This is a genomic window from Gordonia sp. NPDC003429, assembly GCF_053588575.1.
Genome location: NZ_JBSFQF010000004.1, coordinates 57,672 through 113,024, shown reverse-complemented (window position 1 = coordinate 113,024; position 55,353 = coordinate 57,672). Strand labels below are relative to the sequence as shown.

Genomic DNA, 55,353 nt, shown 5'->3' with positions numbered 1-55,353 from the left:
TTCGGCATCCCGACGAAGGTGGAGGTGACCCCGACGTGGGGGTGATCGATCCCGGTGGTGTGCGGGCGCGCGGAGGTGGTCATGCCGGCTCCTTCTCGGTGGACGCCAGAATCTCCGCGAGATGCATGGTGCGCACCCCCGACCGCTCCCGGGACAGTAGCCCGCCGATATGAGCCAGACATGAATTGTCTCCGGCCACAAGCACTTCCGCGTCGGTATCCTTCACGTGACCGGCCTTGTCGCCGCCCATGGCCACCGAGACGTCGGCGTTCTTCATCGCGAACGTACCGCCGAACCCGCAACATTGCTCGGCGCCAGGCAGTTCCACCAGGTCGATGCCCTTCACCTCGCGCAACAGGCGCAACGGTTTGTCGCCCACCCGCAGCATCCGCAATGAATGACAGGTGGGATGGTAGGTCACGCGGTGCGGGAAGTAGGCACCCACATCGGTCACGCCGAGCACATCGACGAGGAACTCGCTGAGCTCGAAGAACTTGGGCGCCAACACATCCACGGCCGCGCGCAACGAGCGGTCACCGGTGCGGTCGGCCACGTCGGCGTGCTGATGACGGACCGACCCGACACACGAGCCCGACGGTGCCACCACCGCGTCGTAGTCGCCGAACACGTCGGCGAACTGCCGCACGCCCGCGATCGCCTCCTGGGCGTAGCCGGTGTTGGTGAACATCTGACCGCAACAGGTCTGTTCGATCGGGAACTCCACCTCGACACCGAGCCGTTCGAGAAGAAGCACCGTTGCACGTGGGGTGTTCGGCCACATCGTGTCGTTGAAACAGGTCGCGAACAAGGCGACTCTCATCGGGCGACCACCACCCGGGTCTGCGCGCGCCGGAACAGTCGTGTGTGCATGGGACACCGCCAGGGACTAGGGGGCTGATGGGCCGTCATTCCCTGTGATCCGGCCTCGCCCAAAACGCTAAGTGCTGTCGGCGCGGACCGTCAACAGATGCGATGTCGTCGGCGCGGTACCGGGGTGTGTCACTGCGCTGAGCGCCAGGCCGCGCGTCGTTGCTCGGCCTCCCGGAATCGACGCTTCTGGTCGGCGGTTCTTGGTTGCAACGACGGCACCGGATGGGGGCGGCCGTCGTCATCCATCGCGACCATCGTGAAGTAGCAGCTATTGGTGTGTCGGCGTACCCCGGTGTGAATGTTCTCGGTCTCCACCCGGATGCCCACCTCCATCGACGTTCGCCCGGTGTAGTTGATCGACGCCGACAGAATGAGCAGTTCGCCCACCCGGATCGGTTCGCGGAAGATCACCCGGTCCACCGACAGCGTGACGGCATAGCGACGCGAATACCGGCTGGCGCAGGCGTAGGCCACTTCGTCGAGCAGCTTGAGAAGTGTGCCGCCGTGGACGTTTCCGGTGAAGTTGGCCATGCCGGGCGTCATCAGCAGTGACATCGACAGATGCGCGCGGTCGTCGTCGCTCACCTGAAGGGGACCGGTGTCATCCGCTGCGCCCTCAACGGTTGCGGCCACAATGGGTGCACCGGGTACTCCGTGCGCCGATCGTCCGGTGGGCTCCATGGGGAGAGCCTATTCGGGTGTCGACCGGGCGGCGCACCTTCTCGATGACCCAATGTCACGTCGAGGGCACCGTGCGGCAGGATGAGCGGGTGATCGTGCTCGCTGCCTCGGAATCGTCGTCGTCGGCGGTGCTGACCCTTTTCTGGGTGGCGTTGGCCGCAGTGCTGGCCCCGCTGATCGCCCGCGCCTGCCGGGGCTTCGTGCCGGAGGTCGTGGTGCTGCTGACCGTTGGGGTGGTGCTGGGGCCGCACATGCTGGGGTGGACCGATCCCGATCAGATCGCGGTGCTCAGCCAGCTGGGCCTGGGCATGCTGTTCCTGCTGGCCGGGTACGAACTCGATCCGGACCTCTTGCGAGGCCGGCCCGGAGCGGTTGCGGGGATCACCTGGTTGGTCAGTCTCGTGCTGGCCGGAGCGGTGGTCGGCTTGTTGCTGTCGATCAATTTCTCCCAGGACGTGGCGGTGGCCATCGCGATGACCTCCACCGCGCTGGGCACACTCCTACCGATCCTCAAGGCCGACAATCTGCTGGGCACCTCGCTGGGGCGTGGGGTGATGGCGCACGGCGCGATCGGTGAACTCGGGCCGATCCTGGCGATGTCATTGCTGCTGACCAGTCGGAGCGTGGTGGCCGCCGTGGTGGTGATCGCGCTGTTCGGTGTGGCGACGGTACTGCTGGCGGTGGTGCCCCGCAGGTTGGCCGCCCGTGTTCCCGGTGTGCGTCGGGTGGCGGTGGAACTCGGTGGCGGTACCACCCAGCTGCCCATTCGGGTGGTGCTGTTGTTGTTGCTGGCGCTGATGGCGATCGCCGCGGTGTTCGACCTCGACGTGGTGCTCGGGGCCTTTGCCGCCGGCGGCATCCTCCGGTGGCTCATCGGTGAGCAGTATCCGGTGATCGCCCGGTCGTTGGAGGTCATCGGATTCGGCTTGTTGATCCCACTGTTCTTCGTCACTTCCGGAATGGGCATCGATCCGCGCGCGGTCACCGGTAACCCGTTGGGGTGGGTGGTCCTGGTGCTGGGTATCGGGGTGGCCCGGGGCGTGCCGGTGTGGTTCGCCGAACGCTTCGTGGGCAGGGACGCTGCGGTGGTACCGCCACGCGAACGCGTGCAGTTGGCCCTCTATGCCGCCACCGGACTACCGATCATCGTGGCGGTGACACAGGCGGCCGTCGACGCCGAACTGATGTCTCCGACAAAGGCGTCGCTACTGGTGGCCGCGGGAGCCACCACGGTCCTGCTTTTTCCGTTGATCGCACGTCTCATCGGTGCCCGGTCGGTGCCGCAGGCGGGTGGAATCGACACGGCCTGAGTCGCCGGACGCCGACACCCGGCCGAGTGCGCCGAAAGCGCACCACGGTCGGGTGTCGGTGGTCAACGGGTGGTGCCGCGGGTCATGCGGTCACGTGTGAGGTCAGAGGTACTGACCGCACACCGGCCACGCGCCCGGGCCCTGCGTGGCGAGGACGTTCTCCGCGACGCGGATCTGTTCCTCGCGCGACGCGTTGCTCGCGCTGCCGCTACCGCCGTTGGCCTCCCAGGTGCTCTGCGTGAACTGCAGGCCGCCGTAGTAGCCGTTGCCGGTGTTGATCGCCCAGTTGCCGCCGCTCTCGCACTGTGCAACGGCGTCCCAGTTGTGGCTGTCTGCCGAGGCGGTCGCGGTGGCGACGCCGAAGGGGGCCAGGGCCAATGCGCCGATCAGGCCGGCGCGCATCGCGGTCTTCTTCATCCGCATGGTCATCGTTCCTCCTATCGGCCACCCGATACTTCCGGGCGGCGTGATCTCGGACCGTGGGCGACCATACGGATCGGTCACGGAAAGGTCACGCCGAGGTTCTGACCTGCGACCACCCGATCACGCTGAGATAACGCTGTGGATTTCCGGAGAAGTCCCTGCGCATCGCGGCGTGTCGGCGTGCGATGGGCGTCGCCGGGACCGGCGTCGAAGTGTGAGGGGGAACACGTGCAGAATGTGGTGTGGGACACAGCGCGACGCCGGGTCTTGTCCCCTCGAGTCCGGTGCCCGCCGCAACCCGCGAGAACGGCCGCAAGAAGTGAGACGACAGGGAGCAATCGTGAGCACGAACGAGATCGGTACCGCCGAGGGTGCCACCACCCAGCCGGCCGGATCCGCTGCGGTGCACGTGCACATCGACGGTCCGATCGGTGTGATCACCCTCTCGGAGTCACGACGACGAAACCCCATGTCGGTGGCGACCATGACGGCCCTGACGACCACGCTGTGGGACTTCGATCGCGATCCGACCGTGCGTGTGGTGGTGATCCGGGCGCTCGGTCCGGCGTTCTCCGCCGGACACGATCTCGGCGAACTCGTCGACCGCACCCTCGATGACGAGCGCGCGGTCTTCGCGTCCTGCGTCGACATGATGAGCGCGGTGCACGACATCCGGCAGCCGGTGATCGCCGAGGTGGCCGGATTGGCGTTCGCGGCGGGGTGTCAGCTCGTGGCGACCTGTGATGTGGCCGTCGCGGCCACCACCGCTGTCTTCGGCACACCCGGGGTGCGCATCGGTCTGTTCTGCTCCACCCCGATGGTGGCGCTGACACGCGCGATCGGCCGCAAGCGCGCGATGAAGATGCTGCTCACCGGCGACCCCGTCGACGCGCACACCGCCGCCGACTGGGGCCTGGTCAACGACGTGGTCAACCCTGAGGCGCTGGCGTCGACCGTGCGTGAGTTGGCGCTGCGGATCGCCGCGGCCAGCGCCTCGACGATCGCGATCGGCAAACGGGCGTTCTACGCGCAGATCGATCGGGACGAGGCGGAGGCGTACCGGCTGATGAGCGAGACGATGGCGACCAATGCGATGACCTGCGATGCGCAAGAAGGGATGTCGGCGTTCCTGGCCAAACGGGACCCGGTCTGGTCCGACCGCTGACGGGTGGTCGCGCCCGCGTTCACCCGCGTGTGGGTGTACCGCCGGAATCGGGGCCGGGAGTGTCGGGGCCCGCCGTGTTCGTGTCCTCGCCTGCGTCGGGCGCGGCGTCGAGATTCCCGGCGTCCTCGTCCATAGGCGAGGGATCGACGAGGTCGGAGGGCTTCTCGGGCCGCTTGGAGGTCAGCAGGACGTCGGCCCACCGTGCCGAGGGGTCGATGTCGATGAGCATCGCCTTGGCGAACAAGGTGAGCGGCACCGCGAGGATCGCCCCGAGCGGTCCGATCACCCACGCCCAGAAGATCAGTGACAGAAAGGTCAGCGTGGTCGACAGGCCCACCGAATCGCCGACGAACTTGGGTTGAATGATGGACTGGATCACGAAATTGATCACCGAGTAGACGACGATCACCCAGACCATCAGCACCCAGCCGCCGTCGAGCAGACCCAGCAGCGCGGGAGGGATGACGCCGATCACGAACCCGATGTTCGGGATGTAGTTGGTGATGAACGAGAGCAATCCCCACAGGATCGGCAGCGGAATGCCCATCAGCGCCAGGGCCCCGGTGTCGAACGCCGCCACGATGAGTCCGAACACGGTGGACACCCAGAGGTAGGAGCGGGTGCCGGTGCTGAACGAGGTGAATGCCGCGGCTACGTCGGGGCGGTCGCGTCGGAGCACCTCCATGCGTTCGCTCGAGCCCACCGAATCGAACGCCATGAACAGCAGCGTGATGAGCACGAGTGTCAGCGCGGACGCCACACCCATGGTGCTCGACACCACGTTGCCCACCGCGCTGATCACCTTGCCGGAGTCGACGTTGGCAATCATGTCGTGAACCTTTTGCTGGCTCACGCCATGGCTGGTCAAAAACTTCTGGAAGTCGTCGAGAAGGTCGTTGAACTTGGCCGAGTACTGCGGGAGGATCGTCGCCAACCGGGCGACCGAGTAGGTGAGCGCAGCGAAGAGCCCGATGATGATGCCGTACACCAGCAGAATGGTGACGATCAGTGCCGACCAGGCGGGCCACCCCTTCCGGCGCAGCCAGCTCGGTACCGGCGCCACGGCCACCGTCAGCATCAGTGCCAGGAAAACCGGCCCCACAAGGGAACCGATGGACCTGATGCCCAACACCGTCACCACGAGGCCGGTGATCGACAGCAACACCACGGTGCCGCGCGGCAGGGACCAGTCCGGCGCGTTGGGCCGGGTGGACTCTCTCGGGTCGGCAGCCTTGGTGCGCGCCATGTGTTCCTCTCGCCGCGCGGCCGCGGCCGCGTGTGGTCGGGTGTTCTCCGGGCCCTTGGCTGAAGGATAGGTGACGATTGCCCGTTCCGAGCCCCGGTCGCACCGCCTTGCAGCGCGCGGGTGCGTATTTTTTCTCGTGGCGGCCGAAAGGGTGGGCAGTTCTCACGCCTGCCGCGACACTGTTCGGGTTGCCGACGGCCGCACGGGTCGGATCCGGCTTCACCGACGACGAAAGGATCCGACAGTGACCGCGACATCCATTCGCGCCTACACCGATGCCCAACTCGACGAGGTCTTCTCCCCGGTGTTCGCCCGCATCGCCGAGGGCGCCGTGGCCCGCGAGACCGATCGCGCGCTCGCCCACGACGAGGTGCGAGCGCTCAAGGACGTCCGATTCGGTGCGCTGCGTGTGCCGGTCGAGCTCGGTGGTTACGGCGCCTCGGTCCGCCAGCTGTTCGGTCTCCTGATCGACCTCGCGGCCGCGGAATCCAATCTGCCCCAAGCACTCCGGGTGCACTGGTCGTTCGTGGAGGATCAGTTGCTCGCCGACGACCCCGTCGCGCGGGACCGCTGGCTGCGGGCCGTGGCGGGCGGCACCCTGGTGGGAAATGCGATCACCGAACCCGGGGTGGGCGCGGCCGATCGCTACCGCACCACGGTCACCGCCGACGGCGACGGATGGGTGGTCAACGGCACCAAGTACTACAGCACCGGGAGTCTGTACGCCGATCACATCCTCGTCGCTGCCGACTCCGACGGTGACCGGGTCTCGGTGCTGGTCGACGCCGATGCGCCCGGCGTCATCCAGCACGACGACTGGGATGGTTTCGGTCAGCGTCTGACCGCCAGCGGCACAACGGAATTCCACGACGTCACGGTGCCCGCTGAGCGTCTGCTCGGCGCGGGGTACGGGGCTCCCGGCCGCACCTATGCGACCTCCTACCTGCAGCTCGTGCAACTCGCGGTGCTGGCCGGGATCGCGCGACGCGCCCTCGACGACACCGTTGAGTGGGTGCGTGACCGGACCCGCACCTTCAGTCATGCCGCCGCCGATCTGCCGCGGGAGGATCCGCTGGTGCAGCAGGTGATCGGACGCCTGTCCGCGGCCGCCTACACCGCCCGGGTGCTGGTGCTCGACGTTGCGGCCACCCTCGATGAACTCCTCGACGCCGGCGGCACGGACGAACGGCTGCTCGACAAGGCAGAGTTCGACGTGGCGCGGGCACAGCAGTCCGTGATCACCACCGTGCTGGACGCCACCACGCAGCTGTTCGAGGTCGGCGGCGCATCCATCACCAGCGAACGACTGCGCCTCGATCGTCACTGGCGCAACGCGCGGACCATCTCCGCGCACAATCCCCTGATCTACAAACTGCGGGCGGTGGGCGCGCACGAACTCAACGGTGCCGACCTGCCCTACGCGTGGAGCGCGGGTGACCGGCGGGCCGACCGGTCCTGATCGTCCGACCCGCCCGCGCCGGTCAGCTCAGCCATTCCCGGGTGTAGAGGTCCTGCCAGCGCACATCGATCGACCGGCGTGCCACATCGCTCGAGCGCGGCCCCAGCGTCGCGGTCAGTACCTCGTCGGCCACGTCGCGGACGCGGTCGGAGTCGCCGACGAGGTCGTCGTGGTAGCGCGCGATCAGCCCTATCCGGACCCGGGCGAGTTGCGCGTCGTCGCCGTCGAGGGTGACCTGTACCACCAGTCGGCCCAACCGTTGACGGATCCGGGTGGCAAGCAGCTGCCTGATCACACGATCACTCACCTCGATGCCCGTCGAGTCGGTGTCCAGCCGCCGCGCGGGGCGGCGTACCCGCTCGAGATTTCCGGTGATCGACGAGATGAGCCGGCCCACGTCGGCGTCGGGTTCGCTCAGGCGTCGACTCGCATCGACCAGCCACGAGTCGGTGTGATCGGGGTCGTCGTCGAGGTATGTCTCACTCATGGCTGTCCTCCTCCCGGTCGGGTGCGCGATGGCCGTCCAGTGAGGCCTTTGGTTGGGGCCGTAAGGCGTTGGGGAGCCGCCGCGGTGTCGGGCCGCCAGGGCGACAGGCGCGTGGCCAGGTATTTGCGGCTTCGCTGCAGGTGCCCCCGCACGGAGCCGACGGAGATCTGCAGCACCCGCGAGATCTCGGTCAACGAGAGTCCCTCGGCCTCTCGGAGCCACCATACGGCGCGTGACGTTTCGGGCAAGGTGGCCAGTTCGCGGCGTAGCGCCTCGACGAGACTCATCCGGACCGCCTCGTCGGCGGGGAGCGACCGTGCGTCGGCGAGGTCGGCGAAGCGTCGGTCGTCGGTCGGCACGTCGCGTCGTCGGCGCCAGTGATCGACGGTCTTGCGATGGGCGATGCCGAACATCCAGGTGCGAAACGAACTTCGGAAGGCGAAATCCGGGAGCCCACGCCAGGAGTCGAGCAGTGTGTCCTGCGCCAGATCCTCCGCGGTCTGCGGGTCGTCGACCATGCGACGCAGGTAGCGCAGCAGCGGTTCGGACACCTTCTGCACCAGAATCGCGAAGGCCTCCGTGTCGCCGGCGGCCGCGGCGGCGGCGAGTTCGTCGTCGGAGAGGGTGGACAGATCGAGTCCGGGAGACAACTCGGGGCGCTGCCGCGTCCCCCCGGCCGAGGCATCGCTGTGTCCGGCATCACCGAAATCGACGCGTGCAGAAATTGCTTCCACTACGACTGACCTTATACGGGTGCGGCCGGGGGTCGCGCCCATCCCGCACCGTGAGGTGCCGAAGCGACAAAGGAGCGTCCATGTCCGAAACCTCATCGACAACGTCATCCACCACAGCAACCGGAGACGCCACCCAGGAGAACGGCTCCGGCAACGCGTTGACCCTCGCCGATTCGTCGAAGAGCAAGGCCGCGGCCAAGCCCGTGGGAGAACGCGGCAAGACGTCGATCGCCGATCAGGTGGTCGCCAAGATCGCCGGCATCGCCACCCGTGAGATCAGTGGCGTCTACGACGTCGGCGGCACCACCGAGCGGATGGTGGGCCGGGTGCGTGAGGTGCTGCCCGGCACCGCCACCAGCACCACACAGGGCATCAACGTCGAGGTCGGTGAACGACAGGCCGCGGTGGACGTCTCGATCGTCGCCGACTACGGAGTCGCGATCCACCAGCTCGCCGCGGCCATCCGCCGCAACGTCGTCACCGCGATCGAGCAGATGACCGGCCTCGAGGTCACCGAGGTCAATGTCACCGTCCACGACATCCACTTCGGCGACGAGGACGACACCCCCGAGACGCCGAGGGTGCAGTGATGTCCCCATCCGAACCGCTGTCAGCGACCGATGCGGCGGTCCCGGGCTCGGACAGCGGGTCGGCGGCCGAACGCGTGGTCGCCGCGGTCGGCGCCGTCCCCGGGGTCACCGGTTTGTACGCCGGAGCCTTCGGGGAGATCGCCACCTACCTGCCGGGCGGTCGAGTCGGTGGCATCACGTTGTCGGACAACGCAGGTGAAGTGCACATCGTCGTCGACATGGCACACGATCTGCGTGCCGTTGCCGAACAAGCCGCCGATGCCGCCTCCGCTGTCGCCGGTGTACCGGTGTCGGTGGTGGTCGAAGACATCAGTGTCGGCGGTGCAGCGACGCAGGAGCCTGAAGAAACACAGCAGCCTGAACAAACACAGCAGCCTGAAGAAGAACAGCCGTCCACAGGGGTGAAAAACGATGGGTAACAACGCGATGTTGGGTCTGCTGGCCGGATTGCTGCTTGCGATCGCGGCCACCACCGGCGGGTTCGGCGGGTTCATCCTGGCGGTTCTGCTCGGTGCTTTCGGTTTGGCGCTTGGGCTGCACCGGGACGGCTCGATCGATCTCGGTGCGATCCTGAAGAGCCGGAACCGTGGCTGACGCGGTCACCGTCACCGTCGGTGCCACCGACGCCGGCACGTCGGGTACCGCAGCGCCGGCCCACGCACCGGGAGTGGCTGCGCAGGAGCCGGATTCCGACGTCCGCGGATCGTTGGTGCTCGCCGACCGCGTGGGCGTCAAGATCGCCGAACGGGTCGCCCTCGACGTAGACGGTGTGATCCGCACCGACAGCGGCGGCCCGTCGGTTCTGGGCGCGATCAATCCGCTGTCGAGCGGCTACCCGTCGGCGAGCGTCGACATGTCGCAGACCGCGCCGACCGTCTCGTTGACGGTCGCGTTGAGGTGGCCCTGCGCGGTGGCCGCGGTGTGCGCACGTACCCGCGACCATGTCGCCGACGAGATCGCCCGCCTCACCGGCGTGCGCCCGGTGCGGGTCGACGTGACCGTCGCCCGGATCGTGTCGGGGGAGGCAGTCCGTCGTCGGCGCGACGGCTACATCGAACTACCCGTCCCGGAGGAGACATGACCACGTCCACCGACCACGAACCGCACGACGACGAGAAGACCCGTCGGATCGCCATCGCCCGCACCGCAGACACGCATCAGGGCAAGGTCTTCGCGCCGTCGTCGACGCCGGTCGCCGTGGTGGGGGGCGTGGTGATCGCGTTCGTCCTGCTGGCACTGGTCATCGTCGCGATCCGCGATCTGGTGGTACAGGCGGGCTGGGTGTCGGGTACCCGATGGTCGCGGGAAGGGGCCGATTGGGTGGCCCGCAGCACCTGGCAACAGTGGATGTGGCCGGTTGCGATCGCGCTGATCCTCATCGGCCTGTGGTTGTTGTGGTCGGCGGTCCGGACGCGTCGCCGTACCCACGTGAGCCTCGGCGGCTACGAGGTGATGTGGACGCGGCGCGGTGACATCGCCCGGCGCATCAGTACGGCGGCGTTGTCGGTGCCGGGGGTGGAGCACGCCACCACCGTGGTGGGCCGCCGCCGGGCGAAGGTCGTGGTGACCGCGACCGATACGCATCCCGACGCCGACGCGATCCGCGCCGCGGTGGCGTCCGCGGCGGCAGCCCCGGAGAAACCGCTGCGGGTGAAGGTCAAGATCGTCGCGCGCCGCCGCGCAGGGGAGAGCCAACGCGCAGGGGAGAGCCACCGCACGGGGGAGAGCAACCGCGAAGGAGAGGACTCATGAACCGCGGACCCGCCACATTGCATCGCATCACCGCAGGCATCTTCGGCATCGCCGTCCTGCTGGTCGGCGTCGGTGCAGTGCTCTGGCAGCTTCACGTGCCCGTCGTGCGCGAGTGGGCCGACCACCTCGACGCGGGCTGGGCGTCGCGCGCGGCGAGGACGGACTGGTGGATCGTGGTGCTCTTCGGCGTCGCCATCGTCGGCCTGGTCTGGAGCTGGTCACTCCTGGCCACCGCGATCCGACCGAACAAGGTGGACGATCTCGAACTCTCCGGCAGCAACGCCGACGGGCGGCTCACCGTGGCGCCCAAGTTGATTGCCGCCGCGGTCGCCGACGATCTCGCCGGCAACACCATGTTCGACGAGGTCACCGCCAAGGCGCTCGACGACCGCGGCCGAAAGATCATCAGGATCACGGTGACCGCTCCTCCCACCTATTCCTATGACGAGATCGCCGCCGTGCTCGGACCCGAGGTCCAGCGCGTCCGAACCGCCGTGGACGGCTCGGACGTGCATGTGCAAGCGCTGGTGCATCTGCACACGGTCAGCTGATCGCCGTCGTGTCGGTCACCTCCGGTGGACTCCCCGGACTACCGTGACGCTGATGCAACCGATGTCGGCCGGCGATGCGCAGGCGTTCTGGATGGCGCCGATCATCCCCAACGACCAGTTCGTCGTCTTCGGCTTCACCGATTCCGCGAACGACGGTGTGCAACCGGACGGTGTGGGACTCGACGGTGTGGGACTCGAGGACATCGCGACATGGGTCCGGCGGCGCGCGGAGGGCGTCGACGATCTGCGACTGCGTGTGAAGCCCGTGCCGGGCGACCTCGACCGTCCGTACTGGGTGCAGGCGCCGGTCGACGACGACCAGATCCGGCTCCACCGCACCGCGACGGAGTGGACGCAGTGTCTTCACGTTCTCGGCGAGCAGATGGCCGATCAGCTCGACGCGACCCGACACGATTGGCGCGCACACATTTTCGGACCCGTCACCGACGTGATGGTGGCCGGGCGGCGCCACACCGCGGTGGTGGTGGCCTTGCAGATCAGCCACGCCCTCGGCGACGGTCGACGCACCGCCGCCATCGCGCGCGAACTGTTCGGGCCCGATTTCCGCACCGAAGCCCACCCCCGCACCGGACACGGTGCGGCCCGGCCGCGCGCGATGCCGGCGCCGGTGTTCACCGCGGTACGGGGTGCGGCGCGACTGCCCATCGAGCTGGCCGCGATGCTCGCACTCGGGGTGCGCGCGTTCCGGCTCGAGCGGACCGCCGCACCGCGCCCGGCGGGAGGTGTCGCGCTCACCGCACTCAACCGCCCACCCGGACGCGACCGGCAGTTGCGTACCGTCACCGTCGACCGCGATCGCCTGCGCGTGTGTGGGCACAGCGTCACCGTGGGCGCGCTGCTTGCCATCTCGATGGCGTTACCGGAGTATCTCGGCGGTGTCGAAGGCCGGTGTGCCGTGGAGCTGACCATCGCACGAAAGCCACAACCCAACGTGCGTAACAACTTCCGGAACGCCGGGGTCGATCTGCACGTTGCCGAACCCGACCTGCGCACGCGGGCCGGGCTGATCGCCACCGAGATCGACACCGTCCGCCGCGACGGCGACGATGCGGCACGGCGGGCATCACGGCGCGCCACCGCCGCGACACCGGCACCGCTACAACGGTGGGGGATAGGGAAATTCGATCCGACGGTGCGACCGGAACGGGTCACGGGTGTGACCGTGGTGTCGTCGGTCTACCGCGGCGCGGCCGATCTCACCCTCGACGGGCGTGCGGTGCTGATGACCGCAGGGTTTCCCGCGTTGTCGCCGGCCCAGGGATTGACGCACGGGGTGCACGGGATAGGCGACACCGTGACCATCTCACTGACCACGAGCACAGCCATCTGCCCCGACATCGACCGCTATGTCGACCTTCTCGAGTCCGCGATCGCGCGGATCACAGCTGAGAACGCGGACTGCGGGCCGGATCATGTCCGCTCGGGAGCGAGTTCTTCGGCGCCCGCGTGAGTCGCTTGGGTAGTCGGTCGGCCAGCCCGCCCAGCGGTGCCACCGTCTGATTGAGCAGATCCACGGTCTCGGCCAGTTCGTGCACGGTGTCCTGCATCGCCAGCAGGTTGGGTGCGAGCTGGCCGATCACCTCTGTCAGCTCGGTGATCCGGTCCAGCGGTCCCCCGGGCGCGATCGTTCGCTCGATGGCGCCGTTCTCGCCGACGAGTTGATCGAGCAAACCGCCGTCGGCGGCGAGCCGGTCGAGGATGCCACCCGGTTCGGTCACCTTCTCCAGCACGCCGTCGGGGGCGGTGAGCTGATCGACGATGCCCCCCTCCGACGTCAGCCGATCCAGGATGCCCTCGTCCTCGGTGAACTGATCGATGACACCGCCCTCGCGGGTGAGTCGATCGAGTGGACCGTCTTTGGCGGTGAGCCGCACCAGGATTCCGCCATCCTCGGTCATCTGGTCCAGAATGCCGCCGGGCGCGGTCAGCTTCTCGAGCAACCCGTCCGCAGCCGTGAGCCGGTCGACCACGCCCCCCGGGGTGACCAGCCTTTCGAGCGGTCCGCCGGGCGCCACCAGCCGCCCCAACGGACGCTCGGGCGACATCAGGTCGGCGAGCTGCGAGATGAGGGCCAGCGGTGCACGCGCGCCACCCACCTCGTCACCGCTTATCCCGAGCGCATGGTTCACCTCGTACTGAAAGCTGGCGGCGGTGATCCGCGCAATGCTCACGGCCGACTCCGCGGCGGTGAGGGCAACGCCGGTCGCAGCGAAGCCGAGCCTGAACGGCAGTTCGAGCAGCGTCCGCGCGTCCGGCTGATCAGAGCTCATGGCCGTACCCTAACCCGCCGTGGCGGAGGTACCGCCCGCTTTGGCCGCTGCCTTGGCGGCCTTCTTGAAATCACGGACCTTCTGCAACGAATCCGGATCAGTCACGTCGGCCACCGACCGGTAACCCTTCTTCCCGTAGTCTCCGACCACCGTCGTCCAGCCCCGCGGTTTCACCCCCAGCTGTTTCGCGAGCAACGCGGTGAAGATCTTGGCCTTCTGGTCACCGAATCCGGGTAGCGCGCGCAGCCGCGCGAACAGATCGGCGCCGCTGGTGGCGCCGGTCCAGATGGCAGCGGTGTCGCCGTCGTAGTCGTCGACCACCACCCGGGCCAGCTCCTGCACACGCCCCGCCATCGATCTGCCGTAGCGGTGGATGGCCGGTGGGGTGGCGCACAAGTCGGCGAACGCCTCCGGATCGGCGTCGGCGATCGCCGTCGGGTCCATGCTGCCGAATCGGTCGCGGATCTTCGCTGGTCCGGCGAAGGCGCGTTCCATCGGAAACTGCTGGTCCAAGAGCATTCCGGTGAGCAGCGCGAACGCATCCGACGACAGCAGTTCGTCGGCGGCCGCCTCCTGGGCAATCTGCAGTTTCGCCATGAGGCCATCGTAGGGACTCGTACACTGTCGCCATGTCCGGCGGGGTGGGTGTGAAGGTGTCGATGCGTCGATTCGTCCGCCGGCGCACCGCGCTTCGGTTGCGGCGTCGCAGCATCGTCGCCGTGGCGGCCGGGGCCATCGCGGTGATCGCGGGCGCGACGGCGCCGGTGGCGCAGGCGATTCCCGAGTACAGCGACCCCAACCTCGTCACCACACTCGACTGTCCGAGTGCCAACCCGTGGCCACTGGGTCCGCTGCCGGTGAAGGTCGACGTGTTCAACGGGATACGGTTCCCGGCCGACGGACTACCCGGCCCGGCGATCACCCTGATCGGTTCCATTCGGGGAAAGCCGCAACTTGTGGAGTACACCACGCAGGTCCGGGTCACCTGGCGCAATCTGGGCACCGGAGCCCGGGGTGTGGTGTCGGCGCCGAGTCGGGCACGCACGGTCAGCTGGCAGATCGATCTGCATCCGGGGCCGGGTCCGGTGGTTTTCACCATCCACCAGACGATCGGTGCCGTCGCATTTCTGCCGATGGTCAACCCGCAGTACTCGACGTGCCGTGGCGTCGCGAACGCCTAGGTCACGGAATCGTAGTGTCACGAAATCGTGAGATCGGGAACCCGTAGGTCACGAAACCGGTGGCAACTCACCGATTTCTGCGGATTCGCATTGTCACGCGGGTAGCGTGAATTCTCAGTAATCGCACAGGCGCATTTCGAGCAGTGAGGCGAGGTCGGTCAGATGGTCGATAAACAGCAGGCTGCCGAGGTGGCCGAACAGCACACCGCCAAGGTTCTCGGCGTGACGATCGCGGCCGCGGTGGGTGGTTTCCTCTTCGGATTCGACAGTTCGGTGGTCAACGGCGCCGTCGACTCGATTCAGAGCACTTTCGGGCTGGGTGATCTGTTCACCGGTTTCGCGGTGGCCATCGCGTTGCTCGGATGCGTGGTCGGCGCCTGGTTCGCGGGTCAACTCGCCGACGTGTGGGGCCGCAAACGCGTGATGCTTCTCGGGTCGGTGCTGTTCGTCATCTCGGCGATCGGGACCGCGTACACGCAGACGGTCTGGGACCTGTTGCTGTGGCGCGTGCTCGGTGGCCTGGGTATCGGTATCGCATCGGTCATCGCACCCGCCTACATCGCCGAGATCGCCCCCGCGCGCTACCGCGGCGCACTGGCCTCCATGCAGCAGCTCGCGATCACCCTGGGCATCTTCGCCGCCCTCCTGTCGGACACCTTGCTGCAGAACGCGGCGGGCGCGCCGCTCAACGACCTCTGGTGGGGGCTGGAGGCGTGGCGTTGGATGTTCCTGGTGGGCGTGGTTCCCGCCGCCGTCTACGGCATCCTGGCACTGTCGATCCCGGAGTCCCCGCGATACCTCGTCGGGCGCAACCGCGACGCCGAGGCGGCACGCATCCTCGAGGAGGTCACCGGCGAGCCTCATCCGCTCGAGCGCGTCAAAGAGATCAAACTGAGCGTCCGCCGGGAATCGAGGACGAAGCTCTCCGACATTCGTGGACCGTCGTTCGGGTTGCACCCGCTGGTCTGGGTGGGTATCTGGCTGGCCATCTTCCAGCAATTCGTCGGCATCAACGCGATCTTCTACTACTCGACAACCCTGTGGAAGTCGGTGGGCTTTTCCACCAGTGACGCCTTCACCACCTCGGTGATCACCTCCGCCATCAACGTCGCCATGACCTTCGTGGCCATCCTGTTCGTCGACCGGGTGGGCCGCCGCAACCTGCTGTTGTGGGGGTCGGTGGGCATGTTCATCGGGCTGCTGATGGCGTGTGTGGCGTTCACGCAGTCGTCGTATCAGCAGTCCGGGATGGTCGGTGATGTCACGTGTAACCCGGGTAACACCGACAAGGACTGTCTCACGCTGGCCGGCAATTGGGGCGTGATCGCGCTGATCGGGGCGAACCTGTTCGTCGTCGCATTCGCCGCCACCTGGGGCCCGGTCATGTGGGTGATGCTGGGCGAGATGTTCCCCAACCGCATCCGGGGTGTGGCACTGGGTGTGTGCACCGCGGTCAACTGGATGGCCAACTTCACCATCTCGATGCTGTTCCCGCAGGCATCGGCGACCCTCGGTCTCGGCTGGGTGTACGGATTCTTCGCGGCGTGTGCCGCGGCGTCGTTCTTCTACGTCCGGGCCAAGGTCGAGGAGACCAAGGGCATGGAACTCGAGGAAATGGACGCGGTGGCCGAGTCGTCGTTGTCGCGACTGGAAGCGACACGTGCGGCCAAGGCTCGGTAGAGGTTCCGCCACGCCGCACCAGAGGTTGCCGATTGACGCGCCGGGCGCGTCAATCGGCAACTCTTGTCGAGGCGGGTACGCCTGCGGCCAGCCCGCCGACGAGCAGCGCCTGTGCGGCGAAGTAGGTTGCCAGCACGAGTAACTCGCTGATCTTCCGGGCGCGCTGATTGCTGATGAGGTGCCTGCGGTTGAGAATCGTCAGGTCTGAGACGAGAAACAGCCAGCCACCGCGCCGCATTCGCGGCTGCGGTGCGGGGATGTCGCCGGCGAGGGTGGCCATCGTCGCCAATGTCGTCCCGTAGGCGCCGAGCGCGGGCAGTAGCCCCGGACGATGCGTGGCGATCACCGCGGCCGATTCGGCGAGCATCATCGTCCGCGGCGCCGCCGAGGCGAGCCGGTATCGCGCGCCCCGACGCACCATCAGTGCGCAATAGCAGAGCTGCGAGCCGGCGAAGAACAGCGCACCGCGGGCAAGGTGACGGTCCTTGGCGCGCCAGTCCGCCTGTCCGTCAACGGATTCGGTCAGGTCGGTGAACTCCTCGACCAGCATGGCCCGGTCACCGGCCATCGCCCCGACGATCACCCCGGTGAGCAGCACGTTGTCGAGCGCGGATCGATGCGTGCGGCCGGCCAACACCCGCATCCCGAGAAGCCCGAGAGGTACGGGTTTGGTCGCTGCCGCCAGTGTGCGCGGGCCGAAAGCGCCCGCGGCGGTGGCCAGACCGGCCGCGGCGAGGTAGCCCACCGCGAACCGCGCAGGCCATCCCCGCAGCCGGTGCGTCACTGCATCAGCCGGTTGACGAACCACCGGAAGTCGTTGGCGGCCATGGCGTCTGCCTGGTCGGCCTGGAACACCAGGTAGGGGCGGGGGGTCACGTGCGAGTCGGCGATGCGCGCGTCGTTGATGTACTTGAACGTCAACGGCACCACCACCGTCGGATCCACCAGGCCCTGAGCCATGAGCACCGGACGGGTGAAGCCGCGCACCGGCAATTCCGATGCGGACTGCAGTACGGCACCGAGTTCGCGGTTGCCCGACAGCGGTTTGCTGAACAGCGATCCCAGCGGTACACCGTCGACCTGCCGGGTGAGTTCGGCGACGCACAGGTCGGCGGCCTTGTTGATCCACTGCCGTCCGGAATCGGTCAGGTAGTCCACCACGTCCACCTCGGGACGGGCACGGCTGATCGCGCTCAGCGTGAACAGGGCATCTGCGGTGAGTCCGGAGGGCATCGTGGTGGTACCGGGACCGAGACGGGTGAGCAGCGTCGAGAACTGGGCCGGGATCGACGATGCGGCCGCGCCACGGAAGTCCAGTCCGGGTCCCTGCAGGGCGGTGGCGATCCGGGCGAGCGCCACCGCGGCGGCCGCTCCCTGTCCCCGTCCGACCACCGCCCACGACCGGGCCAGGTTGTCGGCGATGTCGTGCCCGGCGCGGACAGCGTCGACGATGTTGCGTGCGGTGGCGTCGCTGTCGAAGTACTGCGGCACGCCCTCGGTGCCCAGTCCGGCATAGTCGCTGCTGATCACGGCGTAACCACGGCCGAGCCATGTCTTCGCCTGGTCGAGGTCCTCGGCCGTCGGGTGAGTGGTGGGTGCGCAGGTATCGGCGAGACCCCGCGAGCCGTGGGCCCATGCGACGACGGGGTAACCGCCGGCCGGTGCCGGAGTGAACGGGAGCAGCAGGACGCCGCTGGACAGGTGCGGTTTGTCGTCGGCGCCGGTGCTCCAGTAGGTGAAGATGTTGCCACTCGCCGCTCCCGGCACGAGGTTCGCCCGGGGGATCTGTCGGTTCGCGAAGACTGTCCCGGCCTTACCGGGGGCGGGGGCGGGGTCGGAGGCGCTGGAGGTGCTCGGGCTCGGCGTGCTGGTGGTCGGGGCGCCGTGCGCGGATCCGCCCGCCAAGGTCATGCCGATCGCTGCGGCGGCGGCGATCGCCGTGCACATCCACGCCCTGCCCCGGGTGATACCGGTGGTGCTCATGGTGCAGTGACCACACCGATCGCCGGGAGGAAGTAGCAGGTTCGCCCGTTGTTGCCGGACGTGCCGTAGATCGCCGACAGAATGGTGCCACTGCCGGTCTTCACCGGTGCCAGTCGCACCCCGGCGAGCGGCGGCAGCACCGATCGCGCCCTCGCGTCGACCGGTTGCAGTTCGGCGAAACCGCCCTGCAGGGTGTTGGTGTTGAACCACGCCACCTGCATATGCCCGTCACCGTTGGCGTCGGGGGATGCCGGCACAAACGCGTACGCGGTTTCGCCCTGCTCCACCAGATTCAGTTTCTCGGGGAGTTTGATACCGGGTACCAGGTTGAGCAGCGGCTTGAGCGGGTCGATGACCTTCATGGGTTCCTCTTTGGCCGGCCACGGGCCCGGTACGGCTCCCGCGCCGGCGGTGACCAACCCGAGTGGATTGTCGGCGGTGGGATCAGTGCACAGCGGTGCAATCGACGGGGAGAACGGCTGGATTCCCAACGACTTGAGGATGCTCATGGTGTCGGCCGCGGCCACCGGACGGGCCGCCGTCGGCGCCGACACCGTCGTCCCGCCGAGCTGACTCGACAGCGCACTGAGCTTGTTGACCACGTCCTGCGTCGACATCTGTCCGAGCGACGACTTCACGGCCTCCGCGGCCTGCAGGGCGATCTTGTCGGCGCCGGCCGCTTTGAGTGCCTTGACCGCCTCGGCGAGTTCGTGGTCGAGGGGCCCTGCGCCGAGCGACGGGGAGGTCGGCGACAGCGTGCTCGGGGCGCCCGGCGCTGCAGAGGCATCGGCAGGGACCGAGGCCAACCCGGCCACGATCGCCATCGACGCGACAGTGGCACCCAGGCGTGCGGTGCGACGCAGAGGTGTGCGGCGGGAGCCTGCGGTCATGATCACTCCTTGAGACGAGCCGAAACGGCCCCACGAGCGATGGGGCGCATGTGACTGGTGTTGCTCAAGTTAAAAGAGACCACGTTTGAGCTGTCGACTTCAAGTCGTGAAGCCGACCTGTGACGTGGCCGCTACCGAGGGGCGACCGCCGTCGAACGACTCGGCCGTCGGTACCCCGCAGACGAGACACCCTCGCGTGGCGAGGCCACACGAGGGTGTTCTGAGTGCATCGGAGACGTGTGCGTATCCGCGCGGGCCGCCTTTAGATGATGGCGAGTCCGATGGTCGGCACGATGGTGCAGGAGATGACGCGACCCTTCATCTTGGTGGTGACGTCGCCGTAGATCGTGGAGATCAGCCGACCCTTGCCGGGCGTCGCGATCCCGGTGAACGTGCCCGGACCCGCCGCGGCATTGATCAGCGGATTGCGCTTGAGCTGCAGTTGGCCGGTGCGTCCGTTGTCGATGTTGATCCAGCTGACCCAGAGCTTGCGCACCGGATTGTTGATCGCCGGGCCCGTACCGAGACTGGTGTAGACATACCCGGCCTGTCCGCGCTTGGGTCCCGGCGCCGGAGCCTTCTGCGGACCCGCGGTGACCAGTGCTCGGCCGAGTGAATTGCCGCCGTCCGGCATGCAGCCGAAACCGAGTGTGGGATAGAGGAATTCCTGAATGCGCGGCGCGTTGGGCCCCTGCGGGATCTCGGGCTCACCGGGCTTGGCCACCTCGGCGACCTGTTGCTGACGCAGCATCTGCCGGCGCCCGGGTTCGCCCATGAAATCGATGATCGCGCGCCACGTCGAGGCCACCTGCGGGGGCATCCCCGGCTGTGCTGCCATCGTGCGCGCCTGGTCGAGTAGCTGCGCGTTGATCTTGCCGTCCGGGCCCGGGGTGGTGACCGAGCCGATGATCGCCGGGGCGAACGCGCCGAGCGAGTCCAGGGTGCGCTGGTCGACCTTCGGGGCGGGGGCCGGCGCCGCCGACGCGATGGCCGGAGCGGCGAGCGACGCCGCGAGGGCGAACGTGGCTGCGACGGTGGCCAACCGTGCTCGACGGGTCAGTGCTGACAAACGCACGTGGGTTCCTATCGGTTGTCGGTGGGGCGGACCCGCCGGTGACGCCGAGTGCCGCGGGTCATTCTAAGCAGCCGGGGCTAGGCGATGTCCAGGCAGCCTAACCCCGATCCTGTGTGACAACTGAGACTATTGATTCAATTGTTACCAATGTTACGAACGGGCCTTGTGTCGTGGGGCACCCGCCGAACTGGTTAGATCGACAGCAGTCGTATCGCGCGACCGCTGTGCAGGGTTACACCGACATCGGGTGTGGTGAGGAGGCCGGGTGGCCGAGCAGACCGGAGGGGTTCGATCGATGTCCGCCACACGGATCGGACGGGCCGCAGTGCTGGCCGTGGCGGTGGTGACCGGCGTGTCCCTGGTGTCTGCCTGCGGTGATGACACCGGATCGGCCACTGCGGTCACGATGCTCACACACGATTCGTTCAGCCTGCCCCAATCGGTGTTCGATGCGTTCACCAAACAGACCGGTCTCACCCTGAAGGTGGTCAAATCCGGCGACGCCGGCCAACTCGCGTCGACGATCTCGCTGACCCCTGGATCGCCCAAGGCCGACGTCGTCTACGGCATCGACAACACCTTCGCCTCACGTCCGGTGGAGGCGGGTGCGCTCGAGCCGTACACGCCGCCGGCGGCGGCCGACGGTGCCGCCGACTACGCGCTGCCCGACACCAACGGGGAACTGACCGCCGTCGACCGCGCCGACGTGTGCCTCAACGTCGACGACGAGTGGTACCGCACCAAGGCGCAGCCGGCACCGACGAGTCTTCGCGATCTGCGCGAGCCCACGTTCGCCGCACAGGCGGCCCTGCTCGACCCGGGCACGTCCTCGCCCGGAATGGCGTTCCTGCTCAGCACGATCGGTGTGTTCGGCAACAAATGGCTGTCCTACTGGAAGCAGGTTGTCGCGGGTGGCGCCACGATCGTCTCGGGATGGGAGATCGCCTACAACCAGTTGTTCACCGCCGGTGAGGGCCGGGGCAGCAAGCCCATCGTGTTGTCCTATGCGTCGTCGCCGGCCGCGACGCCCGGGACCAGTGCGTTGCTCGACGGCTGTTTCCGTCAGGTCGAATACGTCGGTGTGCTCAAGGGCGCGACGAATGCCGCAGGTGCCCGCAAAGTGGTCGATTTCATGCTCAGTCCCACTGTTCAGCGGGCTCTTCCGTCGGCCATGTACGTCTATCCGGTGCAGCGCAACACCCCGTTGCCCGACGGCTGGGCGCAACGTGCACCGGTGCCGCAGTCCACGGTGACCCTGCCGCCCGCCTACATCGCGCAGAACAGGGAAACGTGGCTCGAGCAGTGGCGCGCCGCCGTGGGGCGGTGAGCGGCGGCCGGGTCGGTCCGTGGCTCCTCGCTGTGGTGCCCACCGCGTTCATCGGGCTGCTGTTCGTGTGGCCGGTGGCCGCGCTCGTGCGCCGCGCGATGACCACCGCCGGTGACGGGGGATCGCACTCGCTCGCAGAGCTGTTGCGGCGCACACACGCCGCGCACCTTCTGGCGGTCACCCTCGGGCAGGCCGCCGCATCCACCGTCCTCGCCCTGCTCGTCGCCGCCCCCATCGTGTGGCTCTACGTCCGTTCCGGCGGTGTCGGCACGATCGTGCTGACCGTGGTGGTGACGATCCCGTTCGTGCTGCCCACGGTGGTGGTCGGCGTCGCGTTCCGCGCCGTACTCGACGGCCCCTTGGCGTTCGCGCACATCGGCTCCGGATGGTGGGCGGTGCTGCTGGCGCATGCCTTTCTCAACGTCGCCGTGTTCGTACGGGTGGTCGGCGCAGCATGGCGATCCCTCGACACGCGCGCGGTCGATGCCGCACGCACCCTCGGTGCAGGGGAATGGCGGGCCTGGCGCACGGTGGTGGCGCCCCGGCTGTTGCCGCCGACCGCCGCCGCGGCCACGCTGGTGTTCCTGTTCTGCTCCACCAGTTTCGGCGTCATCATCATTCTCGGTGGCGGCACGCTGCGCACCGTCGAAACCGAGATCTACACGCAAGCCATCGGCTACTTCCGCATTCCCGAGGCCGTGGCGCTCTCGATGCTCCAGATCGTGGTGGTCATCGCAGCATTGCTGGTCAGTGTGCTCGCCGGTGGCCGGGCCGGGCCGGGCACCGCCCGGGCATACACCCGACGACGTCCCATCAGCGGGGCGACGTGGGTCGCAGTGGTCGCCGTGTCGGCGTGGACGACCGTGGTTCTCGTCGGCCCTGTGCTCGTCCTCGCGCTGCGGTCGGTGCGGCCCCGAGCCGGTGGCGACTGGACGCTGTCCGGCTACCGCGCACTGGCCGAGCCGGTCAATGGTGTGACACCGCTTGCCTCGCTGCGCTATTCGCTGATCACCGCCACACTCGCGATGGTGATCGCCGTGTGCGTGGGCTCGCTCGCCGCGCTCGCGCTGCACCGTACGCGGGGTGCATTGCGTTCGGTGGGAGAGGTTCTCGGGATGATCCCGCTCGGATTGAGCGCGGTGACCCTGGGGTTCGGTTATCTCCTCGTGCTGGCGGCGATGCCCGCGCGGATCGCGTCGTCGCCGCTGGTGATCCCGTGTGTGCAGGCGCTGATCGCAATACCGGTGGTGATCCGCATCGTGATCCCGGCGCTGGAGTCGGTGCCGCCGCGGCAACAGCAGGCGGCAGCCACCCTCGGCGCCGGACCGATCCGTGTATTCGCCACGGTCGATGCCCCCGTCATCGGCCGATCCGTTGCCGCCGCGGGTGGATTCGCCTTCGTGATGGCGCTCGGTGAATTCGGCGCCACCAGCTTTCTGGCGCGTGCAGACACCACCACACTGCCCGTGCTCATCGGATCGGCGCTCAACCGGCCCGGGGCGTCGAATCTCGCCACCGCGATGGCGGCATCGATGGTGTTGGTGGCTGCCACCTCGGTGGCCGTCCTCGCGGTCGAGGCATTGCGGCCACGATCGGGCGTGTTGCTGTGACGCTCGAACTCGACCGACTGCGGGTGAGCTACGGCGCCGAGTCGGTGATCGACGATCTGAGCTGGCGGGTGGGCGACGTAGCGCCGGTGACCGCACTGCTCGGTCCGTCGGGGTGCGGCAAATCGACCCTGATCCGTGCGGTGGCCGGATTGGAGCGGCCCGCGGGCGGCCGCATCCGCTTCGACGAAGTCGATCTCGAGGGCGTTCCTGCGCACCGTCGTGACTTCGGGGTGGTGTTCCAGGATGGCCAACTGCTGGGCGGACGCACCGTGGGCGCCAACGTCGCCTACGGACTGCGAGCCCGACGCGTGCCGCGCGCCGAGCGGACGCGCCGGGTTGCGGAGATGCTGGAACTCGTGCAGTTACCCGGCTTCGAGGACCGGCGGGTGGAGGAACTCTCCGGCGGGCAGGCCCAGCGCGTCGCGCTGGCACGTGCGCTGGCACCGAGACCCCGACTGTTGTTGCTCGATGAACCCCTGGCCGCCCTCGATCGGGCACTGCGCGACGAACTCGCCCTGCAGATCCGCGAGATCGTTTGTGCCAGCGGAACTCCGACAATCATGGTGACCCACGATCACACCGAGGCCGCGGTGATGTCCGATGTGATCGCGGTGATGCGGAACGGCCGGATCGTGCAGTCGGCGCCACCGGCGGGTTTGTGGAAGGCGCCCGTCGACGAGTGGACCGCGCGGTTCCTCGGCTGCACCACGATCGTGGCCGCACACCGTGTCGGCGCCCGGGTGGCGACCCCGTTGGGCGAGGTCGATCTTGACGTCCCGTGGTCGGAGGGGCTCCTGGGGTTACGGGCGGAGTCGGTGCGTGTCATGACGACCCGCGAGACCGGTGTGACCGCAACCGTTCTCGTCGCCGCGGATCTGCCCACCGGGACCCGCTTGCGTCTGTCGACCGCCGGTGGCGACCTCGACGCCGTGGCCGACGGGCCGGTCGAGGCGGGCGACGAGGTGAGTGTCCGGCTGGTGCCCGAGCGGATCGCGGTGATCGCGTCGTGAGCGGACGCGTGGTGGTGGCCGGGGCGGTGCTGGCGACGTCGGATGATCGAATTCTGTTGGCGCAGCGCCGCTATCCGCCGGAGGTGGCCGGATTGTGGGAGTTGCCCGGCGGCAAGGTGGAGGACGGGGAGGACCTCGCGGCGGCGTTGCGTCGCGAACTGCTCGAAGAACTCGACGTGCTGGTGGAACCCGGTGTGCGTCTCGAGGTTCAGGTCCCACTCTCGGCGGACCTCACCCTGATCGCGATGTGGGCTCGGATCGTCGGGGGGACGGTGCGACCACTCGATCACGCGGCCGTCGCCTGGGTGGACGCCGCGCGATTGCGGCGCCTGGCCGAACTCGGGCAGATCGTGCCCGCCGACACCGCGTGGTTGCCCGAGATCCTGGCCGTTCTCGAAGGCACCTGACCCGTGAGTGTCACGACGCGGCAACGGGTATGTAGTCCGTTCGGGTTCAAAGCAGCGTTCGGGTCGACGCGCATTCTCGGATCTCGCTAGTGTCAGACACCGACGAACAGGCGCCACGACCAGGGATCACGAGTCGTGGCGCCCTTTGGTGACTACCGAGGGATTCGGGGGGCAACGTGGCGATGACGGGTTGGCACATGGGGACTGCCCGCCGGACGGTGATGAGTGTGCTGGCGGCATCGATCGCCGTGGTGATGAGCGTGGGTGCGATCGGCGTCGCGGCCGCCGCACCGACGGGATCGTCGGGTGGCAACGGATCATCGACGGGCAGCGCCGGTGTGGACACGAGTTTCTACACTCCGCCGTCGGGGCCTCTGCCCGCGCCCGGGACCCTGTTGAAGACGGCTCCGATGTCGACGTTCATCACAGTGCCGAGTGCCTGGGGCCGGGTTCCGGCGCGGGCCACGCTCATCATGTATGTGACCACCGACGCGCTCGGCCACAAGACCGCGGTGAGCGGCTACTACCTGCAGCCTGCGCGGGCGTGGAAGGGACCCGGCCCCCGGCCGCTCGTGTCGTACGCGCCGGGAGCGCACGGGCAGGGCGACCAGTGCGCACCGTCGCGGGTGCTGCAGTCGGTCACCGTGTCCTCACCCGGTGGCCCGATGGCCGAGATCGAGTCGCTGATCACCTACAACCTGGTCGCCAAGGGATACGGGGTGGTCAGCACCGACTACATCGGACTCGGCACGCCGGGGGTACACACCTTCGGTATCCGCGTCGACCAGGCAAACGCTGTCATCGACGCCGCCCGCGCGGCGCTGACACTTCCCAACGTCGACCCCCACACCAAGGTGGCGCTGGCGGGGTATTCCCAGGGCGGCGCGGCCACCGCGGCCGCGGCGGAAATCATCGACGACTACGCTCCCGAACTCAGGAAGCAGGTGGTCGGCATCTATGCGGGCGGCGCGCCGACCAATCTGCGTTCGCTCCTCGACTACCTCGACGGCAACCGGCTCGGCGGAGCGATCGCGTGGGCCATCAACGGTGCGACGGCGCGCTATCCGGAGATCGCCACGCTCGTGCCCGGCTTGCTCAACGCCGAAGGCAAGAGGGTCATGGCCTCCACCAAGGATCAGTGCATCGTCGCGGTGAGTCTGCTCGGCGCGCCGAAGACCAGTAGCTGGACCGCGAGCGGCAAGAAGATCGGCGAGATCATCGACGAGAACCCGGCGCTGGCCAAGCGTGTCGACGAACAACGGGTGGGCATGCTGCCGCCCACCTCGATCCCGATCCTGTTGTCGGCCAACCCCGTCGATCCGACCGTACCCAAGTTCCAGGGCGATCAGCTCTACGGGGACTGGTGCGCCAAGAATCCCGCCTCGCTCGAGTACAGATACATCCGGTTCCCGGTACTCGGCGGCACCCCGCTCGGGCACATCGCCGGCGGTGTCGCCGGATTCAACGAGGCGTTCGGTTGGCTCGCCGATCGTTTCGCGGGCAAACGGGCGGTCACCGGGTGCGTGAAGGCCGGGGAGTCCAACGGTTCGTCGACGGGCTCGGCCGGGTCCTCTTGACCTGCCGATGGCTCGGAGTCCGCACAGGACAGCGGCCACTGGCAGGGCGCCCGAACCATCGGCGCGTCCGGGGTAGCGTCGGGCACTGTGATTCGACGACCCCGGCGCCAGACCTGGCGGGCGCCGGTACTCATGGTCGCCGGTGGAACCTCGATGTACCTGGGCGCGGCGATCGCAGTGGTCCTCTTCGACCGCATATCACCGGCCGGGGTGGCATGGATGCGGATCGCCGGGGCCGCGGTGGTCCTCGCCGCGTGGGTCCGGCCCCCGCGCGACGCCTGGACTCCGGGACGTCTGCGCTTGGCCGGCGCGTTCGGGCTCGTCACCGCCGCGATGAACATCGCTTTCTATGAGGCGCTGCACCGCTTGCCGCTCGGGACGGCGGTGGCACTGGAGTTCCTGGGGCCGATCGTGGTGGCCGCTGCCGGGTCGCGCACCCGGCGTGACGTGGCCGTGTTGGTGTTCGCAGTGATCGGGGTGATCCTGATCGTCGACGTGCGGTGGGCCGGGTCGGCCGCGGGAGTGCTGTTCGCCTTGCTCGCCGCGCTGTGCTGGGCAGGCTACATCGTGGCGGGAAAACTTGTGGCGCAACGTGGTTCGGGATTGGAGGATCTCGCCACCGGGTTCGTCGTGGCGGCGGTGGTGACCTCGCCGCTCGCGTTGCTGCTGGGCCCGGCATTCGCGCCGGGTGCCCCCACCGGACGGTTGGTGCTCCTCGGACTCGGACTGGGTGTGGCCTCCACGGCCCTGCCCTACGCGATCGACCAGGTCGTATTGCGATCGGTGGGGCAGGCGGGATTCGCGCTGCTGCTCGCCCTGCTACCGGTGACCGCGGCGGTCGTCGGATTCGTGGTTCTCGGACAACGGCCGCAGCCCGCCGAACTGATCGGCATCGCGCTGGTGGCGTTCGCCGTGGCGGTGCGCGCGCCCGATCCCGGTGCCGATCCCGCCACCGGCTGAGCGACCACCGGCCGGACGTGCGCGGTCAGGCGGCCCGCGCCTTCTTGAGCGCCTTCGACAACTTCTTCTTCGACAACTGCGAGGTGTCGAGTTTGGACATGCGGTTGATGACCACCGGGCAGCGCACACAGCGCGTCGAGCTGCGGCAGCACTTCTTCTTGGGCGTGAGCCCGGCGACCTTTCGCGGGTTCACCTTCGCCATGAGGGCACGGTAACACCGGGGGATCGACGCCGACCCTGATGCTGTGATCGCGATCTCACCGGCACAACCGATACCCTGTACAGGTTGACCGCCGACCGGGAGTCTGCGGCACCGAAGTCCACCGCTGCGGCCCCGCCGCAGCCGCCCCAGCACGAAAGAGAACTCAGTGAGCGCTGCTCCCAACTTCCGCAACGTCGCGATCGTCGCGCACGTCGACCACGGCAAGACCACGCTGGTCGACGCGATGCTCCGCCAGTCCGGGGTGTTCGGTGAGCGTGCCGAACTCGTCGACCGGGTGATGGACTCCGGTGACCTCGAACGCGAGAAGGGCATCACCATCCTCGCCAAGAACACCGCCGTCCACCGCCGCCAGCCCGACGGCACCGAGGTCGTCATCAACGTCATCGACACCCCCGGGCACGCCGACTTCGGTGGTGAAGTGGAGCGCGGACTGTCCATGGTCGACGGCGTGGTGCTCCTCGTCGACGCCTCGGAGGGGCCGCTGCCGCAGACCCGCTTCGTGCTGCGCAAGGCGCTGGCCGCCTCGCTGCCGGTGATCCTGGTGGTCAACAAGACCGACCGTCCCGACGCCCGCATCGCCGAGGTCGTCGAAGAGACGCACGATCTTCTGCTGGACCTGGCCTCCGACCTGCCCGAGGAGGCCGCTGCGGCCGCCGAGCAGGTGCTCGATCTCCCGGTGCTCTACGCCTCGGGTCGCGCCGGTGTGGCCAGCACCGTCGAGCCGGCCGACGGTGAGGTGCCCGAGGGCGACAACCTCGACCCCTTCTTCGACGTGCTCCTCGAGCACGTGCCCGCCCCCAAGGGCGATTCCGACGCGCCGTTGCAGGCGCACGTCACCAACCTCGACGCCTCGCCGTTCCTCGGTCGTCTCGGCCTCGTCCGCATCCACAACGGCACCCTCAAGAAGGGGCAGACCGTTGCATGGATGCGTGAGATCACCAAGGACGACGGCACCGCCGAACCGGTCGTCGAACGTGCCAAGATCACCGAACTGCTCGCCACCGTCGGTGTTGAACGCAGCCCCGCCGAGTCGGCGGTCGCCGGCGACATCGTCGCGATCGCCGGCATCCCGGAGATCATGATCGGCGACACCCTCGCCGACTCCGAGAACCCGGTCGCGTTGCCGCGCATCACCGTCGACGAGCCCGCGATCTCGGTCATCATCGGCACCAACACCTCGCCGCTGGCCGGTCGGGTCAAGGGACACAAGCTGACCGCCCGAATGGTCAAGGACCGTCTCGACACCGAACTCATCGGCAACGTGTCGCTCCGCGTGGTCGACATCAACCGCCCCGACGCGTGGGAGGTGCAGGGTCGAGGTGAACTCGCCCTGGCCATCCTCGTCGAACAGATGCGCCGCGAAGGCTTCGAGCTGACCGTCGGCAAGCCCCAGGTGGTCACCCGCAAGGTCGACGGCAAGGTGCACGAACCCTTCGAGCACCTCACCATCGACGTGCCCGAGGAGTACCTCGGCGCGGTGACCCAGCTGCTGGCCGCGCGCAAGGGCCGGATGGATCAGATGAACAACCACGGGTCCGGCTGGGTGCGAATGGAGTTCACCGTGCCGTCGCGTGGCCTGATCGGCTTCCGCACCGATTTCCTCACCGAAACCCGCGGCACCGGCATCGCCAACGCGGTGTTCGAGGGCTACCACCCGTGGGCCGGTGAGATCCGGGCACGCCACACCGGTTCGCTGGTCAGCGACCGGGCGGGCACGGTGACCCCGTTCGCGATGATCCAGCTCGCCGACCGTGGCACCTTCTTCGTCGACCCGGGTGACGACACCTACGAGGGCCACGTCGTGGGTATCAATCCGCGCGCCGAGGACCTCGACATCAACGTGACCCGCGAGAAGAAGCTCACCAACATGCGGCAGTCGTCGGCCGATGTGATGGAGACGCTGGCCAAGCCGATGCAACTCGATCTCGAGGGTGCGATGGAATTCTGTGCCGGCGACGAGTGTGTCGAGGCGACGCCCGAAGTGGTGCGGGTGCGTAAGGTGCACCTGGATGCGTCGACACGGGCCCGCGAACGGTCACGGGCCAAGTCGCGCGATCAGGCGGCCGGCTGACGGCCGGAGTCCGCGCGGCACGGTCTGCTCGGCGGCCGAGTGTGATGCGCAGGTGAGGCAGAGTCGGACGAGGGTGATGCGTGGTCGGGGGTGATGGAGTGAGGGGCAGGTCGCCGCGGTGGCCGGGTCCGGGCGGACCCGGCGGACGGACGCTGGTGACGCTGCTGCTCACCGCGGTCCTGGCGATCGCGACGTCGGCCTGCATGTCCAACCCGCCGCCGCCGGTTCGCGACACCGCGCCGCCGCCCACACCCACCGAGTACCCCACCGAGAAGACGATCTTCGTCGCCACCGATTCGGTGGGAACGGGTTTCAACCCGCATCTGGGTGCAGATCAGAGTCCGGTCACCACCGCGATCGCCGCGATGACACTGCCGTCGGCGTTCGAGCCCGTGCAAACACCGACCGGGGTGGTGTGGCAGCGGCAGGACGCACTGCTCACCTCCGCCGAGGTGACCGGTCAGGCGCCGTTCACGGTGACCTACACGATTCACACCAACGCCCAGTGGTCCGACGGTCTGCCGGTGACCGGCGACGACTTCAGTTACCTCTGGCAGCAGATGTCGCGGCAGCCGAATGTGGTGGCGCCGGCGGGATACCGCCTGATCGACTCGGTGGAGACCAGTTCGGGCGGCAAGGTGGTCACCGTGAAGTTCGCCCGGCCGTATCCGGCGTGGCGGGAGTTGTTCAACTGGCTGCTGCCCAGTCACGTACTCAAGGGCGCGCCCGCGGGATTTCAGACCGGTATGGACAGCGGCAAACCGGTATCGGCGGGACCGTTCTCGGTGTTCTCGATCGACACCACGCGCGACGAGGTGCGGCTCATCCGCAACGACCGCTACTGGATGAAACCCGCCAACCTCGACCAGGTGGTGCTACGCCGCGCGGGCACCGCGTCGCAGATGGTCGAGTCGGTGCGATCGGATGCCTCGGCGATCGCCACCCTCGGTATGGGACAGGCGACAAGCGCAGAGCTCGCCGCCGTCCCCGGTGTCGTCACGCAACGCAGCCTGACGTCGCGATCCCTGGGCATCAGCGTCAACTCCAGGACACCGGTGATGGGTTCCGTCGCCGTACGCAGGGCAATCCTCGGCATGATCGACCCCACGCTCACCACGTACTCCGCCGCAGGCGACTGGATTGTGGAGCCGTATGCGAACACGGTGCTCGCACCGTCGGACCCGGGGTACTTTCCGGTGACACGCAACCGCCCCGGGCCCGCCGGGATCGACGACCTGCTCGCTTCGGCGGGATACCGGCGCGCCCCGGCCGTCGCCGGTGCGCCGACCCGGACTCCGGGATCGGCGACGACGTCGCAGGAGCCCTCGTCGAGCCCGGCGTCGTCACCCGAGTCCGCCCCGGAGGGCGAGACCGGGTCGGGGATCGGTCCGGTACCCGACGGAGTGACGCCGTTTCAGAAGGACGGTCGGGATCTCGTTGTGCGGGTCGGTGCCATCAGCGGGGATGTCCGGTCGATGTCGGCGGCGGCCAACGTGGTCGACCAACTGCGCGGCGCCGGAGTACGCGCCGGGGTGGTGTCTTTGCCCAGCAATGAGCTGTACGGGGTGGCACTGACCGAGTCGAAGGTCGACGTGGTGGTCGGCTGGAGCGGACTCGGTGTGCCACCTGCCGCGGCGTTCGCCTCGCAGGTGGACTGCGATCAGCCCAAACCGGGGACCGCGCCGTCGCTGAGCACCCCGCCCACGCCCACCAGCGTGGCGCCCGGGCAGGATGCCGCCCCCGCACAGGACGTGTACGCGAGCAATCCGTCGGGGCTGTGCGACCCGGTGCTGATCGGCATGGCGCGCGAGGCGATGTCGGCGCCCGATCCCACCCCGCAATTGGTCGAGGCCGAACCGCTGCTCGCCGCACAGGCCATCTACCTGCCGCTCTACCAGGACAGCATGCTGGTCGGCGTCACCCCCAAGGTACGCGACGTGCCGCTGTCGGGGCCGATCCAGGTGTCGATCTATGGCACGGCGCAGACGTGGGCGCTGCGATGACAGGGGTGTGGCGATGACCGACACCTCGACGCGCCGCCGGATGTTGTTGCTGCACGCACATCCCGACGACGAGACGATCATGACCGGCGGGACCATCGCCCGCTATCTCGACGCGGGTGTCGACGTTCGCGTGCTCACGTTCACCCTCGGGGAGGAGGGGGAGGTGATCGGCGAGCGGTGGGCCCAGCTCACCGCCGACCGCGCCGATCAGCTCGGCGGCTACCGCGTCCTGGAACTGACCCGGGCGCTCGCCGAACTGACCCCGGCGGGCCGGCCGTCGCTGGAGCCCCGGTTTCTCGGTGGTGCCGGTCATTGGCGTGACTCCGGGATGGCGGGAACCGCGTCGGCCCGGCATCCGCGCGCGCTGGCCCGGGCCCCGTTCGACGATGTGGTGTCCACCCTCACCGACCTGATCGTCGACTTCGACCCGCAGGTGCTGGTCACCTACGACGCCGCGGGCACGTACGGCCACCCTGACCACAAACAGGTGCACGAGGCGTCGATGGCCGCGATCCCGCTCGCCGAACAGCGCACCGGACATGACCTGGTGGTATGGGAGTCGGTGACCGAGCACTCGGCGCTGCACGCCGGGCTGGCCGCCGCCGCGGCGATCCCGGCCGGGTGGCGGATGCCCGCGCCCGGTGAGTTGCCCAGTTATCCCGACGCCGACATCGACGCCGCGATCGACGTCTCGCAGGTCTACGCGCGCAAGGTCGCGGCGCTGGCGGCGCACGCCACCCAGGTCACGGTTGCCCCCTCGGGTACGGAGTACGCGCTGAGCAACAACATCGCGCAGCCCATCATGGCCGTCGAGCACTTCATCCGTCGCAGTCCCGGCGCAGCCGTGGCCGGGCGGCGGGTCACCGACCTGTTCGAACCGGTGGTGTGATGCGCATCCTCGATCGCGTGTTGCTCGGTCTGCTCATCGTCGACGGGCTGATCGTCGGGTTGCTGTCGGTGGCCTTCGTCTACCTGCGAATCGACGGTGTCGCGGTCCCCGCGGCCGCCGTCGGCGCAGGCATCGGCAACTGTGTGCTGCTCTGGCTGGCAGCCCGGCAGACCGACGGGCCGCTGCGTTACGGCCCACTGGTTGCGTGGCTCGTGGTGCTCGTCGCCGCAGCGTTGTCGGGACCCGGCGGTGATGTGATGCTCGCCGTGCAGGGTTCGATGACCCTGGCGACGCTGCTGTTGGTGGTGATCGGACTCGGAGCGCCGGTGGCCTTGATCTGGACCCGACGTCTGCCCGAACCGGAGTAGCCGAGAGCCTGATCGTTAGAGTGGCACCCATGGTGTTGCGCGCGTGGGCGGACGACCGCCCCGCCCCGATCGGACAGGTGACCACCGCTCTCGCACGAGTGCGCGGCGATGCCGCGTCGGTGACCGATCACGACTGGGTGGCGCTGCTCGGGGCACGAGGCGACGAACTCGACGAACTGTGTGCCCTGGCCGACGCCGCGCGGGCCACCGCCACCGACCCCGATGTGCTCACCTTCGTGGTCAATCGCAACCTGGACACCGCCGTCGTCGCCCGGCGCGAGGCCGATCCGTCGCTGGAGGACCTCGTTGCCGAGGCGGCCGCAATCGGCGCCACCGAGATCTGCATGCAGGGACCCGTCCCCGACGACGCTCCGGTCGACGAGTACCTGCGTCTCGTGGCCCGCATCCACGGCGTCGCCCCAGAGCTGCACGTGCACGCATTTCGCCCGCCGGAGGTGCGTGACGCCGCGGCCCGGATGCGGATCACGGTGTCCGAGTTCCTGATTCGTGCCCGCGATGCGGGACTGGGTTCGGTGCCCGGTACCGCCGCGCAGATCCTCGACGACGAGGTGCGTAGCGCACTGCACCCCACCGGGACGCCGGCGCCGGTGAGTGACTGGGTGGACACCATCGAGTCGGCTCACCGAGCAGGACTGTTTTCCACCGCGACGATGTTGTACGGCCATGTGGAGACTCCCGAGCAGCAGGTGGCGCATCTGCGGCTGTTGTGTGCGATTCAGGCCCGCACCGGCGGCTTCAGCGAACTCATCCTGATGCCGATGCTGCCGGGGAACGCGCCGCCGCACCTGGCCGACGCCGCAACGCACCGGGTGTCGCGGCGGGAGACCCGCGCGGTGCATGCGGTGGCGCGATTGCTCACCCTGGGCCGGTTCAACCACCTGCAGGCGGCGTGGCCCAAGCTCGATGCCGAGGAGGTGACCGACGTGCTGCGCGGTGGCGCCGACGACATCGGCGGACTGCTGCTCGACGGTCGGCTCTCACCGGAGTCGGGGCAGGAGGCGGGCCGCACGCTGGGTGTCGAGCAACTCGTCGGCATCGCCGACTCGGTGGGCCGCACCCCGCGGCAACGCACCACGCGATACGAGACGCTCCCTGCGGAGCGGTGTATCCCGTTGCCGGACAGCGATGTTGCCGGAGCGCGGCGGTGACCGTCGCGGGGAGCGGTCGGCGGTCGGGACCAGCCGACGTCGATGTGGTCATCGTCGGTGCCGGTTTCGCCGGGATCGGCATGGCGACGATGCTGGCCCGACGTGGTCGCGAGTCGTTCCTCGTCCTCGAACGCGCCGGCGAGGTCGGCGGTACGTGGCGTGACAACACCTACCCCGGCATCGCGTGTGACATTCCCGCCCACCTCTACTCCTTCTCCTTCCGCCCTCCCGCCGATTGGACGTCGGTGTATCCGAGTGGCCAGGAGATCAAGCACTATCTCGAGCAGACCGTCGAGGCCGAAGGTGTGTCGGAATCGATACGGTTCGGTTGTGAATTGCGCAGGGCCATGTGGAATTCCAGCGACCATCGGTGGGTGCTCGAGACCGGTGCGGGAACAATTTTGGCGCGCATTCTGATCCTGGCCGTCGGACGACTCTCCGAACCGCATATCCCCGAGATCGAGGGACTCGACACGTTCACGGGTGAGGTGGTGCACACCGCGGCGTGGCGTCCCGAGCTCGGTCTGGACGGTGCGCGGATCGGCGTGGTCGGCAGCGGTGCGTCGGCCGTGCAGGTGACGCCCCACCTGGCCGCACAAGCCGATGAACTGGTGATCTTCTCGCGGACGCCCCCGTACGTCGTGCCCCGTGAGGACCGGGTCTACTCCGCCGCGGAACGTGCCGAGTATCTCGATCCCGTTGTGGCTCAGGACATTCGCGATCAGATGCTTCGCGACGCAGACACCGCGTTCCGGCAGCGCCTCGGCCTGCGACCCGATATCGACGAGATCCGCGAGCGCGCGGCGGGTCACCTGGACCAACAGATCCGCGACCCTGCGTTGCGCGCGATCCTGACTCCCGACTACGAGATCGGATGCAAACGCATCCTGCTCAGCGACGACTTCTACCCGACCCTGCTCCGTGACAACGTGGTGTTCGAGCCGAGTGCGCTGGAGTCGGTGACCGAGTGCAAGGCCCGGGCGTCGAGCGGGCACGGCTACGAGCTCGATGTGCTGGTGCTCGCAACCGGTTTCGAGGCGGCGCGGCCGCCGGTCGCCGGCAGGGTGGTCGGCCGAGATGGCGTCGTACTCGCCGACCACTGGTCGCAGGGGATGACTTCCTATGCCTCGACGGTGGTCAGCGGTTTCCCCAATATGTTCGTCCTCGACGGGCCCAATGCCGCGCTCGGCCACAATTCGGCGATCTACATGATCGAGACACAACTCGGGTACGTGCTCGGCGCGCTCGACGCCCTCGCCGAACCGGGCGTGCTCGCTCTCGAGGTCACCGCGGAGGCCGAGGCCGCCTACACCGCCGAGATCGACGAGCGCAGCGCTTCCACGGTGTGGCTCACCGGCTGTGACAGTTGGTATGTCGATCCCGAAAGCGGCAGGCTGACCCTCCTGTGGCCTGGTACGGCCGTCTCGTTCCGGGAACGCAACGGCACGTTCGACCCTGGACCGTTCCTGATGGACACCGTTTCCGACGACGAGGAGGGGAGATGTCGGTGAGTGCATCGGTGAGTGTGGCCGACGCGATCGATGCCGCGCGCGGCACACGCGAAGGTGGTGGCGCCCGCCTCGGTACCTCCGAGGTGGCGGCACTGTTGTCGGCATCGGGTGACGACCTGCGGGAGGTGGCGTCGATCGCGTCGGCCCTGCGCGACGAGGGCCTCGCAGAGGCGCGGCGTGAACGGCAGATCACTTACTCCCGCAAGGTCTTCGTGCCCCTGACCCGGTTGTGCCGGGACCGGTGCCACTACTGCACTTTCGTCACCGTCCCGGGAAAGCTCGCCCGTAGCGGGGAGGGCATGTATCTCGATCTCGACCAGGTGGTGGGCATTGCCCGCCAGGGTGCCGCGCTCGGTTGTAAGGAGGCGCTGTTCACGCTGGGTGACCGGCCCGAGGACCGGTGGCCGCAGGCGGCCGAATGGCTTGGCGCACGCGGCTATTCGTCGACGCTGGATTATGTGCGCGCGGCCGCGGTGGCGGTGCTGGAGGACACCGGTCTGTTGCCGCATCTGAATCCGGGGGTGATGAGTGCGGCCGAGATGACGGGTCTGCGTCCGGTGGCGCCGTCGATGGGCATGATGCTCGAGACCACCGCGCGCAGGCTGTTCACCGACCGCGGCGAGCCCCATTACGGCAGCCCGGACAAGGATCCGATGGTGCGGATGCAGGTGCTGCGCGACGCCGGGGATCTCGCCATCCCATTCACCACCGGAATCCTGGTGGGCATCGGTGAATCCCTCACCGAGCGTGCCGAATCGCTGCTCGCGCTGGCCGATGTGGCACGGGCCGGTGGACACATCCAAGAGGTGATCGTGCAGAACTTCCGGGCGAAGCCGGACACCGCGATGCGCGGCACCCCGGACGCGGAGATGACCGAATTCCTCGCTGCCGTGGCGGTGGCCCGGATCGTGCTGGGTCCGCACATGCGGGTCCAGGCCCCGCCGAATCTGGTGTCCGCGGCCGAATGTGCGGCCCTCATCGCATCGGGGATCGACGATTGGGGCGGGGTGTCTCCGCTGACGCCCGACCACGTGAATCCCGAACGGCCGTGGCCCAATCTGGCGGCGCTGGCCGCAATCACCGCCGAGTCCGGCTACCGCCTCACCGAGCGGATCACCGCTCAGCCACCGTATGTGCTCGACCGTGACCACTGGATCGATCCGTCGCTGCACGCCCACGTGGCCGCCCTGAGCGATCCGGTCACCGGCCTGGCCGCCGACACGATTCCCACCGGCCTGCCGTGGCCGGCCGTCGCCTGACGTCGAGCGTGCCCGGATTCGCGTCGAGCGTGCCCGGATTCGCGTCGAGCGTGCCCGCATTCGCGTCGAGCGTGCCCGCATTCGCGTCGAGCGTGCCCGGATTCGCGTCGAGCGTGCCCGGTGGGGTGGTTTCGACAAGCTCAACCAGCGGGTGGGCGCTCGACCGGCGGGTGGGTGGTTTCGACAAGCTCAACCAGCGGGGGTCGCTCAACCAGCGGGTGGGCGCTCGACCGGCGGGTGGGGGGTTTCGACAAGCTCAACCAGCGGGGGTCGCTCAACCAGCGGGGGGCTCAGGTGTTCTGTGCCAGCACTGCCTGATAGCCGCCTACCAGGTCGGTTGCGCGGTGTAGGCCCAACTGCTGCAACGCCGCCGCCGCCAGACTCGAGCTGTAGCCCTCCGAACACAGGATGATCCAGCGCACGTCGTGGTCGACGGCCTCCGGGATACGCGCGTCGCTGGCCGGGTCCAACCGCCATTCGAGCACGTTGCGCTCCACGACAAGCGCCCCCGGATACTCGCCTTCGCGGGCTCGCTGGGCGGCGGGACGGATGTCGACGAGGTAGGCCCCGTCGTCGAGTTCACCGGCGAGATCGCCGACGCTCACGCGCTCGAGGCTCTCTCGGGCGGTGAGCAGCAGATCGTTGATCGTCATGGGCATGTCCGCCAGACTATTCCGGTTCGTCGGTGAGCTCGGTGCGCGTACGTCGCAGCGACCTCGAGTCGGTGACCTCGTAGAACGACATCGCGGTCAGTGGCGGTGAATACGCGTGGACGCTCAGTGTGGGTCCGTGGACCGTGCCGGGACTCGCCTGCACCGCTGCCGACCCCGACACCCCACGTAACGGTGGCGCACTCGCGTGGTGCTGCACATCGTGAACCCATCCGAGCGGAAAGGCTGCCTGGTCGCCGGCGGACAGCACGCGCAGCGCCAGATCGTCGCCGGTCCACCGATATTCGCGCAATGCACCCGACAGCACGGTGAGCGCGCCGAGAGAACCCGCGTGGTCGTGCAGGTCGGTCGAACGGTCCGGCGTCCAGCTGATCAGCCAGACGTCGAGATCGTCGTTGGACTCGAGGCGGGTGGACCAGCGTTCCACGGGGTCCCACTCGTGCGGCAAGAGGTGGTCGTAACGGCCGTCGAGCACATCGGCCACACCTTGATCGGTGACGCGTAACAGGTCGGCGGGACGCAGACGGGTGGGCAGGCTACCGCTTCGAGCGGATGGTCGGGTCGGATCGAGTGTTGAGGTCATGGTTTCTCCCGGTCGGATCGGCGTCAGGACGGTGGAAGGTCACTGCCGCCGACAACGCTCGATGGCCAGCAGCGCCGGCAGCGCGACACTGCGTCGGGGGAGAAGGAGACGCGCACTCACGCGACACAGGATGCGCTCACGCACGAGGAGAGGCGAGAGTTGTCGTCACGCTGACCGCAACTCGCCTGCGTCCCAGCGGGGTCGGTCGGAGCCGGGGCCGGCAGGTGTGATCTTCGTCGTCATCGGGCCATCCGCCCGGGGCGGGTGTCGATCCGGGCCACACCGACGATTACCCTTGAGTACGCATGTGCGCCGAACCCGTGGGTGGGGGACTGACGAACTCGGTGCGGGTGTGGCGCGACAGCCCCGCGCCGAGACCGGTCGCACCGTGGGAGCGTGTTGACGCTTCGCCGCCGGCGCGACGGGTACGAGCTCGTTGTAGTGAAGGAGATTGTGGTGACGTACATCATCGCGGAGCCTTGCGTGGATGTCCTGGACAAGGCCTGCGTCGAGGAATGCCCGGTGGACTGCATTTACGAGGGTGCACGGATGCTCTACATCCAGCCCGACGAATGCGTCGACTGTGGTGCCTGCGAACCGGTGTGTCCGGTGGAAGCGATCTTCTACGAGGACGACGTCCCCGACGAGTGGGAACCCTATGTGAGTGCGAACGCCGACTTCTTCGACGAGCTGGGTTCGCCCGGCGGTGCCGCCAAGACAGGCAAGGTGGACTACGACGCACCGTTGATCAAGGCACTGCCGCCCATGGGTGAGGGCGAGGACTGACTTTGTCGGTCCGGCGCCGCCGTATCAGCACGCTCCTGCCCGATTTCCCCTGGGACACTCTCACCGAGGCCAAATCGGTGGCGGCCGCACACGTGGGCGGCATCGTCGACCTGTCCGTGGGCACGCCGATCGACGATGTCGATGCGGGTATCCGGGACGCGCTCTACGAGTCGTCGGCCTTTCCCGGTTACCCGACGACGGTGGGTACCGCAGAACTACGTGGTGCCGCCGCCGACGCGCTGTCGCGTCGCTACGGGGCCACCGGACTCGACGAGGATTCCATCCTGCCGGTGATCGGTACCAAGGAGGCGATCGCCGGTCTCGCGTCCACTCTCGGGGTCGGGGCCGGCGACACCGTGGTGATTCCCGAGGTCGCCTACCCCACGTACGAGGTGAGCGCGCTGCTGGCCGGGGCCACTCCGGTGCGCGCCGACTCAACCGTGCAACTCGGTCCGGTGCGCGGGCGCACCGCGCCCGCCCTGATGTTAGTCAACTCGCCGTCCAACCCGACCGGGCGCGTGCTCGGCGTCGACCATCTCCGCAAGGTCGTCGAGTGGGCGCGCGACCACGACACCGTGGTCGCATCCGACGAGTGCTATCTCGGCCTGGCCTGGGACACCGAGGCGGTCTCGATTCTCGATCCGCGGGTCACCGACGGTGATCACACGGGAGTGCTCGCCATTCATTCGCTCTCGAAGATCTCCAACCTCGCGTCCTATCGCGCGGGATTCTTCGCCGGCGATCGAGAGCTGATCTCGGAACTGCTTGCGGTGCGCAAGCACGCCGGGCTGATCGTGCCGTACCCGGTGCAGGCCGCGATGACCGCAGCCCTGCGCGACGACGTCCACGTCGACGCCCAGCGTGAGCGTTATCGGGCGCGTCGCATGCGGCTGCTCGACGCGGTGCGCGGTGCGGGGTTCCGGGTGGATCACTCCGAGGCCGGCCTGTACCTGTGGGCCACTCGCGGCGAGGGGTGCCGCGACACCGTGGCGTGGCTGGCGCAACGCGGGATTCTGGTGGCTCCGGGCGACTTCTACGGACCACGCGGCGCCGAGCATGTGCGTTTCGCGCTCACCGCCACCGACGAGCGCATCGACGCGGCAGCGCAGCGACTCGCCGACTGAACCGGTCGCCGCCGTCCCGCGTCACGACCCAAGAAAATTGCCGGTTGACGCGGCCATCGCGCGTCAACCGGCAACTTCCGGGATCTGATCAGTCGTTCTTGTGCAGCGCCGCGTTGAGCGCGATGCCGTCACCCTTCCACGGCCGCACCTCGATCGCCCCGGTCATGCTGTTGCGGCGGAACAGCAGATTCGACTGCCCGGAGAGTTCCCGTGCCTTCACCGCCGACCCATCGGGTCCGGTCACCTTGGTGCCGGCCGTGACATACAGGCCCGCCTCGATAACGCAGTCGTCGCCCAGCGCGATGCCGCATCCCGAGTTGGCGCCAAGCAGGCATCGCTTGCCGAGCGAGATGACCTCCTTGCCGCCGCCGGACAAGGTGCCCATGGTCGAGGCGCCGCCGCCGATGTCAGAGCCGTCGCCCACCACGACACCCGCCGACACGCGTCCCTCGATCATCGACGACCCGAGCGTCCCGGCGTTGTAGTTGACGAACCCCTCATGCATCACCGTGGTACCCGCCGCGAGATGAGCACCCAGCCGCACACGGTCGGCATCACCGATCCGCACCCCGCCCGGTGCGACGTAGTCGACCATGCGGGGGAACTTGTCGATGCTGTACACCGTCACGTGGCCGCGCGACCGCAGTCGGCCGCGCACCTTCTCGAATCCCTCCACCGGGCACGGTCCGTGATTGGTCCACACGACATTTGCCAGCAAGCCGAAGATGCCGTCGAGATTCGCCGCGTGCGGCTTCACCAGACGGTGCGAGATCAGGTGCAGGCGCAGGTACACGTCGTAGGCGTCGACGGGAGGTTCGCCGAGATCGGCGATGGTGGTCTGCACCGCCACGGTCTTCACGCCACGCACGGCGTCGGCACCCACCAGCGCGGTCAGCTCCGACGGCGTCTCGTCCCCGGAGAGGACCCTGGTGTCGGAGGTCGAGTGGGTACCGAGTTCGGGCTCGGGATACCAGACGTCGAGAACCACACCCGGGTCGTTCGAGCCACCGTTGGTGACGGTGGCGATACCGGTCGCGAAAGCACCAATCGTAGTCACGGGCGACGAGTCTACCGGCGCCACCGGACCGCCAACGTGTCAGTCCGCGACACGACGTGCACTACTCGGCCGTGCCGGTCAGGCCACCTCGTGCCGGTACTCGTCGAGGTAGTGCTGTTCCTCTGTCGGCGTCATATCGGGGACCAGTGCGCCGTGGTGCATCCGCCTGGTCATCACGGTGATCATCGCGATCCCGATGCTCAACACGACGATCGCCACTATTCCGGCGACCAGAGCGGCACCACCGTGACCCAAGGCCAGGGCGACGAGCGCGACCGGTGCGGCGATGAAGCCGAAGAGTGTGAGGACGAAACCCGCAACAGCGACGGGATGTTGTCCATTGGTTTCCGAATGAGCGGACATGTGATCATCTCCTCAGAGTCGACGATCCGCTACCTCCATTATCGGCGCGCGCGAGTGTGTCCGGAGAGGGACTTTCGTCCCGCGTGACAGGGCAGTTCCCCCCACGCAATACTGAAGCGGATGACTGCCGGAAGCGGGACACGGGTGACGCTTTGGCGTGCCGCCACCCCGCCCGGCGACGCGGTGATTCTGCCCGACGGCTGCATGGATGTGATCTGGACCGGCGACACGCTGCTCATCGCAGGCCCCGACACCGTCCCCAACGTGTTCTCCAGCGCGATCCGACGCGACATCGTGGGCCTACGATTCGCTCCCGGCCACGCGCCGGGTCTGCTGGGACATCCCGCGTCCCGATTCACAGATCTGCGGGTACCCGCCGCCGACATCTGGCCGACCACCCGGGTGCGGCGCTGGTCGGACATGCTGGCGGAGTCCGACGATCCCGCCGCGACGCTACGGACGCTCTGTGCCGGCTGCACTCACGATGGCGTTCCGCTCGCAATCGATGCCCTGGTCTCGATGCTCGGTCAGGGCATCCCCGTGGCCGACTGCGCCGAGGCATTGGGTGTCACACCACGCACCCTGCACCGAATGTCGTTGCAGTCCTTCGGATACGGCCCCAAGACCCTGGCGCGGGTACTGCGGATGCGTGCAGCGATGAGACTGATCGGCGGCCGTCCGCTCTCCGACGTCGCCGCGGACGCCGGATACGCCGACTATTCGCACATGCACCGGGAGTTCAGTGAGCTCGCCGGCGCGCCGCCGCCCGCATTCGCCGTGAGCGTGAAGCCGGCCGGGACACGTCAGCCCAGCGGGGCATAAAGGTCCACCGGGTTCCCGTCCGGATCGCTGATCACCGCGTACCGCTGACCCCACACGGCGTCGAAGGGTTCGCGCACCGAGCCGTATCCCTGCGACGCCAGGTCGTGATGCCAGGCGTCCACGGCAGCGGGACTGCCACACTCGAATGCCAGCGCCGCGCGGTGGCCACCGGACGGATCGGTCCAGTCCGGCATGAACGACTCCACCACGTCACGGGTGTCGAACATGATGCGCATGCCGGCCGCGGTGGTCTCGACATGTGGTGCCCCAGCGGCTTCCGCCTCGAATCGCAGGCCGAGGCGGGTGTAGAAGGCAACGGTCGCGCCCATGTCGGCGACGACGAACGACAGCGCGTTGAGAACAGGGTGCTCGGGGGTGGTCATGCCTGCCAAGCTACGGCGCCGGTACGGCGGTGTCTTGAATGTTTCGGACACAACGGTTCCCGGGGCGGTTCCCGCACCGCAGGCGCGGTGAGGTCGAGCCGGACATGGGTGACGATGTCATTCGACCGGTCGATCGGTCCTGGTCGCGGCCACGTCGATGTCCGTAATGTCGGGTCATGGCCGACAACCGGATGTCCGCGCGACGACCTCGCCGTCGTCTCCGCTGGATCGTCGGCGGGGGCGCTGTGATCATTGTGGCCGCCGCAATCGTCGCGGCCGCGGTGTTCAAGCCGTGGCTGATCTTCGTCCACACCCGGGTCGACGACGTCGTACCCGTGGCGGTGCCGTCGGCATCGGTGACTCCCGGCGGTGACACGCCCGCCGGACCCGTGGTGATCTCACGCGGCGCACTGATCAGTCACGAGCACGATACGTCGGGCATGGTGTCGGTCATCGAAAAGCCGGACGGATCCAGGGTTCTCGCGATCGAAGATCTCGACACCACCACCGGGCCGGACGTTCACGTCTGGTTGTCGGCGGCCGAGGTGATCGAAGGCCTGCGCGGCTGGCGCACCGCGGCGAACGCGCCGCACGTCGACCTCGGTCAGATCAAGGGCAACCGCGGCAACCAGGTCTATGCGATTCCCGCCGACGTCGACCAATCGCGCTACCCCGCGGTGTTCCTGTGGTGCGAGCAATTCAGCGTGTCCTTCGGTGCGGCCGACATGCGGCCGGTGTGACCCTGCTGCCACCACCGGCCGCGGGCGCGGTTCGTCTCGCTGCCGAGAACCCACCATCGACATGCCGGGATGGTCGACCCGGAACCTGGGAGGCGTCGACCACTGAGTGCCCCGGGATAGATTGACGGTGTGAGCATCGCCGAGAAAGCCGTCCTCGACCTGCACGCCGATCCGGTCGACCTGACCGCGGCGCTGGTCGACATCGCGTCGGAATCACGCGACGAGGCGGCGATCGCGGACGCGGTCGAGGACGCGTTGCGCCGCCAGACCACCGGATTCGAGATTCTCCGCCACGGTAACCGGGTGTTGGCGCGCACCGATCGCGGCAAGCCGAGCCGGGTGATTCTCGCCGGCCATCTCGACACCGTGCCGGTGGCGGGCAATCTGCCGCACCGGCGCACCACCGACCCCGACGAGGGCGACGTGCTACATGGCTGCGGCACCGTCGACATGAAATCCGGCGACGCGGTGTTCGCGCACCTGGCGGCCACCCTCACCGAACCCGCGCACGATCTGACGCTGATCTTCTACGACTGCGAGGAGATCGCCGCGGAGTACAACGGCCTCGGTGTCATCGAACGGGAACTACCCGACTGGCTGGCGGGCGACGTCGCGATTCTCGGTGAACCGACCGCCGGGCAGATCGAGGCGGGTTGTCAGGGGACCCTGCGGGTGCGGCTCACCGCGTCCGGTACCCGAGCGCACTCGGCCCGATCATGGATGGGCGACAACGCAATTCACAAACTCGACACCGTTCTCGGCACGCTGCAGCGCTACTCGCCGCGCCGGGTCGACATCGACGGATGCGAGTACCGCGAGGGCTTGTCGGCGGTACGGATCGGCGGCGGGGTGGCGGGCAATGTGGTGCCCGATGCGGCGTGGGTCGACGTCAACTTCCGCTTCGCCCCAGACCGTAGCGTCGAGACCGCCCTCGACCATGTTCGCGAGGTGTTCGCGGGCGACCTCGACACCGGCCGGATCACCATGGAACTCACCGATTCGGCGCCCGGTGCACTGCCGGGCCTGCGCCACCCCGCCGCGGCCGCCCTCGTGGACGCCGCCGGCGGACGATTCCGGGCGAAGTACGGCTGGACGGACGTCTCGCGGTTCTCCGCACTCGGCATTCCCGCGGTCAACCTCGGTCCGGGTGACCCGAGCCTCGCCCACCGCGTCGACGAGCGGGTGCCCACCGCCCAGATCACCGAGGTCGCCGAACTGCTGCGCTCCTACCTGTCCTGATCGCCCCGTCCTGATCACCCTGTCCTGATCGCCCTGTCCTGGCAGCCCTGTCCTCACGCATCAGACCACACACGCAGATCGGACCCCGGCGATTCGCGCGTGCCGGGATTCGGGTGCGCCAGCTTGCTAGCGTGACCAGCATGTCGTCCGACCCGCCCGAATTCTTCGGCACGCCCCAGTCCGTGCACGCACCCACCGACGCCGAGACCAAGGATCGGCGGCTGCTCGAATGGGTCGATCCACGCGACAAGCAGTTGCGCACCGAACGCACCATGCGTGACTCGTGGCGGGTGCTGCGCATCCAATCGGAATTCGTCGCCGGGTTCGACGCGATGAGCGACGTGGCCGAGGCGGTCACCGTGTTCGGGTCGGCGCGTATCGCGCCCGATACACCCGAATACGACCTCGCGGTGGAACTCGGTAGGGCACTGGGGGAAGCGGGCTACGCGGTGATCACCGGCGGTGGTCCGGGGGTGATGGAGGCAGCCAATCGTGGTGCGGCACAGACTCCCTCGCGGTCCATCGGGCTCAACATCGAGCTTCCCTTCGAGCAGCACATCAATCCGTGGGTCGATCTCGGCATGAACTTCCGGTACTTCTTCGTCCGCAAGACGATGTTCGTGAAGTACGCGCAGGCCTTCGTCTGCCTGCCGGGAGGTTTCGGCACCCTCGACGAACTGTTCGAGGCGCTCACCCTGGTGCAGACGAAGAAGGTGGTGCGCTTTCCGATCGTGCTGATCGGGTGTGACCACTGGGGCGGCCTCGTCGACTGGATGCGTGACCGGCTCCTCGCCACCGGGATGGTCTCGGCCGGCGACCTGGATCTCCTCCATGTGGTGGACACGCCGCAGGAGGCCGTGCAGATAGTGGTGGAGTCGTCGCGGGTGCGCGATCGATGACCGCGATCTGTGTGTACTGCGCGTCGGGTCCGGTTGATCGATCGTTCCTCGACCTCGCCGCCGAACTGGGCACCGCCATCGGGTCCGGTGGCCACACGCTGGTGTCCGGCGGCGGCAACATCTCCATGATGGGCGCGGTCGCCGAGGCCACCAGGGCTGCGGGCGGGCGGACCGTCGGCATCATCCCGCGCGCGCTGATGGAACGCGAGGTGGCCGATCTCGGGGCCGACGAGTTGGTGGTCACCGAGACGATGCGGCAGCGCAAGCAGCTCATGGACGAGCGCGCCGACGCGTTCATCACCCTGCCCGGCGGAATCGGCACGCTCGAAGAGCTCTTCGAGACGTGGACGGCGGGCTACCTCGGCATGCACACCAAACCGGTGATCCTGCTCGACCCGATCGACTTCTACCTTCCACTGCTCACGTGGCTGCAGGGCCTGGTACCTGCGGGTTTCGTGGCTGCGAGATCCCTGGAGAGACTGCTGACCGCCGATTCGGTGGAGGGTGCCATCGCACTTGCTACTGGCCGGTAAGATGTGTTCCACGCAACTGTCATGGTGAGTGTGTTGCTCAGGGTGGAGGGAAAATTCGATGTCAGGTGGCGCACCGAAAGTCGTCGGTATCTCAGACCTCGTCAAGGGCGTGGTCAAGATGGCGCCCGACGCGTACGGGATGGTCAAGCATGCCCCCGGACTGATCCGGCGCCCACCGGACGCCAAGCGCACCATCGGTTCGATCTTCGAGAAGCGCGCCGCCGACCACCCCGAACGTCCGTTCATCCGGTTCGAGGGCAAGACCACCACCTACGGCGAGGCCAACCGCACCGTCAACCGCTACGCGGCGGCGCTCACCGACAACGGTGTGGGCAAGGGTGATGTGGTGGCGCTGGTGTCACGCAACTGCCCCACCGACCTGATGCTGATGCTGGCCACCGTGAAACTCGGCGCGATCGCCGGGATGATCAACTACAACCAACGCGGCAATGTGCTCGAACACAGCCTCAAGCTGCTCGGCGCCCGCGTGCTGGTGCACGATCCCGAATCGGCGGAGGCGCTCGACTCGATCGATTCCGCGGCACTGCCCGAGCGGGTCTTCGACTTCGCCGCCTTCGACAAGGAAGCCGACGGCAAGCCCGAGACGAACCCCTCGATCACCGCGACCCTGCCGGCATCCACCGAGGCGTTCTATATCTTCACCTCCGGCACCACCGGGTTGCCCAAGGCCAGCGTCATGAGTCACAACCGTTGGCTTGCAAGCCTTTCCGGTATCGGCGGGCTTGCGGTGCGGCTCAAGCACAACGACACCATGTACGTGCCGCTGCCGCTGTACCACAACAACGCGCTGTCGGTGTCGCTGTCGTCGGTCCTCGCCGCGGGCGCCTGCTTCGCCATCGGCAAGCAGTTCTCCGCGTCGAAGTTCTGGGACGAGGTGATCCTCAACCGGGCGACCGCCTTCTGCTACATCGGTGAACTGTGCCGGTACCTGCTCGCGCAGCCGGAGAAGCCCACCGACCGTCAGCACTCGGTGCGCTTGGCCGTGGGCAACGGGATGCGCCCCGACATCTGGGACGAATTCCAGGAACGTTTCGGGATCGACCGGATCGTGGAGTTCTACGGGGCCAGCGAACTCAACCTCGTCTTCGTCAACGCCTTCAGCGCCGAACGCACCGCCGGATTCTGTCCGCTGCCCTACGCCATCGTCGAATACGACGAGGACGGCGAACCCAAACGCAACGACAAGGGCCGACTGACCAAGGTCAAGCGCGGAGGGGTGGGCCTGCTGGTCTCGGGCATCAACGACAGGGTGCCGATCGACGGTTACACCGATTCGGCCGAGACCGAGAAGAAGATCATCCGCAACGCCTTCAAGGACGGTGACGAATGGTTCAACTCCGGGGATCTGGTGCGCGACCAGGGCTTCTCGCACATCGCCTTCGTCGACCGTCTCGGCGACACCTTCCGGTGGAAGGGTGAGAACGTCGCCACCTCGGAGGTGGAGGCCGGACTCGACGGCTTCGACTCCGTCACCCAGTCGGTGGTCTACGGGGTGGAGGTGCCCCGCACCGACGGCCGGGCCGGGATGGGTGCGGTCACGCTGCACGACGGCGAGAAACTCGACGGCAAGGCGCTGGCCGATCACCTTTACGAGGTGATGCCGACCTACGCGATCCCGCTGTTCATCCGCGTCGTCGATCAGTTGGAGGCGACCTCGACGTTCAAGAACCTCAAGACCGAACTCCGCAAGCAGGGCTACAGCGATGTAGATGACGATGCGTTGTACGTGCTGCGGGGACGAGAGGAGGGTTACGTCGAGTTCTACGACGACTATGCCGAGGACGTCGCCAAGGCGCGGGTGCCCAAGAACTGAATCCCCGTCGCTGCACGCAGTGCACGGCGATCGTTAGGCTGGCCCGCATGAACGCGACGTTGTGCGGCCGCCCGGTCGCGGCCGATCGTGCGCTGGTCATGGCCATCGTCAATCGCACCCCGGACTCGTTCTACGACCGTGGCGCCGCGTTCACCGACGAGGCCGCGCAGACACGGGTGGTGCAGGTCGTCGCCGAGGGCGCCGACATCGTCGACATCGGCGGAGTGAAGGCCGGTCCCGGCCGGGAAGTCGATGCGGCCACCGAGATCGCCCGGGTGATCCCCATGATCGGCTGGATACGCGACACGTTTCCCGACCTGCTGATCAGCGTCGACACGTGGCGCGCGGAGGTTGCCGACGAGGCATGCGCCGCCGGGGCCGACCTCATCAACGACACGTGGGCCGGAACCGACCCCGACCTGGTGAAGGTCGCGGCCGTGCGCGGAGCGGGCATCGTGTGCTCGCACACCGGCGGCGCGGTGGTGCGCACTCGTCCGCATCGAGTGGCCTACGGCGATCACGTCGACGACGTGGTGCGCGATGTCATCGAGTCGGTGACCTCCGCGGCTCGGGCGGCAGAGGCCGCTGGAGTGCGCCGTGATGCGATCGTTATTGATCCGACGCACGATTTTGGTAAGAACACCCATCACGGTTTGGCTCTGTTACGCCACGTAAAAGATCTTGTTAATACCGGCTGGCCTGTGTTGATGGCGCTCAGCAACAAGGACTTCGTGGGGGAGACTCTGGGTGTGGGCCTCGACGAACGAGTAGAGGGGACACTGGCCGCGACAGCGCTGAGCGCCGAACATGGTGCGAGGATCTTCCGCGTCCACGAAGTCGCCGCCACCCGTCGTGTGGTCGACATGGTCGCTGCCATAGCGGGAACACGACCTCCCGCCCGAACAGTCAGGGGACTCGCATGACCGATCAGGCACGTCGAACCCATCCGCGCCACAGGGCGACCGCAGCCAACAACCGGGACAGGACCGCCATGTGGCCCGCACCCGCCGACTCGCTCGGTGAGGATCGCGAATGGTCGCAGACCCACACGTGGGAACAACCGGACTGGACCATCGACGAACTCGTCGCAGCCAAGGACGGGCGGACCGTGTCGGTGGTCCTGCCCGCGCTGAACGAAGAGGAGACCGTCGCCGACGTCATCGCCACGATCCGCCCGCTGCTGGGCACGCTGGTCGACGAACTCATCGTTCTCGACTCGGGCTCCACCGACGCCACCGCCGAGCGCGCGCTGGCCGCCGGTGCGCAGGTGATCTCGCGTGAGGAGGCGGTACCCGAACTCGAGCCGGTGAAGGGGAAGGGCGAGGTGCTGTGGCGCTCGATCGCCGCAGTGACCGGCGACATCATCGCGTTCGTCGACTCCGACCTCATCGACCCCGACCCGATGTTCGTGCCGAAGATGCTGGGTCCGCTGTTGATCAACCCCGAGATCCACCTCGTCAAGGGCTACTACCGGCGCCCGCTGCGCACCGGTGGCACCCAGGACGCCAACGGCGGAGGACGCGTCACCGAACTCGTCGCGCGGCCGCTGCTCGCGTCGCAGAAGCCGGAACTCACCGCAGTCCTGCAGCCGCTCGGCGGCGAGTACGCCGGTACCCGTGAATTGCTCTCCGCGGTTCCGTTCGCACCCGGTTACGGCGTCGAGATCGGCCTGCTCATCGACACCTACGACCGCTACGGCCTCAACGGGATCGGACAGGTGAACCTCGGCGTCCGCACCCACCGCAATCGTCCGCTCATCGAACTCGGCGTGATGAGTCGGCAGATCGTGGGAACGCTCATGCGCCGGTGCGGGATCGAGGATTCCGGAACCGGGCTCACCCAGTTCACCGCGGAGCCCGACGGTACTTTCACCCCGCACACCACCGAGGTGTACCTCGAGGACCGGCCGCCGATGAACACCCTCCGCGTCATCGAATCCGACGACGCGGAGATGGCCAGCTAGACCTACCGCCGCCGACCGGATCGAGCCGCCACGGCCCGATCCGGTCGGCGTGACGTCCGCATACACTCGTCTCATGCAGACGTTGTTGCTCTACCTGCTGATCATGGCCGTCGTGGTGGTGGCGGTGTTCGCTGCCGCGTGGTTCGTGTTCGGCCGCGGCGAAGATCTGCCTCCCCTCGACAAGGACACCACCCTCACGCGTCTGCCGGCCGCGGGGATCAGCGGCCGCGACGTCCGCGAGCTGATGTTCGCCCAAACACTGCGCGGGTACCGGCAGAGTGAGGTCGACTGGGTTCTCGACCGGCTCGCCACCGAGATCGACGATTTGCGCACGCTCGTTCACAACCTTCAGGAGAGGGCCGACGCGGACGCCCGTGATTGACACACCGCCCGGGTGGGCGGGCCGGTTGGGGTGAACACGTATCATTGTCATGGCGGCACGCCCGTTGTCACGCCCGGCGTCGGCTGGTGAAGATCAGCATGGGCCGGTGAGGAACAGTCTGAAGGGAGTTCGCGCATGGCGGCAATGAAGCCACGAACTGGGGATGGCCCCCTCGAAGCGGCCAAGGAAGGGCGTGGAATCGTTGTCCGCATTCCGATCGAAGGTGGCGGACGCCTCGTGGTGGAACTGACCGCCGACGAGGCCAGCGCACTGGGTGAGGAACTGCGCGGAGTCACCAGCTGACCTCGATCGCCGCTCTCGGCGATCTGCTCGACATTCTGCGTTGCCCGATCTGCGGTGCGCCGGTCTCCCTGGAGAAATCAGCGCTGCGCTGTGGTGGCGGGCACTCATTCGACATCGCTCGTCAGGGGTACGTGTCGCTGCTCGACGGGCGGCCGATGTCGATGCGTTCTGATACCGCCGACATGGTCGCCGCCCGTGTCCGCGTGCACCGGGCGGGGGTTCTCGACGGCGTCGTGGCGGGCGTCGGCGAGATCGGCGCGGACTGGCGGCAGGCGTCGAGTGGCCGCCCGATCGTCGTGGATCTCGGCTCCGGCCCTGGCCATTATCTTCATGCCGCTCTCGCGCACGCGCCCGCGGACGCGCGCGGACTGGGCATCGACCTCTCCAAGTACTGCGCGCGCACCCTCGCGCGCACCGTCGACCGGGCGGCGGCAGTGGTTGCCGACGTCTGGCGGAGGCTGCCACTGGCCGACGGGGTCGCCACTGCGCTTTCGAGGTGATCGACCACAGGGAGATCGTGTACCGCCACGATTGCGATGCGCAGGTGATCGGCGACCTTGTCGGCATGGGGCCGTCCGCGTTTCACCGAACCACACGCGAGATCGCTGATGCCGCAGCGGCATTGACCAACGGTGGTACTACAGCGCTACCGGTCACCGTCGCCGTGACCGCCACTGTGTGTCGACCCGCTCAGCGCATCGACGCCTCGTAGACCGCGACCGTCTGCTCGGCGATGCTCGACCAGGAGAACTCGGCCTGTGCGCGTTCGCGCCCCGCAGCGCCCATCGCCGCAGCGCCCGCCGGATCCCCGACGACCGCGTTGACCGACTCGGCCAGGCCGCGTTCGAACGACGCCGGGTCGGCCGGGTTGTAGGGCACCAGACGTCCGGTGACGCCGTCACGCACCACCTCCGGGATGCCACCCACTTCCGACGCAACCACCGCGGTGGCGCAGGCCATCGCCTCGAGGTTGACGATGCCCAACGGTTCGTACACCGACGGGCACACGAAAACTGTTGCCGCACTCAGTATTTCCCTGATGCGGGGGAGTGGTAGCATTTCCCGCACCCAGAACACACCGGCACGCGTCGCCGACAGTTGCGCCACGGCCGCCTCGATCTCGGCGCCGATCTCCGGTGTGTCGGGGGCGCCCGCGCACAACACCAACTGCACATCCGGATCGAAATGATGCGCGGCGGCCACCAGGTGCGCAACGCCCTTCTGGCGAGTGATCCGCCCGACAAAGGCCGCGATCGGCCGATCCGGGTCCACGCCGAGACGAACGAGTGCCGAGTCCGGGCCGAACGGCTCGTCCACCGGGAACCACGCGGTGGTGTCGATGCCGTTGCGCACCACGTGCACCCGGTCGGGATCGAGTCGCGGATAGGTGTCGCACACGTCGGTGCGCATACCCGAACTGACCGCGATCACGGCGTTGGCGTTTTCCACGGCATTACGCTCGGCCCAGCTCGACACCCGGTACCCGCCACCGAGTTGCTCGGCCTTCCACGGGCGCATCGGTTCGAGCGAATGCGCGGTGAGTACGTGCGGAATGCCATACAGTTCGGCGGCCAGATGGCCGGCGAGGCCGGTGTACCAGGTGTGCGAGTGTGCGACGTCGGCACCGGCGGCGCCGTGGGTCATCCGTAGATCCGTCGAGAGCATCGCCAACGCGGTATTGGCGTCGGCGAGAGCGGGATCGGGTGCGTAGACGAATGCCGTGTCGCGCGGCGCGCCCATGCAGTGGACGTCGACGCTCACGAGATCACGGAGATGCCGGACGAGTTCGGTGACATGGACTCCGGCGCCGCCGTAGACCTCAGGTGGATACTCCCGCGTCATCATCGCCACCTTCATGGCACACGACGCTAGCGGTACGGCGGTCACTTCGCCATCGCAGCGTGCGATCTCGATACGGAACCCACGCAACTATGGCGTTTCGTACTGCTTTTCGTCTGGCCCCGGCCTGGGATGACGGTTAAGTTGGAAGTGTGAGATCGCAGCCGCATGTGCTCGGAATCGTCCTCGCCGGCGGCGAGGGAAAACGCCTCTACCCGTTGACGATGGACCGCGCCAAACCCGCGGTTCCGTTCGGGGGTGCCTACCGACTGATCGACTTCGTGCTGTCCAACCTCGTCAATGCGGGCTACGAACGAATCTGTGTGCTCACGCAATACAAGTCGCATTCACTTGATCGCCATATCTCGCAGACCTGGTGGTCATCGGGGTTTCACGGTGAATACATCACACCGGTGCCCGCACAGCAGCGACTTGGCCCGCGTTGGTACACCGGCAGTGCCGACGCCATCTTCCAGTCGATGAATCTGATCTTCGACGAGAAGCCCGACTACATCGTCGTGTTCGGTGCCGACCACGTGTATCGGATGGATCCCTCACAGATGGTGGAGGCACACATCGCCTCCGGTGCCGACGTGACGGTGGCCGGTATCCGGGTGCCTCGCGCCGAGGCGTCCGCCTTCGGTGTGATCGATTCCGACGACGACGGTCTCATCACCCGCTTCCTCGAGAAGCCCAGTGATCCGCCCGGAACCCCCGACGATCCCGATGCGGCGTTCGCATCGATGGGCAACTACGTGTTCACCACCGACGCACTGGTCGATGCGATCCGCGCCGACGCCGCCGACCCGGACTCCGACCACGACATGGGCGGCGACATCATCCCCGCCTTTGTGGGGCGAGGCACCGCATACGTCTACGACTTCAAGGACAACGAGGTGCCGGGGGCGACCGAACGAGACAAGGGATACTGGCGTGACGTCGGTACGCTCGACGCCTTCTACGACGCCCACATGGACCTGGTGTCGGTGCATCCGGTGTTCAACCTCTACAACCTGCGGTGGCCGATTCGCGGCGAATCACTGAACCTTCCGCCGGCGAAGTTCGTCCAAGGCGGTCACGCGTCGGACTCCGTGGTGGGTGCCGGGTGCATCATCTCGGGCGCCACGGTGACCAACTCGGTGTTGTCGTCGAATGTGGTGATCGAGAACGGTGCCGTGGTGGAGGGCAGTGTGTTGATGCCCGGTGTGCGTATCGGCAAGGGCGCGGTGGTGCGGCACGCGATCCTCGACAAGAACGTGGTGGTCTCCGACGGCGGGCAGGTCGGTGTCGACGTGGAGTCCGATCGTGACCGGTTCGCGGTGAGCGCGGGTGGGGTGGTCACCGTGGGGAAGGGAATCCAGGTCTGAGCGACCGGATCAGTCGTGTCCCGTGGGAGCCGGCAGGCTCCGTAACAGCCGTAGTGCGTCGTTGATGAGCGGTGTCACCGTGATCCGATCGGTGTCCGCGGGCAGGCCGTCGACCGGCCACCACTGCAGATCCGTCGACTCGTCGCTGCACACGATCGCGGGTAGCGCGGTGTCGGTGTCGGAAAGTGGTGCGACAGCGGCGAATTGGACGTCGAGATGTCGCGTGGGCACACCGAGTGAGCAGGTGATCGGATGGGTGTGCAGCCGTGCGAGGCCGCCGGTCAGCTCGATGCCGGGATTACCTGATTCCTCCCTCGCCTCCCGGAGTGCGGCGGCGGCGATCGTGTGGTCCTCCGGCTCGCAGTGACCACCGAGCTGCACCCATTTGCCGATGCGGGGGTGCAAGGTCAGCAACACGTGGGTCAGCGAAGGAGTGAAGACCATGGCCGACGCCGTCACGTGACCGGGCACCGACCGGCGAAGGCAGGCATCGGGGGCGGCTGCGAGAAAGGCCAAGTAGGTGTGCCGCAACGAATCCTGTTCGGGGCTCGGCGCGACCCAGGAGGTGAGCAGCTCCACCGTCGAGGAATGCAGCGACGCAGCGGTCATCGTTGCACCAGCCATTGATCCGTCGGCGCCGGATCACGCACCGTGAGTTCGTGGGCCGGGTGGCCGATGGCGACCGCGCCCAACGGTTCCCAGCGGGGATCGACGTCGAGAACACGAGTCACCGTCGCGGGCGCGAAAATGGTCGAGCCCACCCAGCAACTGCCCAGTCCCCGAACCGAGAGCGCGACGAGGAGACTGGCGACCGCGCCGCCGGCGGCAACGGTGAACATCGTGTGCTCGGCCGCCGCGCGGCGAGCGTCGGGGTAGGTGTGGGCACCGTCCGGGGTGAGGAACGGAATCACGAGTTCGGTTGCCTCATACAGGATGGTGCCCCGTCGAAGCCGCTTCTCGATGGACTCGGCGGACTTGTCGTCGGCTTCCAGATCGGCCCGCCAGTCCGCCGCCATCGCGTCCAGCAATTCCCGGCGCCGTCGGCGATCGCGGACCCAGACCAGTCGCACCGGGTGCGTGTGATGGGGAGCCGGTGCCGTGAGAGCGTCGGCGCATGCGTCGCGCAGATCCTGCGGATCGACCGGTGCGTCGGTGAACGATCGCACCGACCGACGGGTGCGGATGGCCTCACGGCGACCTTGGACGATCGCCTCCTCGGTACCGAGGCGAAACAGATCGTCCTCGGTGGGGCGGACCAGATCGGCCGCGGCGGACCCGTCGTCCACCACGCCGTATCCGCGGATCACCGCCACCGGGATTCCGTCCAGCTTCCCCTTGACCAGATCGGCGGCCGCGGCCATCTCGTCGGCCACGGCGATGTCGGTGACCAGCAACGGATTGCCGTGGCCGTCCACTGCGCCCTCGTACGGGTGGGTTACCGCGATCCCGGCGGCGCCGATCGCCACGTCGGTCTGTCCGGTCCGCCAGGCGCGGCCCATGGTGTCGGTGACGATCACCGCCACCGTCGGCCCGCCCGCAGCGGCGATCGCCTGACGCAGCGATCGGGCGCTGGCGTCGGGGTCGACGGGCAGCAGCGCGATCCGGTCGGTGGGGACGTTGGAGCCGTCGACGCCCGCCGCTGCCTGCACCAGCCCGTTGCGGTTCTCGGTGATCAGGGTGCGGTTGCGCCGGGCCAGCACGCGCACCGACTCC

At 67.9% G+C, this 55,353-nt stretch carries 60 protein-coding genes and 2 pseudogenes (2 of these 62 running past the window's edge); 40 read left to right on the top strand and 22 right to left on the bottom strand.

Going from position 1 to position 55,353, the window contains the following annotated elements; all coding sequences use genetic code 11:
• From ACWDSI_RS07105 to ACWDSI_RS07095, 3 genes are all read right to left on the bottom strand, one after another.
• A protein-coding gene (locus tag ACWDSI_RS07105) for a LutB/LldF family L-lactate oxidation iron-sulfur protein (RefSeq protein ID WP_449756088.1) crosses the window boundary here: on the bottom strand, nt 1–83 show its 5' end (the start). The gene continues 1,432 nt to the left of window position 1, outside the view; 83 of the gene's 1,515 nt are visible here — the first part of the coding sequence; it begins with the start codon at nt 81–83; its stop codon lies beyond the left edge, outside the window.
• Nucleotides 80–820 (bottom strand): (Fe-S)-binding protein, encoded by a 741-nt coding sequence (locus ACWDSI_RS07100; RefSeq protein ID WP_449756087.1) that lies wholly within the window; start codon nt 818–820, stop codon nt 80–82. The genes ACWDSI_RS07105 and ACWDSI_RS07100 overlap by 4 nt, the downstream gene beginning before the upstream one ends.
• A 179-nt stretch (nt 821–999) precedes the next feature.
• The gene (locus ACWDSI_RS07095) at nt 1,000–1,425 is read right to left on the bottom strand and encodes an acyl-CoA thioesterase (protein ID WP_449756211.1); all 426 of its coding nucleotides are present in this window, start codon (nt 1,423–1,425) and stop codon (nt 1,000–1,002) included.
• Between the two features lie 170 nt (nt 1,426–1,595).
• Between ACWDSI_RS07095 and ACWDSI_RS07090 the strand changes: the two genes are divergently transcribed.
• Complete coding sequence (locus tag ACWDSI_RS07090) at nt 1,596–2,861, top strand: cation:proton antiporter (protein WP_449756210.1); 1,266 nt, start codon at nt 1,596–1,598, stop codon at nt 2,859–2,861.
• 102 nt (nt 2,862–2,963) lie between these two features.
• Here ACWDSI_RS07090 and ACWDSI_RS07085 read toward each other — a convergent pair whose 3' ends face one another.
• On the bottom strand, nt 2,964–3,290 hold the full coding sequence (locus ACWDSI_RS07085; protein WP_449745213.1) for a transglycosylase family protein: 327 nt from the start codon (nt 3,288–3,290) through the stop codon (nt 2,964–2,966).
• A 397-nt stretch (nt 3,291–3,687) separates the two neighbouring features.
• Here ACWDSI_RS07085 and ACWDSI_RS07080 point away from each other — a divergent pair, with 397 nt between their 5' ends.
• The gene (locus tag ACWDSI_RS07080) at nt 3,688–4,449 is read left to right on the top strand and encodes an enoyl-CoA hydratase (protein WP_449756209.1); all 762 of its coding nucleotides are present in this window, start codon (nt 3,688–3,690) and stop codon (nt 4,447–4,449) included.
• Nucleotides 4,450–4,468: 19 nt separating this feature from the next.
• Here ACWDSI_RS07080 and ACWDSI_RS07075 read toward each other — a convergent pair whose 3' ends face one another.
• On the bottom strand, nt 4,469–5,695 hold the full coding sequence (locus ACWDSI_RS07075; protein ID WP_449756086.1) for an AI-2E family transporter: 1,227 nt from the start codon (nt 5,693–5,695) through the stop codon (nt 4,469–4,471).
• 244 nt (nt 5,696–5,939) lie between these two features.
• Here ACWDSI_RS07075 and ACWDSI_RS07070 point away from each other — a divergent pair, with 244 nt between their 5' ends.
• A complete protein-coding gene (locus tag ACWDSI_RS07070) occupies nt 5,940–7,154 on the top strand; it encodes an acyl-CoA dehydrogenase family protein (protein WP_449756085.1) in 1,215 nt (404 codons plus the stop codon).
• A 22-nt stretch (nt 7,155–7,176) separates the two neighbouring features.
• Here ACWDSI_RS07070 and ACWDSI_RS07065 read toward each other — a convergent pair whose 3' ends face one another.
• Together ACWDSI_RS07065 and ACWDSI_RS07060 are read right to left on the bottom strand one after the other, a co-directional pair.
• The gene (locus tag ACWDSI_RS07065) at nt 7,177–7,641 is read right to left on the bottom strand and encodes a hypothetical protein (protein WP_449756084.1); all 465 of its coding nucleotides are present in this window, start codon (nt 7,639–7,641) and stop codon (nt 7,177–7,179) included.
• Nucleotides 7,638–8,375 carry an RNA polymerase sigma factor gene (locus tag ACWDSI_RS07060; protein WP_449756083.1) on the bottom strand — a complete coding sequence of 246 codons (738 nt, stop codon included), beginning with the start codon at nt 8,373–8,375 and terminating at the stop codon, nt 7,638–7,640. The genes ACWDSI_RS07065 and ACWDSI_RS07060 overlap by 4 nt, the downstream gene beginning before the upstream one ends.
• 80 nt (nt 8,376–8,455) lie before the next feature.
• On the opposite strand from ACWDSI_RS07060, the gene ACWDSI_RS07055 reads away from it, so the two are divergent.
• The 7 genes from ACWDSI_RS07055 to ACWDSI_RS07025 all read left to right on the top strand — a co-directional run bounded on the left by ACWDSI_RS07055 (nt 8,456) and on the right by ACWDSI_RS07025 (nt 12,739).
• The gene (locus tag ACWDSI_RS07055; protein WP_449756082.1) at nt 8,456–8,965 is read left to right on the top strand and encodes an Asp23/Gls24 family envelope stress response protein; all 510 of its coding nucleotides are present in this window, start codon (nt 8,456–8,458) and stop codon (nt 8,963–8,965) included.
• 74 nt (nt 8,966–9,039) lie between these two features.
• Nucleotides 9,040–9,384 (top strand): hypothetical protein, encoded by a 345-nt coding sequence (locus ACWDSI_RS07050; RefSeq protein ID WP_449756081.1) that lies wholly within the window; start codon nt 9,040–9,042, stop codon nt 9,382–9,384.
• A complete protein-coding gene (locus ACWDSI_RS07045; protein ID WP_449745207.1) occupies nt 9,377–9,559 on the top strand; it encodes a DUF2273 domain-containing protein in 183 nt (60 codons plus the stop codon). Before ACWDSI_RS07050 ends, ACWDSI_RS07045 begins: the two co-directional genes overlap by 8 nt.
• On the top strand, nt 9,552–10,046 hold the full coding sequence (locus ACWDSI_RS07040; protein ID WP_449756080.1) for an Asp23/Gls24 family envelope stress response protein: 495 nt from the start codon (nt 9,552–9,554) through the stop codon (nt 10,044–10,046). Before ACWDSI_RS07045 ends, ACWDSI_RS07040 begins: the two co-directional genes overlap by 8 nt.
• Entirely contained in the window at nt 10,043–10,717 is a 675-nt protein-coding gene (locus ACWDSI_RS07035; RefSeq protein WP_449756079.1) for a DUF6286 domain-containing protein, read from the top strand. Before ACWDSI_RS07040 ends, ACWDSI_RS07035 begins: the two co-directional genes overlap by 4 nt.
• On the top strand, nt 10,714–11,268 hold the full coding sequence (locus ACWDSI_RS07030; RefSeq protein ID WP_449756078.1) for a hypothetical protein: 555 nt from the start codon (nt 10,714–10,716) through the stop codon (nt 11,266–11,268). The genes ACWDSI_RS07035 and ACWDSI_RS07030 overlap by 4 nt, the downstream gene beginning before the upstream one ends.
• Before the next feature lie 52 nt (nt 11,269–11,320).
• Nucleotides 11,321–12,739, top strand: coding sequence for a WS/DGAT domain-containing protein (locus ACWDSI_RS07025; RefSeq protein WP_449756077.1), 1,419 nt, complete (start codon nt 11,321–11,323; stop codon nt 12,737–12,739).
• On the opposite strand, the gene ACWDSI_RS07020 is transcribed toward ACWDSI_RS07025, so the two are convergent.
• The gene (locus ACWDSI_RS07020) at nt 12,669–13,559 is read right to left on the bottom strand and encodes a hypothetical protein (RefSeq protein ID WP_449756076.1); all 891 of its coding nucleotides are present in this window, start codon (nt 13,557–13,559) and stop codon (nt 12,669–12,671) included. The genes ACWDSI_RS07025 and ACWDSI_RS07020 overlap by 71 nt on opposite strands.
• Nucleotides 13,560–13,568: 9 nt before the next feature.
• Nucleotides 13,569–14,156 carry an HhH-GPD-type base excision DNA repair protein gene (locus ACWDSI_RS07015; protein WP_449756075.1) on the bottom strand — a complete coding sequence of 196 codons (588 nt, stop codon included), beginning with the start codon at nt 14,154–14,156 and terminating at the stop codon, nt 13,569–13,571.
• A gap of 62 nt (nt 14,157–14,218) precedes the next feature.
• Between ACWDSI_RS07015 and ACWDSI_RS07010 the strand changes: the two genes are divergently transcribed.
• On the top strand, nt 14,219–14,740 hold the full coding sequence (locus tag ACWDSI_RS07010) for a hypothetical protein (RefSeq protein WP_449756208.1): 522 nt from the start codon (nt 14,219–14,221) through the stop codon (nt 14,738–14,740).
• A gap of 162 nt (nt 14,741–14,902) precedes the next feature.
• A complete protein-coding gene (locus tag ACWDSI_RS07005; RefSeq protein ID WP_449756074.1) occupies nt 14,903–16,420 on the top strand; it encodes a sugar porter family MFS transporter in 1,518 nt (505 codons plus the stop codon).
• A 49-nt stretch (nt 16,421–16,469) separates the two neighbouring features.
• Here the strand turns inward: ACWDSI_RS07005 and ACWDSI_RS07000 are convergent, their stop codons facing one another.
• The 4 genes from ACWDSI_RS07000 to ACWDSI_RS06985 all read right to left on the bottom strand — a co-directional run bounded on the left by ACWDSI_RS07000 (nt 16,470) and on the right by ACWDSI_RS06985 (nt 20,368).
• Nucleotides 16,470–17,204 carry a lysoplasmalogenase family protein gene (locus tag ACWDSI_RS07000; RefSeq protein ID WP_449756073.1) on the bottom strand — a complete coding sequence of 245 codons (735 nt, stop codon included), beginning with the start codon at nt 17,202–17,204 and terminating at the stop codon, nt 16,470–16,472.
• Complete coding sequence (locus tag ACWDSI_RS06995; RefSeq protein ID WP_449756072.1) at nt 17,201–18,403, bottom strand: lipase family protein; 1,203 nt, start codon at nt 18,401–18,403, stop codon at nt 17,201–17,203. The genes ACWDSI_RS07000 and ACWDSI_RS06995 overlap by 4 nt, the downstream gene beginning before the upstream one ends.
• The gene (locus tag ACWDSI_RS06990; RefSeq protein WP_449756071.1) at nt 18,400–19,293 is read right to left on the bottom strand and encodes a hypothetical protein; all 894 of its coding nucleotides are present in this window, start codon (nt 19,291–19,293) and stop codon (nt 18,400–18,402) included. The genes ACWDSI_RS06995 and ACWDSI_RS06990 overlap by 4 nt, the downstream gene beginning before the upstream one ends.
• A gap of 262 nt (nt 19,294–19,555) precedes the next feature.
• Nucleotides 19,556–20,368 (bottom strand): Rv1157c family protein, encoded by an 813-nt coding sequence (locus tag ACWDSI_RS06985; RefSeq protein WP_449745196.1) that lies wholly within the window; start codon nt 20,366–20,368, stop codon nt 19,556–19,558.
• A 295-nt stretch (nt 20,369–20,663) separates the two neighbouring features.
• On the opposite strand from ACWDSI_RS06985, the gene ACWDSI_RS06980 reads away from it, so the two are divergent.
• From ACWDSI_RS06980 to ACWDSI_RS06955, 6 genes are all read left to right on the top strand, one after another.
• Nucleotides 20,664–21,695, top strand: coding sequence for a thiamine ABC transporter substrate-binding protein (locus ACWDSI_RS06980; RefSeq protein WP_449745195.1), 1,032 nt, complete (start codon nt 20,664–20,666; stop codon nt 21,693–21,695).
• Entirely contained in the window at nt 21,659–23,305 is a 1,647-nt protein-coding gene (locus ACWDSI_RS06975) for an ABC transporter permease (RefSeq protein WP_449745194.1), read from the top strand. Before ACWDSI_RS06980 ends, ACWDSI_RS06975 begins: the two co-directional genes overlap by 37 nt.
• On the top strand, nt 23,302–24,315 hold the full coding sequence (locus tag ACWDSI_RS06970; protein WP_449745193.1) for an ABC transporter ATP-binding protein: 1,014 nt from the start codon (nt 23,302–23,304) through the stop codon (nt 24,313–24,315). Before ACWDSI_RS06975 ends, ACWDSI_RS06970 begins: the two co-directional genes overlap by 4 nt.
• Complete coding sequence (locus tag ACWDSI_RS06965) at nt 24,312–24,722, top strand: NUDIX domain-containing protein (protein ID WP_449745192.1); 411 nt, start codon at nt 24,312–24,314, stop codon at nt 24,720–24,722. Before ACWDSI_RS06970 ends, ACWDSI_RS06965 begins: the two co-directional genes overlap by 4 nt.
• Nucleotides 24,723–24,919: 197 nt before the next feature.
• A complete protein-coding gene (locus ACWDSI_RS06960) occupies nt 24,920–26,299 on the top strand; it encodes a lipase family protein (protein WP_449745191.1) in 1,380 nt (459 codons plus the stop codon).
• A gap of 153 nt (nt 26,300–26,452) precedes the next feature.
• Nucleotides 26,453–27,259: an EamA family transporter gene (locus ACWDSI_RS06955; protein WP_449745472.1), complete on the top strand. Its 807-nt coding sequence runs from the start codon at nt 26,453–26,455 to the stop codon at nt 27,257–27,259.
• Nucleotides 27,260–27,284: 25 nt separating this feature from the next.
• Here the strand turns inward: ACWDSI_RS06955 and ACWDSI_RS06950 are convergent, their stop codons facing one another.
• Nucleotides 27,285–27,461, bottom strand: coding sequence for a hypothetical protein (locus ACWDSI_RS06950; protein ID WP_449745190.1), 177 nt, complete (start codon nt 27,459–27,461; stop codon nt 27,285–27,287).
• 166 nt (nt 27,462–27,627) lie between these two features.
• On the opposite strand from ACWDSI_RS06950, the gene typA reads away from it, so the two are divergent.
• The 7 genes from typA (at nt 27,628) to cofG (ending at nt 36,752) form a co-directional block, all read left to right on the top strand.
• On the top strand, nt 27,628–29,553 hold the full coding sequence (gene typA / locus ACWDSI_RS06945; protein ID WP_449745189.1) for a translational GTPase TypA: 1,926 nt from the start codon (nt 27,628–27,630) through the stop codon (nt 29,551–29,553).
• Nucleotides 29,554–29,756: 203 nt separating this feature from the next.
• A complete protein-coding gene (locus tag ACWDSI_RS06940; RefSeq protein WP_449756207.1) occupies nt 29,757–31,556 on the top strand; it encodes an ABC transporter family substrate-binding protein in 1,800 nt (599 codons plus the stop codon).
• 13 nt (nt 31,557–31,569) lie between these two features.
• Nucleotides 31,570–32,445: an N-acetyl-1-D-myo-inositol-2-amino-2-deoxy-alpha-D-glucopyranoside deacetylase gene (gene mshB / locus ACWDSI_RS06935; protein ID WP_449745188.1), complete on the top strand. Its 876-nt coding sequence runs from the start codon at nt 31,570–31,572 to the stop codon at nt 32,443–32,445.
• Nucleotides 32,445–32,813, top strand: coding sequence for a facilitated glucose transporter (locus ACWDSI_RS06930; RefSeq protein ID WP_449745187.1), 369 nt, complete (start codon nt 32,445–32,447; stop codon nt 32,811–32,813). Before mshB ends, ACWDSI_RS06930 begins: the two co-directional genes overlap by 1 nt.
• 29 nt (nt 32,814–32,842) lie before the next feature.
• On the top strand, nt 32,843–33,982 hold the full coding sequence (locus ACWDSI_RS06925) for an FO synthase (protein ID WP_449745186.1): 1,140 nt from the start codon (nt 32,843–32,845) through the stop codon (nt 33,980–33,982).
• Nucleotides 33,979–35,493 (top strand): flavin-containing monooxygenase, encoded by a 1,515-nt coding sequence (locus tag ACWDSI_RS06920; RefSeq protein ID WP_449745185.1) that lies wholly within the window; start codon nt 33,979–33,981, stop codon nt 35,491–35,493. The genes ACWDSI_RS06925 and ACWDSI_RS06920 overlap by 4 nt, the downstream gene beginning before the upstream one ends.
• Nucleotides 35,484–36,752 carry a 7,8-didemethyl-8-hydroxy-5-deazariboflavin synthase CofG gene (gene cofG / locus ACWDSI_RS06915; protein WP_449745184.1) on the top strand — a complete coding sequence of 423 codons (1,269 nt, stop codon included), beginning with the start codon at nt 35,484–35,486 and terminating at the stop codon, nt 36,750–36,752. The genes ACWDSI_RS06920 and cofG overlap by 10 nt, the downstream gene beginning before the upstream one ends.
• A 290-nt stretch (nt 36,753–37,042) precedes the next feature.
• On the opposite strand, the gene ACWDSI_RS06910 is transcribed toward cofG, so the two are convergent.
• Together ACWDSI_RS06910 and ACWDSI_RS06905 are read right to left on the bottom strand one after the other, a co-directional pair.
• A complete protein-coding gene (locus ACWDSI_RS06910) occupies nt 37,043–37,411 on the bottom strand; it encodes a rhodanese-like domain-containing protein (RefSeq protein ID WP_449745183.1) in 369 nt (122 codons plus the stop codon).
• Nucleotides 37,412–37,421: 10 nt separating this feature from the next.
• Entirely contained in the window at nt 37,422–38,006 is a 585-nt protein-coding gene (locus ACWDSI_RS06905; RefSeq protein ID WP_449745182.1) for a cysteine dioxygenase, read from the bottom strand.
• A gap of 453 nt (nt 38,007–38,459) precedes the next feature.
• Between ACWDSI_RS06905 and fdxA the strand changes: the two genes are divergently transcribed.
• Both fdxA and dapC read left to right on the top strand, forming a co-directional pair.
• The gene (gene fdxA / locus ACWDSI_RS06900; RefSeq protein ID WP_449745181.1) at nt 38,460–38,792 is read left to right on the top strand and encodes a ferredoxin; all 333 of its coding nucleotides are present in this window, start codon (nt 38,460–38,462) and stop codon (nt 38,790–38,792) included.
• Nucleotides 38,793–38,794: 2 nt separating this feature from the next.
• The gene (gene dapC, locus ACWDSI_RS06895) at nt 38,795–39,916 is read left to right on the top strand and encodes a succinyldiaminopimelate transaminase (RefSeq protein ID WP_449756070.1); all 1,122 of its coding nucleotides are present in this window, start codon (nt 38,795–38,797) and stop codon (nt 39,914–39,916) included.
• An 88-nt stretch (nt 39,917–40,004) separates the two neighbouring features.
• Here dapC and dapD read toward each other — a convergent pair whose 3' ends face one another.
• Both dapD and ACWDSI_RS06885 read right to left on the bottom strand, forming a co-directional pair.
• The gene (dapD, locus tag ACWDSI_RS06890) at nt 40,005–40,973 is read right to left on the bottom strand and encodes a 2,3,4,5-tetrahydropyridine-2,6-dicarboxylate N-succinyltransferase (RefSeq protein WP_449745179.1); all 969 of its coding nucleotides are present in this window, start codon (nt 40,971–40,973) and stop codon (nt 40,005–40,007) included.
• A gap of 78 nt (nt 40,974–41,051) precedes the next feature.
• On the bottom strand, nt 41,052–41,336 hold the full coding sequence (locus tag ACWDSI_RS06885) for a hypothetical protein (RefSeq protein ID WP_449745178.1): 285 nt from the start codon (nt 41,334–41,336) through the stop codon (nt 41,052–41,054).
• 120 nt (nt 41,337–41,456) lie between these two features.
• Here ACWDSI_RS06885 and ACWDSI_RS06880 point away from each other — a divergent pair, with 120 nt between their 5' ends.
• Complete coding sequence (locus ACWDSI_RS06880) at nt 41,457–42,158, top strand: helix-turn-helix domain-containing protein (protein ID WP_449745177.1); 702 nt, start codon at nt 41,457–41,459, stop codon at nt 42,156–42,158.
• On the opposite strand, the gene ACWDSI_RS06875 is transcribed toward ACWDSI_RS06880, so the two are convergent.
• On the bottom strand, nt 42,140–42,541 hold the full coding sequence (locus tag ACWDSI_RS06875) for a VOC family protein (protein WP_449745176.1): 402 nt from the start codon (nt 42,539–42,541) through the stop codon (nt 42,140–42,142). The genes ACWDSI_RS06880 and ACWDSI_RS06875 overlap by 19 nt on opposite strands.
• 227 nt (nt 42,542–42,768) lie before the next feature.
• Here ACWDSI_RS06875 and ACWDSI_RS06870 point away from each other — a divergent pair, with 227 nt between their 5' ends.
• The 11 genes and pseudogenes from ACWDSI_RS06870 (at nt 42,769) to ACWDSI_RS06820 (ending at nt 50,934) form a co-directional block, all read left to right on the top strand.
• Nucleotides 42,769–43,281 carry a DM13 domain-containing protein gene (locus tag ACWDSI_RS06870; RefSeq protein WP_449745470.1) on the top strand — a complete coding sequence of 171 codons (513 nt, stop codon included), beginning with the start codon at nt 42,769–42,771 and terminating at the stop codon, nt 43,279–43,281.
• A gap of 129 nt (nt 43,282–43,410) precedes the next feature.
• The gene (gene dapE, locus ACWDSI_RS06865) at nt 43,411–44,520 is read left to right on the top strand and encodes a succinyl-diaminopimelate desuccinylase (protein ID WP_449745175.1); all 1,110 of its coding nucleotides are present in this window, start codon (nt 43,411–43,413) and stop codon (nt 44,518–44,520) included.
• Between the two features lie 140 nt (nt 44,521–44,660).
• Nucleotides 44,661–45,419, top strand: a complete 759-nt coding sequence (locus tag ACWDSI_RS06860; protein WP_449745174.1) for an LOG family protein — start codon at nt 44,661–44,663, stop codon at nt 45,417–45,419.
• Nucleotides 45,416–45,952, top strand: a complete 537-nt coding sequence (locus tag ACWDSI_RS06855; protein ID WP_449745173.1) for an LOG family protein — start codon at nt 45,416–45,418, stop codon at nt 45,950–45,952. The genes ACWDSI_RS06860 and ACWDSI_RS06855 overlap by 4 nt, the downstream gene beginning before the upstream one ends.
• Before the next feature lie 58 nt (nt 45,953–46,010).
• Complete coding sequence (locus tag ACWDSI_RS06850) at nt 46,011–47,786, top strand: long-chain-acyl-CoA synthetase (RefSeq protein ID WP_449745172.1); 1,776 nt, start codon at nt 46,011–46,013, stop codon at nt 47,784–47,786.
• Between the two features lie 47 nt (nt 47,787–47,833).
• Nucleotides 47,834–48,709 carry a dihydropteroate synthase gene (gene folP, locus ACWDSI_RS06845; protein ID WP_449745171.1) on the top strand — a complete coding sequence of 292 codons (876 nt, stop codon included), beginning with the start codon at nt 47,834–47,836 and terminating at the stop codon, nt 48,707–48,709.
• Nucleotides 48,706–49,749, top strand: coding sequence for a glucosyl-3-phosphoglycerate synthase (locus ACWDSI_RS06840; protein WP_449745170.1), 1,044 nt, complete (start codon nt 48,706–48,708; stop codon nt 49,747–49,749). Before folP ends, ACWDSI_RS06840 begins: the two co-directional genes overlap by 4 nt.
• A gap of 73 nt (nt 49,750–49,822) precedes the next feature.
• Nucleotides 49,823–50,107, top strand: a pseudogene (locus ACWDSI_RS06835) (DivIVA domain-containing protein); the annotation flags it as partial.
• A 159-nt stretch (nt 50,108–50,266) separates the two neighbouring features.
• Nucleotides 50,267–50,434, top strand: a complete 168-nt coding sequence (locus ACWDSI_RS06830) for a DUF3117 domain-containing protein (RefSeq protein WP_449745169.1) — start codon at nt 50,267–50,269, stop codon at nt 50,432–50,434.
• Nucleotides 50,431–50,529: pseudogene (locus ACWDSI_RS06825) on the top strand (hypothetical protein); the annotation flags it as partial. The gene ACWDSI_RS06830 and the pseudogene ACWDSI_RS06825, both read left to right, overlap by 4 nt.
• A 66-nt stretch (nt 50,530–50,595) precedes the next feature.
• On the top strand, nt 50,596–50,934 hold the full coding sequence (locus tag ACWDSI_RS06820; RefSeq protein WP_449756069.1) for a hypothetical protein: 339 nt from the start codon (nt 50,596–50,598) through the stop codon (nt 50,932–50,934).
• Between the two features lie 190 nt (nt 50,935–51,124).
• On the opposite strand, the gene glgA is transcribed toward ACWDSI_RS06820, so the two are convergent.
• The gene (gene glgA, locus ACWDSI_RS06815; protein ID WP_449756068.1) at nt 51,125–52,291 is read right to left on the bottom strand and encodes a glycogen synthase; all 1,167 of its coding nucleotides are present in this window, start codon (nt 52,289–52,291) and stop codon (nt 51,125–51,127) included.
• Between the two features lie 134 nt (nt 52,292–52,425).
• Between glgA and glgC the strand changes: the two genes are divergently transcribed.
• A complete protein-coding gene (gene glgC, locus ACWDSI_RS06810) occupies nt 52,426–53,640 on the top strand; it encodes a glucose-1-phosphate adenylyltransferase (RefSeq protein WP_449745167.1) in 1,215 nt (404 codons plus the stop codon).
• Nucleotides 53,641–53,649: 9 nt separating this feature from the next.
• Here the strand turns inward: glgC and ACWDSI_RS06805 are convergent, their stop codons facing one another.
• A complete protein-coding gene (locus tag ACWDSI_RS06805; RefSeq protein ID WP_449756067.1) occupies nt 53,650–54,249 on the bottom strand; it encodes an NUDIX domain-containing protein in 600 nt (199 codons plus the stop codon).
• A protein-coding gene (locus ACWDSI_RS06800; RefSeq protein WP_449756066.1) for a coenzyme F420-0:L-glutamate ligase crosses the window boundary here: on the bottom strand, nt 54,246–55,353 show its 3' portion. It continues 242 nt past the right edge of the window; the window shows 1,108 of its 1,350 coding nt (coding positions 243–1,350); the start codon falls outside the window, past its right edge; it ends in the stop codon at nt 54,246–54,248. Before ACWDSI_RS06800 ends, ACWDSI_RS06805 begins: the two co-directional genes overlap by 4 nt.

Coding starts and splice junctions, on each gene's coding strand:
- ACWDSI_RS07100 (WP_449756087.1), bottom strand. CDS start 820: ATGAGAGTCGCCTTGTTCGCGACCTGTTTCAACGACACGATGTGGCCG.
- ACWDSI_RS07095 (WP_449756211.1), bottom strand. CDS start 1,425: ATGTCACTGCTGATGACGCCCGGCATGGCCAACTTCACCGGAAACGTC.
- ACWDSI_RS07090 (WP_449756210.1), top strand. CDS start 1,596: ATGACCCAATGTCACGTCGAGGGCACCGTGCGGCAGGATGAGCGGGTG.
- ACWDSI_RS07085 (WP_449745213.1), bottom strand. CDS start 3,290: ATGACCATGCGGATGAAGAAGACCGCGATGCGCGCCGGCCTGATCGGC.
- ACWDSI_RS07075 (WP_449756086.1), bottom strand. CDS start 5,695: ATGGCGCGCACCAAGGCTGCCGACCCGAGAGAGTCCACCCGGCCCAAC.
- ACWDSI_RS07065 (WP_449756084.1), bottom strand. CDS start 7,641: ATGAGTGAGACATACCTCGACGACGACCCCGATCACACCGACTCGTGG.
- ACWDSI_RS07055 (WP_449756082.1), top strand. CDS start 8,456: ATGTCCGAAACCTCATCGACAACGTCATCCACCACAGCAACCGGAGAC.
- ACWDSI_RS07045 (WP_449745207.1), top strand. CDS start 9,377: ATGGGTAACAACGCGATGTTGGGTCTGCTGGCCGGATTGCTGCTTGCG.
- ACWDSI_RS07035 (WP_449756079.1), top strand. CDS start 10,043: ATGACCACGTCCACCGACCACGAACCGCACGACGACGAGAAGACCCGT.
- ACWDSI_RS07030 (WP_449756078.1), top strand. CDS start 10,714: ATGAACCGCGGACCCGCCACATTGCATCGCATCACCGCAGGCATCTTC.
- ACWDSI_RS07025 (WP_449756077.1), top strand. CDS start 11,321: ATGCAACCGATGTCGGCCGGCGATGCGCAGGCGTTCTGGATGGCGCCG.
- ACWDSI_RS07020 (WP_449756076.1), bottom strand. CDS start 13,559: ATGAGCTCTGATCAGCCGGACGCGCGGACGCTGCTCGAACTGCCGTTC.
- ACWDSI_RS07015 (WP_449756075.1), bottom strand. CDS start 14,156: ATGGCGAAACTGCAGATTGCCCAGGAGGCGGCCGCCGACGAACTGCTG.
- ACWDSI_RS07010 (WP_449756208.1), top strand. CDS start 14,219: ATGCGTCGATTCGTCCGCCGGCGCACCGCGCTTCGGTTGCGGCGTCGC.
- ACWDSI_RS07005 (WP_449756074.1), top strand. CDS start 14,903: ATGGTCGATAAACAGCAGGCTGCCGAGGTGGCCGAACAGCACACCGCC.
- ACWDSI_RS06995 (WP_449756072.1), bottom strand. CDS start 18,403: ATGAGCACCACCGGTATCACCCGGGGCAGGGCGTGGATGTGCACGGCG.
- ACWDSI_RS06990 (WP_449756071.1), bottom strand. CDS start 19,293: ATGACCGCAGGCTCCCGCCGCACACCTCTGCGTCGCACCGCACGCCTG.
- ACWDSI_RS06980 (WP_449745195.1), top strand. CDS start 20,664: ATGTCCGCCACACGGATCGGACGGGCCGCAGTGCTGGCCGTGGCGGTG.
- ACWDSI_RS06960 (WP_449745191.1), top strand. CDS start 24,920: ATGGGGACTGCCCGCCGGACGGTGATGAGTGTGCTGGCGGCATCGATC.
- ACWDSI_RS06955 (WP_449745472.1), top strand. CDS start 26,453: ATGTACCTGGGCGCGGCGATCGCAGTGGTCCTCTTCGACCGCATATCA.
- ACWDSI_RS06950 (WP_449745190.1), bottom strand. CDS start 27,461: ATGGCGAAGGTGAACCCGCGAAAGGTCGCCGGGCTCACGCCCAAGAAG.
- ACWDSI_RS06940 (WP_449756207.1), top strand. CDS start 29,757: ATGTCCAACCCGCCGCCGCCGGTTCGCGACACCGCGCCGCCGCCCACA.
- mshB (WP_449745188.1), top strand. CDS start 31,570: ATGACCGACACCTCGACGCGCCGCCGGATGTTGTTGCTGCACGCACAT.
- ACWDSI_RS06930 (WP_449745187.1), top strand. CDS start 32,445: ATGCGCATCCTCGATCGCGTGTTGCTCGGTCTGCTCATCGTCGACGGG.
- ACWDSI_RS06925 (WP_449745186.1), top strand. CDS start 32,843: ATGGTGTTGCGCGCGTGGGCGGACGACCGCCCCGCCCCGATCGGACAG.
- cofG (WP_449745184.1), top strand. CDS start 35,484: ATGTCGGTGAGTGCATCGGTGAGTGTGGCCGACGCGATCGATGCCGCG.
- ACWDSI_RS06910 (WP_449745183.1), bottom strand. CDS start 37,411: ATGCCCATGACGATCAACGATCTGCTGCTCACCGCCCGAGAGAGCCTC.
- ACWDSI_RS06905 (WP_449745182.1), bottom strand. CDS start 38,006: ATGACCTCAACACTCGATCCGACCCGACCATCCGCTCGAAGCGGTAGC.
- ACWDSI_RS06885 (WP_449745178.1), bottom strand. CDS start 41,336: ATGTCCGCTCATTCGGAAACCAATGGACAACATCCCGTCGCTGTTGCG.
- ACWDSI_RS06880 (WP_449745177.1), top strand. CDS start 41,457: ATGACTGCCGGAAGCGGGACACGGGTGACGCTTTGGCGTGCCGCCACC.
- ACWDSI_RS06875 (WP_449745176.1), bottom strand. CDS start 42,541: ATGACCACCCCCGAGCACCCTGTTCTCAACGCGCTGTCGTTCGTCGTC.
- ACWDSI_RS06860 (WP_449745174.1), top strand. CDS start 44,661: ATGTCGTCCGACCCGCCCGAATTCTTCGGCACGCCCCAGTCCGTGCAC.
- ACWDSI_RS06855 (WP_449745173.1), top strand. CDS start 45,416: ATGACCGCGATCTGTGTGTACTGCGCGTCGGGTCCGGTTGATCGATCG.
- ACWDSI_RS06850 (WP_449745172.1), top strand. CDS start 46,011: ATGTCAGGTGGCGCACCGAAAGTCGTCGGTATCTCAGACCTCGTCAAG.
- folP (WP_449745171.1), top strand. CDS start 47,834: ATGAACGCGACGTTGTGCGGCCGCCCGGTCGCGGCCGATCGTGCGCTG.
- ACWDSI_RS06840 (WP_449745170.1), top strand. CDS start 48,706: ATGACCGATCAGGCACGTCGAACCCATCCGCGCCACAGGGCGACCGCA.
- ACWDSI_RS06830 (WP_449745169.1), top strand. CDS start 50,267: ATGGCGGCAATGAAGCCACGAACTGGGGATGGCCCCCTCGAAGCGGCC.
- ACWDSI_RS06820 (WP_449756069.1), top strand. CDS start 50,596: ATGCGTTCTGATACCGCCGACATGGTCGCCGCCCGTGTCCGCGTGCAC.
- glgA (WP_449756068.1), bottom strand. CDS start 52,291: ATGAAGGTGGCGATGATGACGCGGGAGTATCCACCTGAGGTCTACGGC.
- ACWDSI_RS06805 (WP_449756067.1), bottom strand. CDS start 54,249: ATGACCGCTGCGTCGCTGCATTCCTCGACGGTGGAGCTGCTCACCTCC.